This window comes from Arsenicibacter rosenii (assembly GCF_001870735.1).
GTDB lineage: Bacteria > Bacteroidota > Bacteroidia > Cytophagales > Spirosomataceae > Arsenicibacter > Arsenicibacter rosenii.
This window is the reverse complement of record NZ_MORL01000020.1, coordinates 1-57671: the sequence shown is the minus strand read 5'-3', so window position 1 is coordinate 57671 and position 57671 is coordinate 1. Positions and strand designations below refer to the sequence as shown.

Annotated in this window: 39 protein-coding genes and 1 pseudogene (1 of these 40 running past the window's edge); 18 read left to right on the top strand and 22 right to left on the bottom strand. The window is 53.7% G+C overall.

Features of this window, described 5'->3' with window-relative positions:
• Nucleotides 1–5455 carry the 3' portion of an FG-GAP-like repeat-containing protein gene (locus BLX24_RS23800; protein WP_177225909.1) on the top strand. The gene continues 2231 nt to the left of window position 1, outside the view, so only the last 5455 of its 7686 coding nucleotides appear in the window; its start codon lies beyond the left edge, outside the window; its stop codon occupies nucleotides 5453–5455.
• A gap of 60 nt (nucleotides 5456–5515) precedes the next feature.
• Here the strand turns inward: BLX24_RS23800 and BLX24_RS23795 are convergent, their stop codons facing one another.
• A complete protein-coding gene (locus tag BLX24_RS23795) occupies nucleotides 5516–5971 on the bottom strand; it encodes a hypothetical protein (RefSeq protein ID WP_071505722.1) in 456 nt (151 codons plus the stop codon).
• A 125-nt stretch (nucleotides 5972–6096) separates the two neighbouring features.
• On the opposite strand from BLX24_RS23795, the gene BLX24_RS23790 reads away from it, so the two are divergent.
• From BLX24_RS23790 to BLX24_RS23765, 6 genes are all read left to right on the top strand, one after another.
• A complete protein-coding gene (locus BLX24_RS23790; protein ID WP_071505721.1) occupies nucleotides 6097–6393 on the top strand; it encodes an SCP2 sterol-binding domain-containing protein in 297 nt (98 codons plus the stop codon).
• Nucleotides 6394–6499: 106 nt separating this feature from the next.
• Nucleotides 6500–7939, top strand: coding sequence for a Gfo/Idh/MocA family protein (locus BLX24_RS23785; protein ID WP_071505720.1), 1440 nt, complete (start codon nucleotides 6500–6502; stop codon nucleotides 7937–7939).
• Nucleotides 7940–8122: 183 nt separating this feature from the next.
• On the top strand, nucleotides 8123–8785 hold the full coding sequence (locus BLX24_RS23780) for a PKD domain-containing protein (RefSeq protein ID WP_143092778.1): 663 nt from the start codon (nucleotides 8123–8125) through the stop codon (nucleotides 8783–8785).
• A gap of 204 nt (nucleotides 8786–8989) precedes the next feature.
• On the top strand, nucleotides 8990–9667 hold the full coding sequence (locus BLX24_RS23775) for a hypothetical protein (RefSeq protein ID WP_071505718.1): 678 nt from the start codon (nucleotides 8990–8992) through the stop codon (nucleotides 9665–9667).
• A 150-nt stretch (nucleotides 9668–9817) separates the two neighbouring features.
• Nucleotides 9818–10786 carry a glycosyltransferase gene (locus BLX24_RS23770; RefSeq protein ID WP_083422142.1) on the top strand — a complete coding sequence of 323 codons (969 nt, stop codon included), beginning with the start codon at nucleotides 9818–9820 and terminating at the stop codon, nucleotides 10784–10786.
• A 13-nt stretch (nucleotides 10787–10799) separates the two neighbouring features.
• Complete coding sequence (locus BLX24_RS23765) at nucleotides 10800–12320, top strand: MBOAT family O-acyltransferase (RefSeq protein WP_071505717.1); 1521 nt, start codon at nucleotides 10800–10802, stop codon at nucleotides 12318–12320.
• 65 nt (nucleotides 12321–12385) lie between these two features.
• On the opposite strand, the pseudogene BLX24_RS23760 reads toward BLX24_RS23765, so the two are convergent.
• Nucleotides 12386–12744 (bottom strand): annotated as a pseudogene (locus tag BLX24_RS23760) (DUF6331 family protein).
• Nucleotides 12745–13026: 282 nt separating this feature from the next.
• Between BLX24_RS23760 and BLX24_RS23755 the strand changes: the two are divergent.
• From BLX24_RS23755 to BLX24_RS23745, 3 genes are all read left to right on the top strand, one after another.
• Nucleotides 13027–16944 (top strand): PAS domain S-box protein, encoded by a 3918-nt coding sequence (locus BLX24_RS23755; protein ID WP_071505715.1) that lies wholly within the window; start codon nucleotides 13027–13029, stop codon nucleotides 16942–16944.
• Nucleotides 16945–17026: 82 nt separating this feature from the next.
• Complete coding sequence (locus BLX24_RS23750; RefSeq protein ID WP_071505714.1) at nucleotides 17027–18352, top strand: M20/M25/M40 family metallo-hydrolase; 1326 nt, start codon at nucleotides 17027–17029, stop codon at nucleotides 18350–18352.
• A gap of 94 nt (nucleotides 18353–18446) precedes the next feature.
• Nucleotides 18447–19268 (top strand): hypothetical protein, encoded by an 822-nt coding sequence (locus tag BLX24_RS23745; protein ID WP_071505713.1) that lies wholly within the window; start codon nucleotides 18447–18449, stop codon nucleotides 19266–19268.
• A gap of 59 nt (nucleotides 19269–19327) precedes the next feature.
• Here BLX24_RS23745 and BLX24_RS23740 read toward each other — a convergent pair whose 3' ends face one another.
• From BLX24_RS23740 to tsaD, 12 genes are all read right to left on the bottom strand, one after another.
• The gene (locus tag BLX24_RS23740) at nucleotides 19328–20014 is read right to left on the bottom strand and encodes an RNA polymerase sigma factor (RefSeq protein WP_071505712.1); all 687 of its coding nucleotides are present in this window, start codon (nucleotides 20012–20014) and stop codon (nucleotides 19328–19330) included.
• A gap of 135 nt (nucleotides 20015–20149) precedes the next feature.
• Nucleotides 20150–21652: a sulfatase family protein gene (locus BLX24_RS23735; RefSeq protein WP_071505711.1), complete on the bottom strand. Its 1503-nt coding sequence runs from the start codon at nucleotides 21650–21652 to the stop codon at nucleotides 20150–20152.
• Nucleotides 21653–21676: 24 nt separating this feature from the next.
• Entirely contained in the window at nucleotides 21677–23341 is a 1665-nt protein-coding gene (locus BLX24_RS23730; protein WP_071505710.1) for a RagB/SusD family nutrient uptake outer membrane protein, read from the bottom strand.
• 17 nt (nucleotides 23342–23358) lie between these two features.
• Nucleotides 23359–26802 carry a SusC/RagA family TonB-linked outer membrane protein gene (locus tag BLX24_RS23725; RefSeq protein WP_071505709.1) on the bottom strand — a complete coding sequence of 1148 codons (3444 nt, stop codon included), beginning with the start codon at nucleotides 26800–26802 and terminating at the stop codon, nucleotides 23359–23361.
• An 80-nt stretch (nucleotides 26803–26882) separates the two neighbouring features.
• Nucleotides 26883–27917, bottom strand: a complete 1035-nt coding sequence (locus BLX24_RS23720) for a FecR family protein (RefSeq protein ID WP_071505708.1) — start codon at nucleotides 27915–27917, stop codon at nucleotides 26883–26885.
• 275 nt (nucleotides 27918–28192) lie between these two features.
• Nucleotides 28193–29170 (bottom strand): type I phosphomannose isomerase catalytic subunit, encoded by a 978-nt coding sequence (locus BLX24_RS23715; protein WP_071505707.1) that lies wholly within the window; start codon nucleotides 29168–29170, stop codon nucleotides 28193–28195.
• 173 nt (nucleotides 29171–29343) lie between these two features.
• Nucleotides 29344–30477: a cellulase family glycosylhydrolase gene (locus BLX24_RS23710; protein ID WP_071505706.1), complete on the bottom strand. Its 1134-nt coding sequence runs from the start codon at nucleotides 30475–30477 to the stop codon at nucleotides 29344–29346.
• 107 nt (nucleotides 30478–30584) lie between these two features.
• Nucleotides 30585–31769, bottom strand: a complete 1185-nt coding sequence (locus BLX24_RS23705) for an aldose epimerase family protein (RefSeq protein WP_071505705.1) — start codon at nucleotides 31767–31769, stop codon at nucleotides 30585–30587.
• Nucleotides 31770–31871: 102 nt separating this feature from the next.
• Entirely contained in the window at nucleotides 31872–32810 is a 939-nt protein-coding gene (locus BLX24_RS23700; protein WP_071505704.1) for a D-2-hydroxyacid dehydrogenase, read from the bottom strand.
• Nucleotides 32811–32823: 13 nt separating this feature from the next.
• On the bottom strand, nucleotides 32824–33669 hold the full coding sequence (locus tag BLX24_RS23695; protein ID WP_310590797.1) for a hypothetical protein: 846 nt from the start codon (nucleotides 33667–33669) through the stop codon (nucleotides 32824–32826).
• Nucleotides 33670–33884: 215 nt separating this feature from the next.
• Nucleotides 33885–34715 carry an MOSC domain-containing protein gene (locus BLX24_RS23690; protein ID WP_071505703.1) on the bottom strand — a complete coding sequence of 277 codons (831 nt, stop codon included), beginning with the start codon at nucleotides 34713–34715 and terminating at the stop codon, nucleotides 33885–33887.
• 153 nt (nucleotides 34716–34868) lie between these two features.
• Nucleotides 34869–35882 (bottom strand): tRNA (adenosine(37)-N6)-threonylcarbamoyltransferase complex transferase subunit TsaD, encoded by a 1014-nt coding sequence (gene tsaD / locus BLX24_RS23685; RefSeq protein ID WP_071505702.1) that lies wholly within the window; start codon nucleotides 35880–35882, stop codon nucleotides 34869–34871.
• Between the two features lie 151 nt (nucleotides 35883–36033).
• On the opposite strand from tsaD, the gene BLX24_RS23680 reads away from it, so the two are divergent.
• Complete coding sequence (locus BLX24_RS23680) at nucleotides 36034–40767, top strand: translocation/assembly module TamB domain-containing protein (RefSeq protein WP_071505701.1); 4734 nt, start codon at nucleotides 36034–36036, stop codon at nucleotides 40765–40767.
• 51 nt (nucleotides 40768–40818) lie between these two features.
• On the opposite strand, the gene BLX24_RS23675 is transcribed toward BLX24_RS23680, so the two are convergent.
• Nucleotides 40819–41757 carry an alpha/beta fold hydrolase gene (locus BLX24_RS23675; protein WP_071505700.1) on the bottom strand — a complete coding sequence of 313 codons (939 nt, stop codon included), beginning with the start codon at nucleotides 41755–41757 and terminating at the stop codon, nucleotides 40819–40821.
• Nucleotides 41758–41810: 53 nt separating this feature from the next.
• Nucleotides 41811–44036 carry an efflux RND transporter permease subunit gene (locus tag BLX24_RS23670; protein WP_071505699.1) on the bottom strand — a complete coding sequence of 742 codons (2226 nt, stop codon included), beginning with the start codon at nucleotides 44034–44036 and terminating at the stop codon, nucleotides 41811–41813.
• Between the two features lie 122 nt (nucleotides 44037–44158).
• Here BLX24_RS23670 and BLX24_RS23665 point away from each other — a divergent pair, with 122 nt between their 5' ends.
• From BLX24_RS23665 to BLX24_RS23655, 3 genes are read left to right on the top strand one after another with little or no spacing between them, the layout of a single operon-like run.
• On the top strand, nucleotides 44159–45052 hold the full coding sequence (locus BLX24_RS23665; RefSeq protein ID WP_071505698.1) for a UbiA prenyltransferase family protein: 894 nt from the start codon (nucleotides 44159–44161) through the stop codon (nucleotides 45050–45052).
• Between the two features lie 12 nt (nucleotides 45053–45064).
• The gene (locus tag BLX24_RS23660) at nucleotides 45065–47635 is read left to right on the top strand and encodes a PEP/pyruvate-binding domain-containing protein (protein WP_071505697.1); all 2571 of its coding nucleotides are present in this window, start codon (nucleotides 45065–45067) and stop codon (nucleotides 47633–47635) included.
• Nucleotides 47622–48686: a hypothetical protein gene (locus tag BLX24_RS23655; protein ID WP_071505696.1), complete on the top strand. Its 1065-nt coding sequence runs from the start codon at nucleotides 47622–47624 to the stop codon at nucleotides 48684–48686. Before BLX24_RS23660 ends, BLX24_RS23655 begins: the two co-directional genes overlap by 14 nt.
• Here the strand turns inward: BLX24_RS23655 and BLX24_RS23650 are convergent.
• The 5 genes from BLX24_RS23650 to BLX24_RS23630 all read right to left on the bottom strand — a co-directional run bounded on the left by BLX24_RS23650 (nucleotide 48656) and on the right by BLX24_RS23630 (nucleotide 53845).
• Nucleotides 48656–49846, bottom strand: a complete 1191-nt coding sequence (locus BLX24_RS23650; protein WP_071505695.1) for an aminoglycoside phosphotransferase family protein — start codon at nucleotides 49844–49846, stop codon at nucleotides 48656–48658. The two genes, BLX24_RS23655 and BLX24_RS23650, sit on opposite strands and share 31 nt — an antisense overlap.
• A 3-nt stretch (nucleotides 49847–49849) precedes the next feature.
• On the bottom strand, nucleotides 49850–50956 hold the full coding sequence (locus BLX24_RS23645; RefSeq protein ID WP_071505694.1) for a DUF3419 family protein: 1107 nt from the start codon (nucleotides 50954–50956) through the stop codon (nucleotides 49850–49852).
• Between the two features lies 1 nt (nucleotide 50957).
• On the bottom strand, nucleotides 50958–52415 hold the full coding sequence (locus tag BLX24_RS23640) for a class I adenylate-forming enzyme family protein (RefSeq protein WP_071505693.1): 1458 nt from the start codon (nucleotides 52413–52415) through the stop codon (nucleotides 50958–50960).
• A gap of 101 nt (nucleotides 52416–52516) precedes the next feature.
• The gene (locus BLX24_RS23635; protein ID WP_071505692.1) at nucleotides 52517–53116 is read right to left on the bottom strand and encodes an SHOCT domain-containing protein; all 600 of its coding nucleotides are present in this window, start codon (nucleotides 53114–53116) and stop codon (nucleotides 52517–52519) included.
• A gap of 147 nt (nucleotides 53117–53263) precedes the next feature.
• Nucleotides 53264–53845: a hypothetical protein gene (locus BLX24_RS23630; RefSeq protein ID WP_071505691.1), complete on the bottom strand. Its 582-nt coding sequence runs from the start codon at nucleotides 53843–53845 to the stop codon at nucleotides 53264–53266.
• Between BLX24_RS23630 and BLX24_RS32245 the strand changes: the two genes are divergently transcribed.
• The 4 genes from BLX24_RS32245 to BLX24_RS23610 all read left to right on the top strand — a co-directional run bounded on the left by BLX24_RS32245 (nucleotide 53844) and on the right by BLX24_RS23610 (nucleotide 57412).
• Nucleotides 53844–54170 carry a hypothetical protein gene (locus tag BLX24_RS32245; protein WP_143092777.1) on the top strand — a complete coding sequence of 109 codons (327 nt, stop codon included), beginning with the start codon at nucleotides 53844–53846 and terminating at the stop codon, nucleotides 54168–54170. The two genes, BLX24_RS23630 and BLX24_RS32245, sit on opposite strands and share 2 nt — an antisense overlap.
• A 295-nt stretch (nucleotides 54171–54465) precedes the next feature.
• Nucleotides 54466–55419 (top strand): ABC-three component system protein, encoded by a 954-nt coding sequence (locus tag BLX24_RS23620; RefSeq protein ID WP_071505689.1) that lies wholly within the window; start codon nucleotides 54466–54468, stop codon nucleotides 55417–55419.
• Nucleotides 55416–55652, top strand: a complete 237-nt coding sequence (locus BLX24_RS34085) for an ABC-three component system middle component 8 (RefSeq protein ID WP_071505688.1) — start codon at nucleotides 55416–55418, stop codon at nucleotides 55650–55652. The genes BLX24_RS23620 and BLX24_RS34085 overlap by 4 nt, the downstream gene beginning before the upstream one ends.
• On the top strand, nucleotides 55649–57412 hold the full coding sequence (locus BLX24_RS23610; protein ID WP_071505687.1) for a DUF2326 domain-containing protein: 1764 nt from the start codon (nucleotides 55649–55651) through the stop codon (nucleotides 57410–57412). Before BLX24_RS34085 ends, BLX24_RS23610 begins: the two co-directional genes overlap by 4 nt.
• Before the next feature lie 39 nt (nucleotides 57413–57451).
• Here BLX24_RS23610 and BLX24_RS23605 read toward each other — a convergent pair.
• Nucleotides 57452–57671 (bottom strand): site-specific integrase (locus BLX24_RS23605; protein ID WP_510185432.1); only part of this gene is annotated, 220 nt, incomplete at its 5' end.

Genomic DNA, 57671 nt, shown 5'->3' with positions numbered 1-57671 from the left:
CATCAGCGTCCCGGCCAACCGGACCGTCACCTGTGCCAGCCCTTCGGTTGCACTCACGGCCACGGGCGGCAGTACCTATCGCTGGGACAATAACACGCTCACGGCCATCCGCAGCATCACCGTCACCGGCACCTATGCCGTCACGGTGACCAATGCCAGCGGCTGTTCGGCCACCAGCAGCAGCCTGGTGACGGTAACGCAAAACACTACGCCGCCTACGCTCGTGCTCTCAGCGACCAATGTCTGTCAGGGAGGAGCCGTACGGCTGTCGGCTACGGCAGGGCTGACGTCCTACACCTTCAGCCGTTCCGATGGCACGCTCATCAGTTCGGGAAGTGCCAACACGGCGACTGTTAGTGGTCTGGCGGTCGGGTCGTATACCCTCACCGTTCAGGGCATCAACAGCGTGGGCTGTTCCAATACCGCCCTTACGTCAGTGACCGTGCTCGCTCAGCCCAGTCTGACGCTCACTGCCCGCAACACGGGGGGGACTATCTCCAATACGCTAACCTGCGCCAGCCCTACACTGACGCTTACGGCAACAGGAGCGTCCTCTTACACTTTTGCGGGAACGGGCATTGTGTCGGCAGGGGCCGCGGCAACGGTCAGCCAGGCCGGCACCTTCACCCTTACGGGCCGCAACGCGTCGGGTTGCGTCAGTACTACCACGATTACCATTCAAAGTAATACGGCCACGGTATCGGTCACTATCCCCGCCACCAACACGGCCCTGGCCGGTGTGGCGTTCAGTCAGAACTTCGGGGCAACCGGCGGGCAACCGGCCTATAGCTTCTCGGTGGCAACCGGCTTGCTGCCTTCGGGCCTGAGCCTGAGCCCGGCGGGGTCACTGACCGGCACACCTACCCAGACCGGTACCTTCAATGTGACCGTGCGCGGCACCGATGCCAACGGGTGTTCAGGAGTGAGCAGCGTCTATTCACTCACCATCCAGTCGACCGACGTAGGAAGCCTGAGCGTCACGCCCAATGCCATTTGTGCAGGCGGACGGGTCACGTTTACCGCTTCGGTGAGCGGGGTTTCGGGAGCGTATAACTTTACGCTCACCAACGGCAACAGCCAGACAACCGGAAACACAACCAGTACGGCTTTCAGCCAGAGCTGGACAGCGGCCGGGTCGGGCCTGCAAACCTTCACACTGATTGTGAGCGACAATACCTTTACCGACCAGAGTACTGCAACCCTGACGGTAAACCCGCTGCCTGACGCCGGTATCAGTGTGCCGGCCAACACAACAATCACGTGTGCCAGCCCGACGCTGACACTCACGGCTACGGGCGGGAGCACGTATCGCTGGGAAAACAACACAACCAATGCCCTGCGTACCATCAACACAACGGGTACCTACACCGTAACCGTTACCAACGGGAGCGGTTGTACGGCAGTAGCCAGTCAACTGGTTACGGTCAGTGAGAATACCAGCCTGCCGGTCATCAGTTTATCCGCCGTCAACGTATGCGAGGGCGGGTCGGTGAGTCTGGTAGCGACATCGGGCCTGAGCACCGGAACGCCGGCCGGCTACACCTTCATCAGTAGCGAAGGTATCCTTGCCAGCGGGACAGACCCCGGCACGGAGGTTACGGAGTTGACCGCCGGGGTGTATAGCTTTACGGTACGGGTGGCCAACAGCGCGGGCTGCGTTAATACGGCTACGACGTCGGTTACGGTACATGCCCTGCCAACGCCAACGCTTGCCGCCAGCCACAGCGGCCTGCTGAGCTGTGCTCAGCCCTCACTGACCCTTACCGCTTCGGGCGGAACCCTGTATGCGTTTGCCGGAACGGGGTTGATCAGCCAGAATCCGACGGCCGGAACAGCCGTACTAAACCAGACGGGGCTTTATTCCGTAACGGTAACGAACACCGCTACGGGTTGCACCAGTACGACAGACATCAGCATTGACCAGGATAATACGCTGCCTACCGTGGACATCAACCCCGCCGGTGGCATACTAACCTGCGCCAGCCCTGCCCTTACGCTCACCGCCACCGGCGGAACGTCGTACACCTGGACAGCCAGTCCGGCACTGGCGGGGGGCAGCAGCACAGGCAGTACCCTGCTGGTGAGTGCATCCGGAACCTACACCGTTACGGCTACCGGCGCCAATGGCTGCACCGCCTCTGCCTCAGTCAGCGTCGGGCAGGATGTGGCGTCACCAGTAGCCAGTCTGGCAGCGAATGCTACACTCACCTGCGCCCAGACGACGGTTGAGCTGACAGCCGATGCGGGTGGGTTATCGAGTGTGAGTTTTGTGTTTGCCGGCCCGTCGGGAGGCGGCCCGTCGGGTATCGTGACGCAGGACGGCGCAACAGGCTTGGCAGAGGTTAATCTGCCGGGTGTTTACTCGGTCACCGTGATCAATACCATCACGGGCTGTTCAACAGTCACTACCACCACTGTGAGCCAGAACACGACGACACCGTCCGTTAGTATCGATCCTGCTTCGGCCACGATTACCTGCACCAATGCGGTCGTCAGCCTGACGGCTTCGGGGGCAATCCTTGCCGGAGACAGCTATCTGTGGTCTAACGGGCTCAGTGATGACGTGATTACTGTCAGTAGCCCTGGAACCTACTCAGTCGTCCTGACAGCGGCTAACGGCTGTACGGCCTCGGCCTCAGCGGTAGTGAGCCAGCGTACAGACCTGCCCGTGGCGGGCCTGGTGGTTTCCGGTACGGTCACCTGCGCTGTCCCTGCCGTGACGCTCACCGCTTCAGGGGGGGATACTTATGCCTTTTTCGGGCCGGAAATTATCAGTCAGGACCCCGTAGCGGGTACGGCACTGGTGGGCGCCGGGGGAAGTTATGGGGTAATAGTCAGTAACACAACGACAGGCTGTTCGAGCAATACCCTCATCGATGTGAGTCAGAACAATACCCAACCAGAGGTAAGTCTGAGTGCCAGCCATACCGCCCTGACCTGCTCCCAAACCAGCGTAACCCTCACCGCCAGCGCGGTTGGCGGCGGACTTACATACGCCTTCGCCGGACCGGATGGCCCGCTGACCGGTATTGGTAATACGCTGATTGTGAATAATTCGGGAACGTATTCGGTCACGGCTACAGGCGATGGCAACTGCACATCTACAGCCTCGCTGTTTGTGGGGGAAGATAAGGAAACGCCCAACGTAGCTTTGACGCCTGACAGCGGCACACTGACTTGTGCCAGCCCGACAGTAACGCTGACGGCCACTGAAGGCTTTAGTAACTACCGCTTCAGTAACGGGCAGAACGGCACCGGCAATACACTGACTGTATCATCAACTGATACGTACTCGGTGATTATAACAGCTGCCAATGGTTGCACTAATGTAGCTTCGGCTTTCGTAGAAAGCAGTACCGCCGTCATCTCAGCGAGCCTTGTGGCCAGTGGAGCCATCAGCTGCAACACCCCATCGGTCACGCTGACGGCCAGTCCGTCGAACCTGATATATAACTTTGGCAGCGGCGCGGCGCAGATCGGGCAGACCAATCAGGCCACGGTCAATGCCGCCGGCACATACTCGGTCACTGTGAGCGACGCGGGCGGCTGTTCGGCCGTGGCGCAGGTAACGGTCACCGGTAGCACCACGGCCCCGACGGGTGCCACGCTGACCGCCAGCCACGGCGGCACGCTGACTTGCGGACAAACGGCACTGACACTGACGGCGGGAGCCACCGGTTCTGGTTTTAGCTATAGCTTCAGCGGCCCGGGTGTAGTGGCGCAAAGCAGCAGCTCAGCCACGGTGAATGCGGCGGGGAATTATTCCGTTGTCATTACCGGCAGCAACGGCTGTACTACTTCAGCGGCAACGACGGTCTACAGCAACACAGTCGCTCCGACGGTAAGTCTGACGCCTTCGTCAGCGACCCTAACCTGTGCCAGCCCGACGGTGACGCTGACAGCTACCTCCGGTTTGACCAGCTATTCGTTCAGCACCGGCCAGAATGGTACAGGTAATACCCTTACCGTCTCGTCGGCAGGCACTTACTCGGTGATTGTAACAGCCGCCAATGGTTGTACCAATGTAGCCTCGGCCACCGTAGAAAGCACCTCAGCGGTCATTTCGGCCAGTCTGGTAGCTAGCGGGGCCATTAGCTGTAATACCCCATCGGTCACGCTGACGGCTAGTCCGTCGAACCTGACGTACACCTTCGGCAGCGGCGCGACGCGGATCGGACTGACCAATCAGGCCACGGTCAATGCCGCCGGCACATACTCAGTCACCGTGAGCGATGCGGGCGGCTGTTCGGCTGTCGCTCAGGTAACCGTTACTGGTAGCACCACGGCCCCGACGGGTGCCACGCTGACCGCCAGCCACGGCGGCACGCTGACCTGCGGGCAGACGGCGCTGACACTGACAGCGGGAGCCACCGGTTCGGGGCTGAGCTACAGCTTCACTGGTCCGAACGTGGTGGCGCAAAGCGGTAGCTCAGCCACGGTCAATGCGGCGGGTAATTACTCGGTTGTCATCACCGGCAGCAACGGCTGTACCACTTCGGCCCCAACGACGGTCTACAGCAATACAACTCCGCCAAGCCTGAGCATTTCGCCGTCATCGGTGACGCTGACCTGTGCCAGCCCGTCGGCGGTCTTATCGGTGGTCGGTACGGGCGATGCCCGCTGGTCGACGGGGGCAGTGTCGAACACCATCAGCGTTGCCTCGGCCGGTACGTATTCGGTAACGCTGACGGGCAGTAACGGCTGCACCAGCGTGAACTCAGCCACGGTGGTGAGTGCGACAGTTGCACCGGCCCTGAGCATCAACCCATCGTCTACCCTCATTAGTTGTGCCAGTCCGGCCGTAAGCCTCTCGGCGGTGGGTAACGGCCAGGTCCGCTGGTCAACGGGAGCCGTGAGTGCGGTGATTTCCGTATCAGTAGCAGACACCTATTCGGTCACGCTGACCGATGGCGGTGGCTGTACGGCTGTCGCCGGTGTAGTTGTCTCTGCCTCGTCATTAGGTACGGCTACCGTAACGGCCGGCAGTCCGCTGGGTTGCGGAGTAACGACCACGACGGTTCGGGTTCAGGCTTCAGGGGCTACCAGTTTCACGCTGCTGGGGCCTAATGGCTATAATCAGACAAACAGCACGGGCATTTTCAACGTAACGGCAGGCGGCAGCTATACGGGCCTTGCCGGACAGGCGGGCTGTGTGGTATCCAATACGGCGATTGTCGTTGAAGGGGGTGTACAACCGACCATCAGCAGCGTGCAGGCGACGGGTACGCTGGGTAGTGGTGTCTGTTCGGTATCGGTACAGGGAGCTGGTTACGGTGACCGGTACGTACTGACGGGGCCGTCGGGATATGTCTTCTCGGTAGTGTACCGGACGGTTGGCGAGCATACAGCCGTTTTCCCTGACGTGGTCAAGCCGGGCACCTATACGCTGACGGTCTACAGCGGCAATTGTGTGGTGAGCCGTACGATTGCGGTGTCCGGGACGGCTTGTCCGTAACGGATTTGCATGGGCGGCTTCACGTGTGATAAAAAAAGGGCGGCCACGTGGGGCCGCCCTTTACGATTTCATCGCCGGCAGATTATACCAGTATAGCCCGGCAAAGATGACGCTGAAAAATGCGCCGAACGACGAATTAAGGGCGGAGAAACCGCCAAACAGGACGGGCAGGATCAGCCCGGCCGCCACACCGGCCAGATACACATAGAACCCGATCCGCCGGAGCCGGAACATCAGAAAGGCACCGGCTACACACAAGGCATTATAGATCAGCCCGGCAACGGCCAGCGGCTGAATTTCGTCGGGGTCGGCGGGCATAGGCGCATCACCGGATGCCCGGTCTTCAAAATATTGCTTTCTGGCTTGTTCCGCTTCTTCCGGAGATAGTTTGCGGTCAATACGGGTGGTGTTGGCTACTTCACGCGTATGAGTGAGTGCGACAAAGCTGTCAATGAGGCCAATACCTCCACCCAGAAACGACAGGACACAGAGTAACGTAAGAAATTGTGGGCGCATAAAACGGGGATCAGATCGGTTTGCCGCTGGCTTAAATAAAGGCCCGTAACGTACGGGTACTATTTGAAACCTTATCTTTACGGCATAGTTTTACCACAAAACAAACCAAAAAGTTTTATTTCTGCATGACTTTACAAGAACTAACCGGGCAGATTACCAACCGCGTTGCTAATGCAGACAGCATTGACGCGACTATTAAAGTAGTTACAGATCAGGGTGTTATCTATATCGATGGCAAGCAGGCACCGGTAACGGTATCCAACGAAGATAAAGCGGCTGACTGTGAGCTGCATGTATCAGTGGATAACCTGGTAAAAATGGGTACCGGCGATCTGAACCCGATGATGGCCGTAATGACCGGCAAGCTCAAGGTAAAAGGCGACATGGGCGTGGCCATGAAAATGGGCCAGATCATGGGCTAAAGAGAAATGTTGGATGAGTGATTGTCGAATGATTGAATAGACTTGGGCGGTAACATTCTTTTTTGTTCATTCGCTCAATCACAAATCACTCAATCACTCATTTAACATGTCTTCCAACAAAACTACGCGCCGGAGCTTCCTGCAGACCGGCGCTTTGGCTGCGTCGACCCTGGCAGCGGGCAGTTTCACGATTGTACCGCGGCATGTACTGGGCAAGGGCTATGTAGCTCCGTCTGATAAACTCAATATTGCGGCTGTAGGCTGTGGCGGCAAGGCGGATTATAACATCCAGCAGGCCTATAATAATGGCTCCGACAATTTCGTAGCCCTTTGTGATGTCGACGACCGGCAATCGAAAAAGTACCGCGCTAAGTTTCCCAACGCTCCTTATTTCAAAGACTACCGCCAGATGTTCGATCAGGCCGGGAAGACGTTTGATGCCGTTATCGTATCAACGCCCGACCACATGCACGCGCCCATTGCGATGGCCGCCATGCAGCTCGGCAAGCACGTCTACGTCGAAAAACCACTGACCCACGACATTTACGAGGCCCGGATGCTGACCGAGGCTGCCCGCAAATACAAGGTAGTTACCCAGATGGGCAACCAGGGCAGCAGCGGCGATGCCACCCGGATCATCGAAACGGCCATCCAGAGCGGTGTGATTGGGGCCGTCCATACGGTCTATTGCTGGACAAACCGGCCGGTATGGCCGCAAGGGGTTAAATCGCCGAAAGATCGCGGTGAGACCATGGCCGTTCCGCCCGAAGTCGACTGGAACCTGTGGCTGGGTACCGCGCCGTTCCGTGGTTACCACGAAGCCTATATGCCGTTCCGCTGGCGGGGATACTGGGATTTCGGGACAGGCGCCCTGGGCGATATGGGCTGCCATTTCATGGACGTACCGTTCCGGGCGCTGAAACTGAAATACCCGACCTCGGTCGAATGCAGCGTTGGCTCAGTATACGCCGATTTCTTCAAGGAAGCGTTCTTTGATGATGTCTGCCCGCCGTCGTCGGCCATTCACCTCACTTTCCCGTCAGACAACAAGAAGGTTAAGGAAATTAAACTATCGTGGTTCGATGGTGGTATCCGGCCACAGCTGCCTGAAGGCGTGTCGTATAATGAGCTTTTCCGCACGCAGGACGGCGGGATGCTCTTTATGGGTACCAAAGGAATGCTGGCCGGTAACATTTTCGGGAATGACCCGATTCTGTTGCCTAAAAACAAGTTCTTAGGAAAAGAACTGCCTGCACCGCAAAAGCCGCTGGTCGACGGGAAGACCGAAGGGCACCAGCAGCAGTGGGTCAAAGCCTGCAAGCAGGGCTACGGCGCCTACACCAGTTCGTCGTTCGACGAAGCGGGGCCGCTGACCGAAACGGTACTGATGGGGAACCTGGCGACACGCAGCTATATGTACCGCGACGGCAATAAATTTCCTGGCCGCGAACGGCTGCTCTGGGATGGTGAAAATATGAAAATCACCAATTTTGATTACGCCAATCAGTTTGTCAAGCGGCAGTATAACGGCGGGTATACGCTGTAGATTGGCTTTGTATTGTGTAGACAAACATCAAAAAAATAAGTAAGTGCTTCATTTTTTGATGTTTGTCAAAATAGTAAGCAGGTGCATGGATGTGTGAACCGGATTTATGAATTTGCGCAGAAATGAATTTGTCTTACTATGAAAAACTTTGTCAAAACTGATTACGCTGCCTGTTGTAAATACATGCTGCTGCTAGCTACAATACTGCTGGCCGGTAGTACAAAGGCTGCAGCCAGGAAACTGACCAGCTTTCCTGCCGACCCGGTTGTATCTGTTACGGCGGTTGCCTCGCCGCTGGTCGTGACGGTTGGTCAGATCGTTAATCTGTCTGCTGAAACCCCCGACGGACTCGAGGTTGATTACTTGTGGACCGGACCGTCCGGTGCATTGATCGACGAGCCGACATTTGGAGGAACGTTTGCGACGATGACCTCCCCCGGTATACAAACATTTACGGTTACGGTTGATGACTTACAGGGCGGGACGGCTACCTCTACCGTTAGTGTTACGGTACTGGCACCTGAACTATGTCCTTCACCCACCGCCAGCAACCTGCAGGTGGTCGGAACCCTGGGCAGAGATAAATGCTCGATACAACTGTCGGCGCTGGTGTCGGGCCGTCACTTTGAGTTTACCGGCCCGAACGGATATGTTTACAGCGTTATTTACCGGAGTTGTCAGGAAAACATTACCATTTTCGCCGAAAACGTAAAAGAACCGGGGACCTATACCCTTAAAATCTATCAGGAAGAGGTGGTTTCCGGTCCGATACCCGGCCGGCGTGCGGCAGGAGATGGCCAGTACTATACCATTGACGTTGGCGGTGCGGCCTGCCCGAATCCATAAACAGACCTGCCAGATTAAGGTGTCGCCTTCATACTCTGCTACAAGTATGAAGGCGACATTTTTTTTGTGCATTCGTATCACGAATTATAGATAAAGAAGTAAGAATAAGATACTACAATGGTTAATTTATGCAAATGTGCATATGGTTTTTTTCTATTTATTTACAACTTGAAATAAACGGTTACCATTTTATTGATTTAAGCTATGCACAACGTTTTCAAAATCGCAGGTATCTTTTTACTAATGTTCTTATCCGGACAGGTTTTTTCGCAGCGTAAGCCTGTTTCGGCCACCATAACAACTGGTACAGGAGACCCCGTAACCAGTTATACCGCCTGTACCTCAACCCTGCTGGCCCTACAGGCTGATTGTGACGGCGATAGAGTGGATTGGTCGGGAGACAACGGTTTTTTCGAGCCTCAGGATGCATCTATCCTCGTTCCGGTTACGGCAGGAGCGGTCAGTTATACGGTCATTTGTTATTACAATGACGGTGGACGGTATGAGGGGGATCCCACGACCTTTACGCTTGTTGGATCCAGTGAGGGTTGCCCTCAACCTTGCAACGTAACGCCCACGGCGAGCAATCTGCAGACAGTCGGAACCCTTGGCGGAGATAAATGCTCAATACAACTGTCGGCGCAGGTGTCGGGCCGTCACTTTGAGTTTACCGGCCCGAACGGATATGTTTACAGCGTTATTTACCGCAATTGTCAGGAAAACATCACCATTTTCGCCGAAAACGTGAAAGAACCGGGCACGTATACGCTGAAAATCTATAGCGAAGAGATTCCCCAGGGGCCAACGCCAGGCCGTCGTGCAGCGGGAGGTGGTCAGTTTTATACTATCGAGGTCGGCGGTACTGCCTGCCCGACCCGATAAGCAGCCTTTATGATAACAGAAATCCCGCTTTTGCCCTTCTGGCAGAGGCGGGATTTCCGGTTTTCAGACCATCGGCCGGGACGTTTAGTAAGTCGGCGGATAAGTGTGCGGAGAATCGCTTAACTTTGCCGCAGACAATTACCATTCACTTTGGACAATACGCGAACCGCCCAATCGCCCACGATAAACGTTGTTATTCCGCTTTTTAACGACTGGGAAGCCGTCAGCCTGCTGCTCGAACGCATCCGGGAGGTCGTTGACCGGTCGTTGCTGAATAAACTGGCTTTTCTGATTGTTGATGACTGCTCATCGACCGACTACACCGAATTACCCAAAGGGGTCGGCCAATCGCTGTCTATTCTCCGGCTCTACCGGAACGTCGGTCACCAGAAAGCCATCGCCATCGGGCTGTCGCACCTGGCCAGTCTGCCTGATCAGTTTCCGACAATTGTTATGGATTCCGACGGGGAGGATAAACCCGAAGACATCATGCGGCTGATCGGGGCATCGGAACAGAAACCGAACCATGTTGTATTTGCTCACCGTGCCAAACGCCACGAGAGTCTGACATTCCGGGTATTTTATGAGATTTATAAAACTGTGTTCCGCCTGCTGACCGGTAAGGTGATCACGTTCGGCAATTACAGCCTGATTCCGGGACCATTGCTGCGCAAACTGGCGCATGTATCGGAAATCTGGAACAATTATCCGGGGGGCGTTATCCGGTCGCGTCTGCCGTATACGGCCACACCCATCGAGCGCGGGAGGCGGCTGGCGGGCACCTCCAAGATGAACTTTGTCTCCCTGCTGATGCATGGCCTGAGCGCTGTTTCGGTACTCATGGATACGACCGCCGTCCGGATTCTGCTGTTCTGTGTGATCACGTCGGGTATTTCGGCGGCGGGCATCGGGGTGGTGGTTTACCTGCGTTTCTTTGCTAATGCCTATGTGCCGGGCTGGGCCAGTTATCTGGTATTTTCCTTTTTTATTGTGATTCTTCAGGCGTTTCTGATTTCGCTGTTGCTGGTATTCATCGTGCTGACCTACCGCACGCAGATTCATTTCATTCCGGCTAAACAATACAGCGACTTCCTCGAACGCGTCGAAAAAGTGTACTGACCGACCTCCAGCGATGTTATTTAATTCACTACAGTTTATTCTGTTTTTTATCGTTGTCACGCTGCTCTACTTCAGTCTGTCGCTGGGGTGGCGGTGGCGGTTGTTGCTGGTTGCCAGTTGTTATTTCTACATGGTGTTCCAGCCGGCGTACATTCTGATCCTGTTCGGCACCATTGTGATCGATTACGTTGCCGGTCTCTGGATTGAACGCACGGGCGAGCCCAACACCGGCAATAAAGCCCGGAAATGGCTGCTGATCATCTCGCTGATTTCGAACATCGGCATTCTGGCCTTTTTTAAATACCTCGGTTTTTTTGCCGAAAACGTGGCGGGTGCCTTTGACCTGTTCGGGTTTTCGCACATGGCGGAGCAGGTGACGGCCCTGACCAACCGCATTTTTGTGGGCGTACTGCACCTGTTCGGCGAAAGCGGTATTACGTCATTTAAGGACAACATGAGTATTCTGCCCATCGGTCTGTCATTCCACACGTTTCAGGCCATGAGCTACACCATTGAAGTCTATCGGGGCAATCAGAAGGCAGAGCGGAATTTCGGCATCTACGCGCTCTATGTCATGTTTTATCCGCAACTGGTGGCAGGCCCCATTGAGCGCCCGCAGAACGTGCTGCACCAGTTTCATACCTATTTCCCGTATAAGGCCGACCAGGTGAAGGCGGGACTGATGCAGATGGCATTCGGCTTTTTCAAGAAATGCGTTATTGCCGACCGGCTTGTGCTGCTGGTCGATCCGGCCTTTAACGATCCCGGTCAATACAACGGTCTGACGCTGTTGCTGGCCACGTTTTTCTTCACCATCCAGATTTACTGCGACTTCTCGGCCTATTCAGACATTGCCATCGGGGCGGCGCGGGTGATGGGCTTTACGTTAATGGAGAACTTCCGGACCCCGTACATTGCCCAATCCATTACGGAATTCTGGCGCCGGTGGCATATCTCCCTGTCGACCTGGTTCCGCGATTACCTGTATATTCCGCTGGGTGGCAACCGCAAAGGCGAAGTCCGCCGGAATCTGAATCAGCTGATTGTCTTTCTGGCATCCGGCCTCTGGCACGGGCCTAACTGGACCTATGTGATCTGGGGCGGTCTGCACGGGGCCTATCAGGTGGGGGCGGGCCTCCGCGATAAACATCTGCCCTGGTTCCGGCTGGCGGTCAATCCTGAGGCAAGTCTGGCGCAGCGGGCTCCCCGTATGGCCCTGCATGTAGTTCTGACGTTTGGGCTGGTGATGCTGACATGGGTGTTTTTCCGGGCGAAAAGCGTCGGCGACGCTATGCTGATCTTCCGCCGCATGGCTACTCTGTCGTTCAGCGATCCGCTTCAGACAACGCTCAACAGCACAGAGCTGATTTTCAGTTTTTTACTGATCGTGTTTTTGTTGATAAAGGAGCATTTCTACCTCTATATCCCGACCCGTAACACCCTGCGGTTTGTCCTGCTGCTGTCGCTGATCCTGTTTGTGACGTACTTCTTTGGCGTCTTTACCTCGAATCAGTTTATCTATTTTCAGTTTTAGGAATTTTACTCATCCTTTTGCTTAAACTCCCCGGGGGTTTTGCCCTCGGGGGGGTATTATGTCGCCTACACCCATTGTTTCACGTCTGTAAGAAGATAATCCAGCAGTTCCAGAAACGTGGCCCGTGCAAATAGCCAGTTTAAGCGATTGTAGCAAATGATATCAGCATCACTGGCTAGTACCTGCTCGTTAATCCGCTCCAATTGTTTGACAAGTGTTGGGGTACAAGATGCATGATCACGTCAACGATGGCTGCCGGCGTGAAATCAAAGGCACCAACCCCGTAGCAGCCGACCCCACAGACCGTTTCCAGCCGATCCCGGAACTCCTGTAACGGGTCCCGTATAGTACTGTATGTAAACGTCAGGTCGCTGGAGTAAGGCCCTAAAGCCTCATTCACTGTCAGGACAGTACCATTCTCCATGTCGAAATCAAGTAAAACCAGCTCCCGGCCAGGGTGTAATTCAAGTGTGGGTAACGGATTGGTTTCCGGCATTGTTTTTTTGCTTAAACTCTCCCGGGGAGCATTTCCGCTCCCGAGATAACCTTTCAGGAGCAAAATAAATCTAAAAACAGAATACTAAAGCATTAAAAAAGGTCTATACTCCTTTGGGTAAGTAAACTGCTGCTTGAACAAATGAAAATTTAATATACTTTTATAGAACTTTGTTATATCACATTTTGGGGTGAATAGAGCAATAACGTTATGCATACAAACCGGGATCCACAGAAACGATACTATACGCTGAATTCGCTTTCCGAAAAAGAATTCCGGCAGTTGACGGCCCTGGCGGCAACTGTTTGCCAGCTGCCAGTTGCCTATATTATTTTACTGGACGGAGATCGTCAGGTGATACGGTCGGTGCATGGCTTGACAGAAGCGCTGTCGGTAGACGAATGCTCCTTTTGCCGGCAAACGGTTGCGCTTAACGATTTTCTGGAGGTGCAGGATACCTTGCTCGATAGCCGGTTTCAGCAGTTGCCTGTTGTGCAGGGCGCGCCACACTTCCGGTTTTACGCCGGTGCTCCGCTGGCCAATTCGGCAGGTATACATATCGGTTGTCTTTGTGTGCTGGGCTATGAACCAGGCCAACTTACCGGCCATCAGCAGGATGCCTTAATGCAGCTGGCCGGGCTTGCCGCAGAATTAATTATTAAATGCTCAGAGAAACAGGAGCTCGAACAGTTCCGGAAACTGTTTGCCTATTCCAATGACCTGCTTTGTGTGGCGGGCACAGACGGTTTTTTCAAAGAACTGAACCCCGCATTTGAGCGGGTGCTGGGCTGGAGCAATGACGTTCTGCTGAATACCTCGTTTTTTGATCTGGTACATCCCGACGACCTGTTGTCCACTCAGCATGAAATCAATAAACTGGCTCAGGGCGAACAGACCATCAACTTTGAGCACCGGTTGCGGAGCAGCGACGGAACATACCGATACCTGCAATGGGTAGTGGCTCCTGACCCGACAACAGGTTTACTCTACGCGATTGGCCGCGACATAACGAGCATCAAGCAGAAAGAAAAAGCGCTGAAATATTCAGAGCATAAATTCCGGACGTTTTTTGAAAATTCGCAGGGCTTTATGTGTATCCACGATCTGAACGGCAACTTTCTGGAGGTGAACGAAGCCGGGGCGCAGTCGCTGGGCTATACATCCGGTGAACTCACCGGAATGAGCCTGTTCAATATTGTTCCGCCAAACCTGCATGGGCAGATAAGCGGGTATCTGGCTCAGATTAAGCAAAACGGGCAGGCAAGTGGTCTGATGCACACCAAACACCGGAACGGGAAAACCCATATCTGGTACTTTAACAACATCATCGAACCGGATGAAGACCAACCGCCTTATGTGATCGGAAATGCCATCGATATTACCGAACGTCACCGGCTGGAACTCCGCCTGCAGCGAACGTCGGAGATGCTGACGCAGACAAATAAGATCGCTAAAGTCGGGGCCTGGGAAATTGATCTGGTGCGGAATCAGATTCACTGGTCGGCGGTAACGCGTGAGATTCATGAAGTCGATGATGATTATGTGCCGACGTATGAATCGGCGGTGGCTTTCTTTAAAGGAGATGATTTCGAGCGCATTACGGCTTTGTCGTACCGTGCCATTACCGAAGGCATCAGCTACGATGTAGAGCTTCAGATAGAAACAGCGAAAGGCAACACGGTTTGGGTCCGCGCCTTTGGCAACCCCGAATTTAAGGACGGTAAATGTGTTCGTCTTTTCGGAGCGGTTCAGAATATCAACCAGTTAAAGCAGGCAGAACAGCTGCTTATACGGGAGAAAATGCGGTTGTCGGCCTTTGTTGAACACGCACCCGCAGCCGTTGCCATGCTCGATAAAGAGATCCGGTATCTGGCCGTCAGCAAGCAGTGGCTGGAGGAATATAAAGTTACGCAGGACATTATCGGCCGTTCTCATTATGAGATTTTCCCGAATATCACCGACGACTGGAAAGCCATTCACCAGCGCTGTCTGGCGGGAGCCGTTGAAAAATGCGAGGAAGACATCTGGCAACCACCCGGCTGGGACCACAATCAGCATTTACGCTGGGAGGTAAGGCCATGGTACGATTACAACGGAGAAATCGGGGGGATCATGATGTTTACGCAGGATATTACCGAACTCTGTGCGCAGCGCGAAGAACTCAAACGCGCCAAGCTACTGGCCGAAAATGCCAGTAAAGCCAAATCGGAGTTCCTGGCCAATATGAGCCATGAAATCCGGACACCGCTGAACGGTGTCATCGGCTTTTCGGACCTGCTCCTGAAAACGGATCTGAACGTAACCCAGCGGCAATACCTGTCGATTGTCAACCAGTCGGCCAATACGCTCCTCGGGATTATTAATGACATTCTCGACTTCTCAAAAATTGAGTCCGGCAAGCTGGAACTCGACGAGTCGCGGTCGGATATTTACGAAATCAGCAGTCAGGCGGCCGATATTATCACCTATCAGGTGCAGAACAAAGGGCTGGAAATGCTGCTGAACCTGCAACCGAACCTGCCCCGCTTTGTTTACATCGATCCTGTACGCCTGAAACAGGTCCTGGTCAACCTGTTGGGTAATGCGGTGAAGTTTACCGAAAGCGGCGAGATCGAACTTAAAATAACCGTTACCGATTTTCGCGATGGTCAGGGATTGTTCCGGTTTGAGGTTCGCGATACCGGTATCGGCATTAAACCGGCGATGCAGGCAAAAATCTTTGATGCCTTTTCGCAGGAAGATGTATCGATCACCAAAAAATACGGCGGTACGGGCCTTGGCCTGACTATTTCGAACAAGCTGCTCGGCTTAATGGGAAGCGGTTTGCAGCTGGAAAGCCATCCGGAAAAAGGAAGCCGGTTCTTTTTTGATGTCTGGTTACAGGCCGAAAACGGCGATCCCGTTGTCTGGGATACCAACAATACGCTGAAGCAGGTACTGATCGTAGACGATAATGAAAACAACCGGATTATTCTCCGCGAAATGCTGCTGATCCGGCAGATTATGGTCGAAGAAGCCAGTAATGGATTCGATGCGCTGAAAATTCTCGATACTAACAAACGGTTTGACGCCATCCTGATGGATTACAACATGCCGTTTATGAATGGGCTCGAAACAATCGAAAAGATACAGGCCCATTTTAACGATACCGTTGACGGACTGCCCATTATATTGCTGCATAGTTCGGCCAATGATGAAACGATTCAGAAAGGGAGTCAGCGGCTTTCTGTTCAGCACCGGTTGGTAAAGCCAATCAAAATGCAGGACCTGTATTATGTGCTGAGCCGGTTGAAAAAAGGCGGCAAAGAAACGGGGAATACGCCCGGGACCGGTCTGCCGGCGTCGGGCGTATCCGGTTCTGCAATACCCGGATATCTCGGTGCCGGGAGACCGCAGGCAGGTCAGATCGGGAAAGTACTGGTGGTAGAAGATAACCGCATCAATCAGTTGCTGGTCCAGTCGATTCTGGCCCGGATTCTGCCTGATGCCACGGTATTGACCGCTGCCGACGGGGCAGAAGCGCTGATTCTCTGGAAGGAACAACAGCCGGACATCATCCTGATGGACGTGCAGATGCCGGTCATGAACGGAATAGATGCGACGCGGCGTATCCGGGTCCTGGAACAACAAACCCGCGTGCCGATCATTGCGCTGACGGCGAGCAGTACGCTGGAAGAAAAGCAGAAGTGTCTGGATGCCGGGATGGACGATTTCCTGGCCAAGCCGATAGTTGAAGAGTCGCTCGTGAAGCTGTTTGGTGAATGGAGTCACCATAAACCCGCTGAACCGGCTCCTCCGGCCGCCCGGGCCTCTTTTGATCGTTCGGTAATGGAGCGGATGGCAGGCGGTGACCCTGACCTGACCGCCGCCTTTATTCAGGCTGCAGTTGAAGAGCTGGACGATGTGCAGACCAACCGGCTCCCCGGCCTGTTGACCGGGAGTCTGGAGGCGATCCGCAGCGAAGGGCATAAGCTGTATGGTATGGCCATCACGGCCGGTATGAGGCCGCTTGCCGACCTGGCCCGCAAGCTGGAATACCTCGAAAACCATGATGCCGATGTCGTTGCCGGTCTGGTGTCGGCCATCAATGGGGAAATTGCATCGGTCAGGGAAGCGATTGCGGCATAAGCGGCAGATTCCCCCGCCCGTTCCTTGCCTTTGTCGTGTTTCGGCCGTTTTTTAGTGAAACTGTTCATACAAGACCTCACGAATGAAACACAACAAACTAACCATTGCCATCGGCCTCGTGTCGCTGTGTCTGACCCAACTCTTTACCCCCGCGCTCGCGCAGGAAGACGAAGGGGGCCGGAAGGGTACTGTCGAGGCGTCGTATACGAAAGAGATCGACGGGCTGGCAAAAAACAAAAAAGTGCAGGCGGCGTTCAAATCGATCCTGGATCAGAATGCCCGCAACCGCGACGAACTGATCATGCTCACCGAGATTCCGGCCCCGCCGTTTATGGAAGAAAAACGGGGAATCCGGTATGCAGCGATGCTACAGGAAGCCGGTGCCGATTCGGTCTGGACCGATAAGGTGGGCAACGTCATTGCACTGCGGAAAGGTAAAAAGCGCGGCCGTGTGGTTGTTCTGGACGGCCACCTCGATACGGTTTTTCCGATTGAAACCAACGTAAAAGTAAAAACCAAAGGTGATACGCTCTATGCGCCCGGGGTCGGCGACGATACGCGCGGGCTGGTCATGGTTGTGTCGGTTCTGCGGGCGATGGAAGCGGCCGGTATTGAAACCCAGTCGGATGTGCTGTTTATCGGTTCGGTAGGCGAAGAGGGGCTGGGCGATCTGCGCGGGGTAAAACAGCTCTTCAGCCCTGAAGGTCCCCGCATCGACTCCTGGATTTCAATCGACGGCGGCGATATTGGCCGTGTCAGTACAATGGGTCTTGGTTCTTACCGCTACCGGATTACGTTCAAAGGACCGGGCGGCCATTCGTGGGGCGCTTTCGGTCTGGCCAATCCGCAGCATGCGCTGGGTTCGGCGATTCACTATTTTTCAAAAGCGGCCGATAAATATACCCGCACCGGGGCCCGCACAAGCTACAACGTAGGCCGGATCGGCGGCGGAACGTCGGTCAACTCCATTGCGTTTGAGTCGTGGATGGAAGTAGACATGCGGTCCGAAATTCCGGAAAACCTTGAACAGGTCGATGCTATTCTGAAAGCGTCGGTACAGCAGGCCTTGCAGGAGCACAACGCCATGAAGCGCATGGGTCCGGCGCTGACGGTAGATATTAAGAAAATCGGCGACCGGCCCTCGGGCGAATTGCCGGACAACCTGCCGCTGATTCAGCGGGCGATGGCGGCAACGGCTTATTTTGGCGCCTCGCCGGCCGTATCGCGCGGATCGACCAACGCCAACATTCCGATTTCGAAGGGAGTTCCGGCCGTCACACTAGGTCGGGGTGGTAAGGCCGGCAATGCCCACGCCCTGAATGAGTGGTTCTACGACGATCAAAGCTACAAGGCCATTCAGCTGGCGCTGCTGACGCTGGTGGGCGAAGCGGGTTTTGCCAATCCGTAAGTACTGAGTTGCAGATTATTATTCAGGCTCAGGCAGCGTTTATATGATGAAGTTCCGTATGTGTTTTTGTAAGGCATAACAACAACCAATAACCATGCGGGTATTTATTTTTTTAGCAGCACTGCTGTCGGCATCGGCGGCATACGCACAGGACAATATCATCCTGCGCAACGGAGACGAGATTCCGGCAAAAGTACTCGAAGTCGGTCAGCAGGAACTGAAATACAAGAAGTCCTCTAATCCGGATGGCCCCGTGTATACGGCTCCGTTAAGTGACGTGTTTCTGATTAAGTACGCCAATGGTACCAAAGATGTATTCGGCGGCAACGGTCCCCGGAATGACAGGCCCCGCCCGGCGCGGCGTCCGGAGGAGATGCGCGGGAACCGGCCGATGCCGGCACCCGGCATGCGCGATATCGATCAGTTGCGGTACAGAAGCCGCTGGTTTAACCGGCATTTTGAATCAGGAGCCGGGCAGCGGGTATCGATGCAGGAGACCGCGTCGCTGATGCAGATGCAGTCAGCAGCATGGCAGTCGTTTAACCGTGGCCGTGTATTACGCAACTGGTCACTGGCAACAGGTATTTCGTCGGCAGTTCTGATCGGTGCGGGGGTAGGCTCGGCCCTGGCCGGGCATTGGGACAACCGGGGAATGATGGGCAGGCCTGACCGGCAAACCCAACCGGCAAATGACCCTGCGGGCAGAGACGGACACGGGAGAGACCGGTTTATGGATCGGCAGGCGGGTGCGGCCCTGGTGGGTAGCGGCGTATTGCTTGGCCTCACATCGCTCTGGTTAAATCATCGTGCGGCAGTAAGTTTTCGTCGGGCAGCTAACCGATACAACAGTAAGCAGGCAACATCCTTACACATTACCCCCGGTATGCAGGGCGTAGGGGTTGCGCTGAAATTCTAACGTATGTACACAGTGCCGGGCTTCTTCAGGGAGGTCCGGTTCTGTTTTTGATGGCCTCATCAAAGCATATTCCAGAGGATCAGCAAGAGGCCATATACTTTCTCCACATTATTGCGCAGGCGTCCAATGGCCTGATAAATAAGGTTATAGACCGCATCCAGCGAAATCGCCATTTCGGCCGCAATCTCTTCGTTCCGGCGGTTGCTGTAAAACTTAAGCAGGACGGCTTCCTTCTGGCGGCCGGTTAGTTTGTCGAGGGCGCGGACAATGGCGTCCTGCTGCTCCTGTGAAATCTGTAGATCGATCAGCTCCTGTTCGGCTGAGTGCGTGATTTCCAGCCCGCTTACCGTTTCCTCATCCTCCATAAGATCGAACCGCGCATTTTTTGAGAAGGCGTTGAGCAACCGGCCTTTGAGCGCCCGGACCAGATAAGGTTTTACGAACGTAACGTCGGTCAGCGTTTCGCGGTGGTTCCAAAGGTAGAGAAACAGGTCCTGAATACAGTCTTTGACAACATCTTCGTCGTTGTTTAGGTGCAGGCCATAGTGGTACAGCAGGCCGAAATAGCGCCGGTACAGCAATGCATACGCCTTTTCTGAACCAGCCTGCAGGTCTTTCCAAAGCAAGGCATCGGCCTGGCCGGCGGTGGTCGGGTTGTTGTTCACCGGTTCCGGGGCATAGCCCGTCTGCACGGGCGGCACCGGCACCGGATCATTCGGGTGAGTGTCAGTTAAACGTGCTGTCATCTTCGTTTGACGTGCGAATGGCATACGTAAAAAAGGTAATCCTGATCAATAGTGCTCTTTCCGGCAAAGCCTATATATGCAAAAGCTGCTTCAGGCAAGCAGCCTGAAGCAGTATATCCGGTCTGTACCGGTAAGCTAGTTCTTGTCCCGCACCGACTGAAGCAGCGTGGTCAGTTCTGCAACGATTTCCGGATGCTTATCGGCCACGTTGGTTCGTTCGCCGATATCGGCTTTCAGGTCATACAACTGTGGTTTAGGCAGGTTACCCAGTTCTGTATTGGTCAACTTCTGATAAGCAGGTCCGTTGCCTGGTTCGATATACTTCCAGTTGCCTTTCAGAACCGAGAGCGTATTATTAAGGGCTTGCTCAACCACAAAGGCACGGCCGGTCTGATCTTTCCCAAGAAGCGCATCCAGACTATTGAAGCTGTCAGGAGCTTCCTGCGGGGCCAGCTTCTGACCGGTCAGGGCGGCAAACGAATGCAGTAAATCAATCTGACTCAGCAATGCATCCGAGCGGCCTGTTTTTACCTTACCCGGCCAGCGGACAATAAACGGCACCCGCGTACCGGCGTCAAACGCACTGTATTTGCCGCCCCGCAACGGCCCCGCCGGGGTATGGCCGCCGAGCTTTGTTACGGCCTCGTCCTGATAGCCGTCGTCGACTACCGGCCCGTTGTCGCTGCTGATGATGACCAGTGTATTTTGCTTCAGGCCAAGCCGGTCCAGTGTTTTCATCAGCTCACCGACACACCAGTCGAGTTGCAGAATAGCGTCGCCGCGCGGTCCCATGCCACTCTTACCGACAAACCGTGAGTGCGGCATCCGGGGCACATGAATGTCCTGCGTCGAGAAATAAAGGAAAAACGGGCCCTTTTTATGGGTTTCGATAAATGCATTTGCTTTTCCTGTAATCAGGTCTGCCATCTCCTCATCTACCCAGCGGGCTGTTTTGCCGCCGGTCATGTAGCCAATCCGGCTCACACCGTTCACAATCGTCTGGTCATGACCGTGGGAGAACTTCATTTTCAGCAACTCAGGGTGGTCTTTGCCTGTTGGCTCATTGCCGATGGGCTTTCCGTAACTGACCTGAATCGGATCGGCCGGGTCGAGGTTGACGACACGGTGATTTTCGACATACACGCAGGGAACACGGTCGCCCGTTGCCGGAATCAGGAACGAATAGTTGAACCCGATCTCCAGCGGTCCCGGCTTGATGTCGTGGTTCCAGTCCGGGCCACCCTGCGGGCCCAGGCCCAGGTGCCACTTGCCGACCACGCCTGTCTGGTAACCCGCCCGCTGTAAAACACCCGGCAACGTAACCTTATCCGTCGGGATCAGCAGGGCCGCATCGCCGGGGGCAATACCGGTACCTGCCTTCCGCCAGGCATACCGGCCGGTCAGCATCGAAAAACGGGATGGTGTACAGGTGGCTGCCGTTGCATGGGCATTGCTGTACCGTAACCCTTCGGCCGCAACACGGTCGATATTCGGCGTTTTGATTTTGGTGGCCCCATAACAGCTGACATCGCCGTAGCCAAGGTCATCGGCATAGATGATGACGATATTGGGCTTTTGCTGAGCATGGGCACTCAACGCAAAAACAAAGAGGGCAAAGGCTAAAAAGTGACGCTTCATGCGGTTTGGGTTTGTGTGAAAACGTTATTTCAGGTTCGGGTTAATGTTGACTTCGCTCTGCGGAATCGGCCATGTTTCGTCGGTCCCGACCCGGAAATTTTTCGTTGTGACAAACCAGCGGGAGTAAGGGTCGTTGGTAGTCGCTGTCTTTTTGCGCAAATTTTTCGCATTGGGGAACGCGGCTCCGTAAAAATCGCCTTTTAACACGTCTCCCGCAATTTTCCAGCGCTGTAAATCCCACAACCGGATGCCTTCAAACGCTAATTCGTTCCGCCGCTCCCGACGGAGGATGGTACGCAGCTGGGTTTGGCTGGTGACTGTTACGCGCGGCAGTCCCACACCTGACCGCCCCCGCACGAGGTTAATGGTCTGGTCGAGCAGTGCCTGATCGACCGCCCCTGATTCAAGCCGGGCTTCCAGATAACTCAGTAATACCTCCGCATACCGGATGACCGGCAGGTCGATGCCGGAGTTCTGGAGGTCGCCGGTCAGGCCGTCCCAGTTGTATTTCCGAAGGCCGAAACCGGTGCGGGTCGCTTGCTTGCTCGTTGTCAGCTGATCTGCCGACCGGGTCGAATCGGGATGGGTAATGTAGGCGATGTTCTGGAATGTCTGCTGGTTAAACAGCACATTATAGCGTAGGCGCGGATCACGATTGGCGGTCGGGTCGGTGGCCGAATAGCGCGGATCGGTAAACGAAAACGGTGTCCCGTCGGTAAACTCATACGATTCGACGAGGCTGCCCAGCGGGTTGAACAGGTGCCAGCCCCCGTTGACAGCCGGGAAAAAATGCTGGTCCATGGCATTGGGCGCGAGGTCTTTAACATACTGGGTCGCAAAAATCAGTTCGCGGCTGGCTTCGTTGGTGCCGTTGAACAAACTCGGATAGCTCGGGTCAATCAGGTTGTCACCGAAGTCGATGATCGTTTTGTAGGTCGTTGCGGCGTCGTTGTAGGCATAGGCGGCCAGCTGCGCCCTTCCCAGAAAGGCCAGGGCGGCCTGTCTGGTGGCCCGGCCCCGTTCGGCTGCCGGTAAGTCTTTGGCCCGTGGCAGGTCGCCGGCCACGGCGGTAAACTCGTCGGTTGCAAACTTCAGCACCTCCGCTTTGGTGGCTTTGGTTACCGTGTTGGCTTCGTCCAGCGATAGGGTTCGGGTTACGAGCGGCACCGATCCGAAGGTCTGCGACAGGTAAAAATACTGACACGCACGGATGAACCGCGCTTCTGCCGTCATCCGTTTGACTTTGGCCGCATCAACCGGGGTTTTGGCCACGTTCTCCATGAAGTAGTTGCAGCGGGCAATGCGCGAATAGCTGGCGCTCCAGTAGTTGCCCAGATAGGCATTGGTCGCTACCAGATTGCCGTTAGTCAGCTGGTTGATGCCGGAGTTATCGCCGCGCCGGTCGTAGGCATTGTCAGTGGCGACCTCGAGCATGATCAGGCCATGGTACGACCACCAGTCAGTTGCCGAAAACTCAGCGCCGGTGCCGGGGGCGGCCAGCATCTGGATATTGCCCCGATACACGCCCGTCAGCGCAAGGAGGGCATTGTTTTCGCTGGTCCAGAAGGTTTCGTTGACATAGTTACTCAGCGGGCTTTTGTCTAATTCGTTTTTGCAGGACCACAGCGAACCGGTACCGGCCAGCAGCAGTGCGAGTAAAACTGTACGTATAGTTATCAGTGCTTTCATAGCAGTAAGATGTCAGGTTAGAAAGTTACGTTCAGGCCAACAGTGTAGTTTGCCATAATGGGGTAATAGGCCCCGCCGGTATTGATTTCCGGATCCCAGCCTTTGCGGTAATTGCTCCACAGCTTCAGGTTTTCGCCGTTGGCATATATGCGTACCGTGGCGATGTTCAGCTTTTTCGTGATTACGGATGGAATCGTATAGCCAAGCTGCACATTTTTCAGGCGGAGGTAGGAGCCGTTGAGCACCCAGAACGATGAGGTCAGGGTGTTGTTGGTACCGGTGTTGGAAATGAGCTCCAGGCGCGGGTAACCGGCATTACGGTCCGGGTTCGCCGCCGTCCAGTGTTCGTCCATCTGCCATTTCTGGATATTGCCGTTCTGGAAGAGTGCCCAGCCTGCGTAGTTATTGAGGTAACCGCTCACTCCGCCAACGCCCTGCAGCAACACGCCCAGATCGAAGCCTTTGTAGCTGGCAGCGAGATTGATGCCATACGTGAATTCCGGAATGGTACTGCCCAGCAGCGTGCGGTCGTACTGGGCGTCGACTTTGCCATCGGGTTTGCCCTCAGGGCCGCTGATGTCCTTGTAGCGGATGTCGCCCGGCTTCGGATTCGGTGCAATGGCCGTTTGATTGGCCCATGTATTGATGTCGTCCTGATTGATAAACAACCCGTCGGCCACATACCCATAATACAGGTTCAGCGGATAGCCGATGAACAGATCACTGCCGTTGCCAACCAGCCCGTTTGGTTGCTTCACATTGCCGACGCCCAGGTCAAGTACCGTGTTTTTGGTGTAAGTCAGGTTTGTCCCTATCGAATAGTTGACATTACCGGCCTTGTGGCGGTGTTCGAGCGTAAATTCCCAGCCTTTGTTGGAGAGGCGCCCCGAGTTTTTCTGACCAACCGTAAAGCCAAGCACCTGCGCTACACTGGAGGCAGGACTTACCAGAATGTCGTAGGTGTATTTGTCGAAGTAGGTGGCGCTAACGCTGAGCAGCCGCTTAAAGAAGCTGGCCTCCAGACCGACATCGGTGGTTTGGGTTGATTCCCAGTGCAGGGTTGTGTCGGTGATGGTTGTCCGGGCCACGCCTGTGTTGATCACCCCGCCAAAGGGATAATTGTAGCCGGTATTCAGCAGGTTCTGGTAGGGGTAATCGGAGCCAATGTTCTGGTTACCCAGCGTACCATGCGACGCCCGCAGTTTCAGCTCATCGACCCACGGCAGGTTATTTTTAATGAAATTTTCCTGACCAATCCGCCAGCCCACTGCTATCGACGGGAAAAGGGCGTATTTCTGGTTTTTGGGAAAGCGCGACGACCCGTCAAACCGTACCGCACCCTCCACAAGGTACTTTCGCTGGTAGTTGTACTGCGCCCGGCCGAAATACGATTCGAGTGCCCACTCGGTGGCACTCCCGCTGGTTGTCTGCGCACTGGCATCTCCCGCGTTGATGACCGTCACCGAATTGCTGGGCAGGTTGCTCCGGCCCAGCGCCATCGACTCACTGAATGCGGTCTCAAACGAGTAACCGGCGAGTGCCCCGATTTCATGATCGCCGATATTCGTTTTGTAGTCGGCAAACGCCTGAAGCGTCCGGTAGTTGTTGTTGCTGATGGTTTCGTTGAGCGAAGACGGTCCCAGCGCAATGGTTGCATTCAGCCGCTGCGCCGACAGGAAGCGGGAGCCGCGCTGATTGAGTTGGGTATAACCGCCGAGAACAGAAACGGTCAGGTCAGGGATAAGAGTATAGTCCAGCCGGAGGTTTGCGCCTAAATCGGTGCTCTTGGCTTTGTAAAAAGAGTCGTTCTGCAGATACGAAACCGCTGTTCCCTTATTGGATACGCCCGTGCCCCAGTCGCCGTTTTTGTACCGGATCGTATAAATTGACGGCATCCGGATGGTGCTGCTGATGATACCGCTCATGTCGTTGAAGTCCAGCGTGGCGGGGGGCGCCGGCTGGTTATCCTGCGACTGAATGCCCGACAGGCGGGTGGTCAGTCTGAGTTTTTTCGACAGCTGATTGGTCAGGTTCAGCCGGACATTGTAGCGGCCGAAGTTGTTACGCTCCAGTATACCGGCCTGACCCAGAAAACCGAATGAAAGCAAGTACTGCGTATTTTCGGTACCACCCGAAATGCTCAGGTTGTGGCCCGTCTGCGAGGCTTGTTTTTTCAGTGTCGACGCGACAAAGTCACTGTTAGGGTAGTTGTCTGGGTCGGTGCCGTTTTTGAAGAGGGCAATCTGTGCGTCGGTATAGGAGTTCGGAACGGCCTCGTTCAGCAACTGCGCATACTCGGCCGAACTGACAAACTGCGGGGTAGCGGTCATTTTCTGAATGCCGGCATAGCCGTTGTAGCTGATCCGCATCTTGCCTTGTTTGCCGGTTTTGGTCGTAACAAGAATGACCCCGTTGGCGGCCCGCGCTCCGTAAATAGCCGCTGAGGAGGCATCTTTCAGGACCGAAACCGACTCGACATCGTTCGGGTCAACGTTGTTAAACGAGTTGGCCGGAATCCCGTCAATCAGGATCAGGGGAGCCGTTGACGCCGCAAACGAACCAACGCCGCGAATCTGGATGCTGCCCCCGCTGCTTCCCGGCTGTCCGGAGCGCTGAATAACGGTTACGCCCGGTAACTGGCCCGTGAGCCCCTGCGATAACTGCCCCACCGACCGCGTATTGATTTTTTCGCCGCTGAGTTGCGCAATCGAACCAATGACGTTGGTTTTCGACTGGGTGCCATATCCGACCACTACTACCTCGTTCAGCGATTTAACATCTTTTGCCAGTTTCACCGACAGGATTGCCTGCCCATTGAGCGGAAGTTCACGGGCAATGTAGCCGATGTAGGAGAACACCAGCGTCACGCCGGCATCCGGCACCGTCAGCACATATTTTCCGTTGGCATCGGTAACGGTTCCGTTACTGGTTCCTTTCACGAGGATACTGGCACCGGGCAATACCTGACCTTCTTCGTCAGTAACCGTTCCGCTGACCTGAAACGCAGGGGCTTCCCGGAGAGCAGGAGCCTCATTAAGACGCCCCTGCGTAGGGTATCCTGATTCGGTGCTGTTTGGCTTTGGCAGACGCCGGTCGCGCTCGGCAAAAATGAGGTAAAAACCAGCTTTAAGCTTTTCGTAACGCAGACCCAGCGGCGTGAGCAGCGCGGTAAGTGTTTCTTCCAGTTCGGTCTCCTGCCGCGTTTTCATTGCCGGAGACCCTGCTTTTATGGTTTTACCTTCCAGCAGGTCGCTGTCGTAATTGATGCTTACGCCATAGTGAGCGCCCAGCTGAGACAGTACATGGGTCAGCGATTTTACCGGTTTCTGCCCGGGTTGTTCTTTGACCGCCCGTGATCCGGTTTTCTGAAAAGCAACCGCTTGATCCTTTTCCGCGCTGGCATTGAGTACGGCCATGGACAGGAAAAAACAGATACTTTTTCTGAGGGCAACGTTTTTCATAACTAATAATTGGTCTATAAGATAGAGTTAGTAGACTAATTTTGTTTTACGATATACAAGCCGATGAATCAATGGCTGTATTAAAGATGTTTCGTGGAAATGATTACCTGATTGTTTTGTTTTGAAATGTTCAGATTGTACAGTTTGCTGAGTGTCATAAGCAGTAGCTCAGGTTGTTGCGACGGTACGCTTCCTGAAAACCGTTTGTCGGCTACGTCCGGATCCGTAAATGTGACCGAATACCCGTAGGTTTCTTCCAGCTGCGTAGCAATCTCGCGCAGGGCAGTTTTCCGGAATACCAGCTGATTGGATTGCCAGGACGTATAGGCGGCCGGATCCACCGAACAGACACGGACCGTTGCCCGGGTGTCAACGTCGGCCAGTTCGCCGGGCTTCATGAATACATGCTGCCTGCGTTGCCCCGGCTGTTGAACCAGCAGGTTCACCTTGCCCGATTCCAGTACAACCCTTGCCTGTTTTTTCCGGTGCTTAACATTGAATACCGTACCCACGACTTCAACCGTAACCGGCTCTGCATGCACACTGAATCTGGCTTGCCCGGTCCCTTTTTTCTCCTGAACGCGGAAATACGCTTCTCCCTCCAGCCAGACTTCACGGGGTTTGCCGGTGTCCCAGCTGGTAGGGAAGGACAGATGCGAATTGGCATTGAGGGTCACGACGGAGCCATCGGGCAGGGAAAGTGTTCTGGTTTCTCCATAGTGAGTTGAGATCGTTGTAATTGACTCAGAACGAGTGTAATATTGATAGGTAGCATAGGTTAGCAGCAGCAGACCGGATATAGCGGCTGCGATCAGGAATGTACTGCGTTGCCGGTAACGCAGCGGGCGGATAACCGGCAACGCGGCCTTACCGGCCTGAATCTGCTGCCATACGTCGATCATGGCGCGGTTGGCCGCATAGTCGGTCGTGAAGCGCAGATCAAGAATAAGCTGCCGGGCTTCCAGAAGGGTTGTCCGTTGGGCGGGATTTGCCGCCAGCCAGCCTTCCCAGAACGCGGCGGTATCGGCGTCCGGGTCGATTACCCATTTCTGGAACGATGGGTCTTTAACGAAATCGGTGACTGTGTCGTACTGAAAATCCATGCCAATGTGCATCCCGTACGGGTTTGCTCATCCATAAGACAAACCCGCTGGCGGGATCTCATCGGTTTTGTTGAAAAAAATCAAAAAAAAATTCTATAAGTACGGATAGCCGATCCAGTGGATAGGGTGCCCGGATTGATGCCGGCATTGGGAAAAGGCGGCAGGGTACGGGTTTTTCTGACAGAATAAGTGGCCCGGCCTCGTCCCCGAAATAAAAAAAGCCAGCCAGTACCATTCGTATAATGGCATTGGCTGGCTTTTGGGCCCCGAACAGGGTGATGATTAGATTAAGGCACGTAGCTTTCCAGCAGCGTCATGTCCCCTTCGGGAATTAAGGTAATCTGTTGCACGTCGGCCGGAATCAGGGCACATTCGCCGGTTTTCAGATTCAGGCTGTACCCTTGCTCAGTCTGGAGCTGAACGCCACCGCCGACACAAACCAGAATCACAAACGAGTTGATATCGGTATAGTCGTGCAGGACCTCCTGATCGAAGTTCAGCACGTTGGTCACGAAATAGTCGCAGGCTACGGCGTTAACGCTTTTATTCTGCACCTTCTCGTACTGCGTTTTGTAGTCACCGTAATAATGGTAGTCAATCGCGTCGACAGCCTGTTCGGTGTGCAGCTCGCGTTTCTGACCTTTATCGTCGGTCCGGTCGAAGTCGTAAATCCGGTAGGTGATGTCAGACGTTTGCTGGATTTCGGCCAGCAGCAGGCCCTTGCCGATGTAATGCACCCGACCCGCAGGCAGGAAAAACACATCGCCTGGTTTGGCCGCTTCGATATTCAGAATGTCCTGAATCGTATTGTCTTCAACGGCTTTAACGTATTCTTCCTTCGTGACTTCCCGATTGAAGCCTGAATTCAGCGTAGCGCCTTCGTCGGCCTGGATGATGTACCACATTTCGGTTTTGCCGAAGCTGTTGTGGCGCTCTTTGGCCAGGGCATCGTTGGGGTGCACCTGAATCGACAGGTCATCGTTCGCGTCGATGAATTTTACCAGCAGCGGAAAGGTGTTGCCGAAGCGTTCGTAAACGTGTCTGCCGACAAGCTGGTCCTGGTAGGTTTCGAGAAGCTCCTGAAGGCTCTTACCGGCCAGTTCGCCGTCTTTCACAATCGACACATTGCCGTCGACTCCCGAAATTTCCCAGGTTTCGCCACAGTTAGGCAGCGGCGCGAAGTCTTTGCCGAGAATCGTGTTGATTTTGTTGCCACCCCAGATTTTGTCCTTGAAGATGGTCTTAAACGTAAGCGGATACAACATAACGTATGGACGTTGAGTACTTGAGTCGCTCAACTAACCGGCAAATTAAACGGATTGTTGACTAATTAAGACGGAAATCCGACCAATAAGGCCAAATTAGACATGATTACGGGGTGAACGGGATGCCTGGTCGCCAAAAACACCCTGTTCACCCCGTAACGATGGTTCAATATTTATTTGCCCATTGCCTGCTTAATGGCAGCTACTTCGGCCGGATCATACGGCGAACCGTCCGGACGCAGAATCTCGTGGTGCCATACCGCTGGTTCGCGGTTCACGTACGGCTTCTGCCAGCTGTCCCATGGCAGGTTGGTCTGTGTTTTACCGGCTACGAAGCCCCAGCAGATCATGCCCACTTTTTCACGTTTGGCGGCAGGCATGTGCGTCTGGAACTTACTGCCCGCACCCCGTGCCATAAACTCCGTACAGATCACGGGGCGGCCCAGTTTTTTCAGGTCCTTGACCGACTTCTCAAACGCAGGCAGCTCCATGTAGTTGTGGAACGTGATGATGTCTGAGTTTTCGAACTGTACTTTTTCCATAGCCGACCATTTTGCCGGATTACCCCAATCGTGGCCAGCCCACAGAATCCAGACGCCCGATGTCAGCGGTTGTGTCGGACCGGCGGCGCGTGCCCAGCGGAACACCTCCGGCAACAAACGGGTTACGATTTCCGGTTTACCTTTCGGTTCCTGCTTCAGGTTTTCGTCGCCGTAGCTGTTGTTGTTGGTGTTGTCCGGCTCGTTCCACAAATCCCACAGCAAGATGCGCTGGTCATTTTTGAACGCACCGATTACCCCTTTCACGTAGGCTTCGAGGCGCGGATACTGCGAGACATCGGTCAGCGCGGCAGCACCGGGGCTTTGCAGCCAGCCTGAGTTATGAATGCCCGGCTGCGGATCGCGCTGCTTGCCCAATTTCGGGAACGGATCCCAGCACGAGTCGAACAAGACCAGCATCGGCCGGATTTTATGTTTCTGGCAAATGGTCAGAAACTGGTCAAGGCGTTTTTTGAAGCCTTCCGGATCCTGCTGCCAAAGCAGGTCGTGCAAAAAGACCCGCAGGGTATTGACGCCCATTGACTCTGCCCAGCCTAACTCCTTGTCGATGGTTTTGGGGTCGAATGTTTCGGCCTGGAACATTTCCAGTTCGTTAATGGCGTTGGCCGGATTGTAGTTCGGGCCGAACAGGAAGGGTTGTCTGGCATACCAGGCATTAGCCTTCTCAGCCGTCCAGCGACCTTGCTGGGCGTAGGTTTGGGATAGAGTCAGGCAGACGAATGCCAGTAAAAGCAATATGCGTTTCATAAAAGGGGAAAGGGTTAAACCACAGAGTACCGCGGAGTTTTCACGGAGTCCCACTGCGTTTTGTCGTTTATACGTGTGATACTCCGTGACACTCCGTGGTTAAGAGATTACTTCACCGTTGAGAACAGGTATACAGAGGTTTGGCGGTACGTCTGACCCGGTTTCAGTATCGTTGTCGGATACGACGGCTTGTTCGGCGAGTCCGGGTAGTGCTGTGTTTCCAGACACAAGGCCTCGCGGTAGTTGAACGGTTTGCCATACTTGCCGGTGTCTTTGCCGGTCATGAAGTTGCCGCCATAGAACTGAATCGCCGGTTCGGTGGTCATCACATCCATTTTAATGCCCGACTGGTCACCGATTACTTCGGCGGCTTTGGTCATACCGTTGCCGGTTTTGTTGAGCACAAAGTTATGATCGTATCCGCCGCCGAATTTCAGCTGCTCATTCTGCTCGCCGATGCGGGCGCCGATGGCCGTTGACTTGCGGAAGTCAAACGGAGTACCGGCAACGGGTGCCGGCTCACCCAGCGGAATCAGCGTTGAGTCAACCGGCGAATAGCGGTCGGCAAAAAGGGTTAGCTGGTGGTTGTTGATCGTGCCGGAGCCTTCGCCGTTGAGGTTGAAGAAGGCGTGGTTGGTCAGGTTAACCGGCGTGTTTTTGTCGGTCGTGGCCGTGTAATCGATTTTCAGGCCGTTATCGTCGGTCAGCGAGTAAACGACTTTTACCGTCAGATTGCCCGGATAGCCTTCTTCGCCGTCTTTCGAGACGTAGCTCAGCTCCAGGGTCTTGTCATCGATCTGTTTGGCATCCCATACCCGGGCATGGAAACCGCCGGGACCGCCGTGCAGGTGGTTGGCGCCGTTGTTGGTTGCCAGCGTGTATTCTTTACCGTCGAGGGTAAAATGACCTTTGGCAATCCGGTTGCCAAACCGGCCGATGATCGGGCCGTAGAATACCTCGGCGGCGTTCTGATAGTCACCAACTTTGTTGAAGCCAATGACCACATCGGTTGGTTTGCCGTTTTTGTCCGGTACCAGCAGCCCGACAATCCGGCCGCCATAGTTCGTGATCGCCACCTGGATGTCTTTGTTTTTCAGGACATACAGGGCTGTTTTTTTACCGTCGATGTCGCTTTCGAAATTCTTCGCATCCGGTAGCTGGGCGGTAGTCATAGCGGTGCTGGTTTGGGTCGAGTCGGTAGCGGCCGTTTCTTCCGTGGTTTTGTTGGACGACTGACAACCGCTCATGTACAGCATTGCCGCCAGTGCAATCGGGAAAACTAGTTTTTGCATTGGGTTTAGTGTTAATCGGATTATGTTTTTCCTCACGCCGCCCGTCCTTAAGCCTTTTCCGGGTCAGGACAGGCGGCGTGTATAAGATGAGAATTTGGTCAATCAATACCCTCGGTCAAAGTCAACAATATTGTCTAACGGCAGTCCTTTTTTATACTTGACAAAATTTCTGAGGAATACCCTTAGTTTGTCCATATCTTCTTCGTCGTAACCGCCGCCGGTGTGCTGGGTCAGGAGTACATTCGGACAGTGCCACAGCGGGCTGTCGGCCGGCAATGGTTCGGTACGGGTAACGTCCAGAACGGCTCCGGCCAGCTGACCGCTTTGCAAGGCGATGAGCAGGGCGTCTTCGTCAATCAGCGACCCGCGTCCGGCGTTGACAATCACCGCCGACGGTTTCAGGAGGGCAAAGCGTGCTTCGTTGAAAACGTTGGCCGTTTCTGTTGTTTCCGGTAATACACTGATCACAACGTCGGTGTAAGGCAGGAGCGCGTCGAGGTCGGCCATGGTTGGGGGCTGGCTGTTCCGCACAAACGTAACCGTGCAGTCGAAACCGTTCAGAATCTGCTGAATGGCCTGGCCGATAGCGCCTGCACCGAGCACCAGCACGTGTTTGCGGTGCAGCAGATGCATCGTTGGGCGCATCGCCCCGCCGACCCACTTTTTCTGCGTCTGAAGCCGCGCCAGTTCGTCGATCCGGCGATACAACGCCATCAGGCCGGCAATGGCTGACTCGGCAACCGGCTGGGCAAAAAAGCCTTTCAGGTTGGTGATGATTACGTCCGGACGCTGCCCGCTCCGGTACAGCGGCAGATAATCGTCGAAGCCGGTTGAATACAGCTGCACCCAGCGCAGCTGCTGACTTTCGGTGAGCCAGTCGGCGGGTGGTTTGCCAAATGCCACGTCGGCTTGCAAAAAAGCCGCTTTTCGCTCCGTTTCGGGCAGATCCTGTCCCCAGATGCAGACATCGTCGGGGCTCAGGGCGTCCGCTACCAGCGCGCGGGCGGCGTCGGGCAGTCGGAAAGTGATGTAAATGTGCATGGTTATGGGCAAATTAAAGGACCAGGGCAGGCAGCCAGAACACAGCGTCGCCCAGCCAGCGATACCGTTCGTGGCGCAGATAATACGCCGGATACCGCTGAATAACGTATAACACGGTACTCATAATAGCCAGCATAATGGCCAGCCGCTGGGCAAACCGCGGACCGCCGCCGGGATCATTGTTGGTAAAGCAAATGATCATGGCCGCAATACCGACAATAAACGTCAGCCAGCGCAAAATCATATCGCTGAACGATGGCCCGAGGGCCGTTGCTATAGAAAAGGACGTTTGGCGTGGCTTCTCCTGTATTTCCATAATGGAAAACAGCAGCAGGTTCTGAAACGCGATGGCGGCAAACATGGCTGCCTCGGTCATGTCGACCCAGCCAATGGCCGGCCGCTGCGTCCAGACGCTACCCCAGACCCCCGCCGAATAGAGCAGAGCAACAAGGGGTTCTTTTAGTAATAAAGCGGGATGGTGGGCCGGTAGTTTAAACACCAGCCCCATATACAGGCCGCAGATCAGAAAAAGCACAGCGCCGAATTTTAAGACCGCCACAGGCAACCAGAAGGTCAGGATAAGGGCCAGTAAGGCGGCCACGCCGACCGCCTGCCAGAGGACCAGCGCATGGTTCCGGTGAAACAAGTGACGGGGCGTGGGCGGGAAGCCGGGCTTACGGACATCCAGCAACCGGTCGACCGTATAAATTACCCAAACGGCCAGGGCCAGTATAATCGGTGTCGCCCAGTGCAGCGAGTCAACACCCGATAGCCGGGCCGCTGCCTTATGCGAAAGCACTGCCCCGAATACGACGGGCAGACTCAGGTAATACGCGTTTTTGAGCAGGGTGTTCAGCAATGTTATAGACGTTTGACTCCTACGGAGTCTGTTTATAGACGTTTGACTCCTACGGAGTCTGTTATAGACGTTTGACTCCTACGGAGTCTGTAAAATTAGTATTATGAACAGGTATTTGATTCCTGTAGCGTCTATAATGTTAGTGTCAGGCACAGCCGTCTGCTGTCTGCAAAGCCCGCAAACAAGACCCCATAGGGGTCAAACGTTTAAAGATCTTATACCAACGCCTCGCCTTTTTCGTGTATCGTCAATTCATCGCCGACGCGGAGGACACCGGTTTGGGTGGCAATGGCGTTCTGACCGAACAGAATCTTGTTGGTCCACTTGCGGTATTGGGTCAGCGTCCGGAGCGGTTCCCTGCCGGTTTCGCCGGTGTTGGGGTCAATGGTTGTCAGCACACAGCGCGCGCAGGGTTTCGGGCCGTAGAACGGAACCTTGCCCAGCTGAAAACGTTTCCAGGTATCTTCGTCGTAGGCGGGTGTTCCGCTTACGATGATGTTGGGCCGGAAGCGGGTCATCGTGACAGGGTCAGCCAGGCGGCTGTTCAGATCATCAAGCGAGCTTTGGCCGATGATCAGATACGGGTACCCGTCGGCAAAACTGACCGCTTCTTCGTTTCGGGCATATTTCGCATCAATGAGCCGGCGTGTTGTTTCGGGCATAAAGACCAGATGGCAGGGCTGCCCCAGCAGCTGGCTGAACCACTCGTCGGCCTCGCGGCTCAGGATCGTAGCCGGCACATCGTGGCTGTCCCAGATGGTGACGTTGATGCTGGCCGACGACGGGGTTTCGGCGGGTTCGGGCGGGAGGTTAAACACATTGTCGGGCGCATGACGGTGCCAGACCTTGATGCTGTTGCCGGTCAGCGCCACATCTACCAGTGCCATCTGATGACACGACCGTTGAGTGATGAAAATCCCGTTTGGCGAGACCAGCATATACCGCCGGTCGTAGCGGAATCCTTTTTCCTCAACAACGGCCTCGGTAACCGAAACGCCCCCGAGCGATTTTACGGGATAAATACGAATGTCCTGGATAGTAGGCATGTGTTTTAAAGAGCGAAAGAGTGAGAAAGCGAAAGAGTGAAAGGGCGTCCGGTCAATAACGAAAATGTGATGTTAACAGACAGACCCGTTTGCCGGCAAACGGGTCTGTCCCCTTCCCCTGATGTCAGGGGGAGGGTCGGGGATGGGGTCAATCTAAAACGCCATTCTTGGCATAGGACTGACGGCCTGGCTGGTAAAATCACCCTGATCGTATTTGAATTTAGCGGCCATGGCAATCATCGCGGCATTGTCGGTACAGTACTCGAAACGGGGGATAAACACCCGCCATCCCTGTTCGTCGCCGAGCGTTTGCAGGGCTGTGCGCAGACCGCTGTTGGCCGACACCCCGCCGGCAATGGCAATGTCGCGGACACGGGTTTCTCGGGCCGCCCGCTTCAGCTTACCCAGCAGCATCTGAACCAGCGTGTGCTGGATACTGGCGCAGATATCGGCCAGATTTTCGTCGATGAAATTGGGATTCGTTTTCAGGTTGTCGCGCAGGAAGTACATAATGGCCGTTTTGATGCCGCTGAACGAAAAGTCCAGCCCCGGCATTTCGGCCATCGGGAACGGAAATGCCAGCGGATTGCCCTGCCGTGCATACTTGTCGATCAGCGGCCCGCCCGGATACGGCAGGTTCAGCAGCTTGGCCGATTTGTCGAACGCCTCGCCTACGGCATCGTCCTGCGTCTGACCGATTATTTCCATGTCGAGCGGACTTTTGACCAGCACCAGCTGCGTATGCCCGCCGCTGACGGTCAGGCACAGAAACGGGAGTTTGGGCGGCGACCAGTTTCCGCTCTGATCATCAATGAAATGAGCCAGCACATGGGCCTGCATGTGGTTTACCTCAATCAGCGGGATGTTCAGCCCGAGCGCCATGGCTTTGGCAAACGAGGTGCCTACTAATAATGACCCTAAAAGACCCGGCCCGCGGGTAAAAGCTATGGCGTTAAGCGCAGATTTCGGTACCTTTGCGTCAGCAAGGGCCCGTTCTACAACCGGTACAATATGTTGTTGGTGGGCCCTGGAGGCCAACTCCGGAACGACTCCTCCGTATTGTTCATGAATCAGTTGCGCAGCAACAACATTCGAGCAGATGTTACCGTTTACTAAAACGGCAGCCGATGTTTCGTCACAAGAAGATTCAATGGCTAAAATTGTCATGACACAAAATTAAGGCTTCTCCTGGAATGTTTATTGCAGCAGGAGGTTGAAAGCATAAATAGCGGCTACAACCGCCGGATTGACTAAACTTTTGCGAAGGTTTTGTTGTCTAAAAGTGAGTAGAAGATACATCATTGTTTAACACCCGAAAATGCGCTCGTTTTTTTCCGTTTTCCTGAAATCGCTGCTCTACCTGACATTGTCAGTTGTATTGCTGTTGGTGACGGTGGCGGTGAGCCTGCAGATTCCGGCGGTGCAGACGGTAGTGGTAAACCGGCTGGCCGATTATGTGTCTGAGAAACTGGATCATCCGATTCATTTCAAACACGTGTATATCCGCTGGTTTGATTCGCTGGTGATGGAAGGGGTAAGCGTGCTGGACCTCAAACGCCGGCCGATGATCACCGTTAACCGGCTGGAGGTCGATTACAATCTGCAGAATCTGATCGACAGCTCGGCGCACAATATCCACATTGATGAAGTGCTGCTCTATCAGCCGGACGTCCGGCTGATTAAAAATCCGAAAACGGGCGATCTCAATATCGACGAGTTTATTGCCAATATCGAAAACCTGCTCGCGGCTGATCCTGATAAACCAAACAGGCCGGACAACAACGTACCGTTTACCATCGGCAAGGCAACGGTCATCGACGGGAAATTTACCTACGACGACCCGCGCGAAAAGCTGATGAACGATCCGAAAAGCTTTGATTATAATCACTTTACGCTGGAAAAGCTAAACGGCAATGTCCGCAACTTTCTGGCGCTCGGCGATACGATTGCGCTTGACGTAACCAAACTCCGGACGGTCGACCGTGACTCGAAGCTGACCGTGCACCGGATGGATACAAAGTTTCTGTATTGCGCCAAAAAAATGGAAATGGCTGAGCTGACCGCACGGATCGGCAACTCGCTGGTGCGCGATCACATTGTTTTCCTCTACGACCATCCGCGTGATTTCGGCGAATACAACGACCGTGTACTGATGCAGGGCAACCTGGAAAACTGCCGCGTGTCGTCGGCGGATCTGGGCTTTTTCTCCGACTATATCCGTGAGTTGCGGGAAACATGGCTGCTTTCAGGCTGGTTCAACGGAACCGTCAAGGATTTCCGCATCAGCCGGACAGACCTGCGCTTCGGTCCCGGCTTCCGCAGCCGCCTGCGGGGCGAACTGGGCTTCAAGGGCCTGCCCGAAACAGAAGGGCTGAAGGTCGATTTCTGGTTTCATCCGTCGCAGGTAAACATGGCCGATATCCGCCAATACTACCCCGAAGAAGGCTTTAATCATACGGTTCAGAAACTCGGCACCGTCGACTTCGATGCGCGGTTTACCGGCTTGTTTGACAATTTCCACACGTCGGGCAATTTCCGCACGGCGCTGGGGAATGTATTCGGCAAACTGGATCTGAAACTGGCGGATGAAACGGTGAAAAAGCCGGTGCAGCAAACTAGTTATTCGGCCGACCTGAAAGCCGAAAACCTGGCACTGGGAGCGCTGATCGACCGGCCGGAACTGTTCCAGACCATCAACGGCCACGGCCGGATTTCGGGACGCGGCCTGTCGGTCGATAAAGCCAATGTGGATGTCGACGGGGTATTTGAGCAGGTTGGCGTACAAGGTTACGACTACCGGAATCTGGTGGTGCGGGGCAACCTGCAAAAGGCATTCTTCAACGGCCACGTCGGCCTGCGCGACCCGAATCTGCAATTTTACCTGGACGGCGAATGCGACCTGAGCGGTTCGGCAACCAATCAGAAAACAAACCGCTATGACCTGCGGGGCGCGGTGCTGCATGCCGACCTGCGGGCACTGGGACTGATGCCGGATTCGCTGGTGGTAAAGACGGAGCTGGACGTACAGATGCAGGGCAATACCCTCGACGAATTTGAAGGCCAGGCGTTCTTCAAAAACGGTCTGCTCAGCCTGAACCGCCGGAATCTGCCGGTTGATACGCTATCGGTCGTGTCGGTGATCCGGCCGTCGGGACGGCATCTGCTCGTAAATTCTGATTTCCTGATTGCGCAGGTAAAAGGCAATTTCCTGCCTAATCAGACTGTCGACGATCTGGCTCGGCTCTGGCATGAATACGAACTCTATTTCATGGGGGATGTGGCTACCCGGCAGACATACTATGCCCGAAAACAGCAGCTGATAAACAAAAAGCCGGTATCGCCTTATCAGATCGATTACTGGTTTCTGGCCAAGCAGGTGCGGCCACTCGTTACCTTCCTGGACCCTTCGGTACAGGTAGCCAACGGCACCCGCATCGAAGGACAGCTGTCGGTCGACAATACAACCCTGTTTACGGCTAATGTACACACCGACTCCGTACGGGTAGGCTCGGTATACCTGGGCGAAAGCGAGGCCGAACTGACCACCTCAAAATTTACGACCGGCCAGGACGTGCTGGCATCGGTGGAGTTTTCGTCGAAGCAGCAGCAGTTCAGTGCTATGGCTCCGACTGAAAAACTGGTTATCGACGCCACCTGGGATGTCGACCATATTGACTTCCGCGGCAATATCCAGCAACAGAACAGCACCAACCGCGCCGACCTGCACGGCGAAATGCGGTTTAAAGGCGACGCTATCGATATGACCTTCCAGCGGGCACAGTTTCACCTGCTCGAAAGCGACTGGAGCCTGAATCCGCAAAGCCTGATCCGGAAAGTGGGCGATGAAATTACGTTCCGGAATGTGTCGGCCCTGAACGGGAACCAGCTGATTTCGGCAGTGGGTAAAATCTCCCGCGACTCATCGCAGATGCTGCAGGTGCGGGCCAATAACTTTTCTCTGGAAACGCTTGATCCGGTGCTCAATACCCGTATTCAGGGAACGCTGAACGGTATGGCCACCATCCGGAACCTGTACGAGACCGCCATTGTCGAAAGCAACGGCAAAATCATTGACCTTAGTTATGATGACTTCCGGATCGGCGACGTAACGAGCGATGTAACCTGGGATCCTGCATCCGAGCGCCTGAACATCGATGCCCGTGTCAACCGCGACGGTGCAGACCTGATGACACTGACCGGCAAGTATGCACCCGATCAGAGAACGGATGCCTTTAGCCTCAAAGCAAAACTGAACAGGGCCGATCTGCGCATCTTTGAGCCGTTTGCCAAAGACATCGCCTCGAATTTCGGCGGGGTGGCCAACGGCACCATTGACATTACCGGAACGCCGAAAGATCCGATCCTGAAGGGCACGGTTGACGTACAGGGGGGTAAACTAACCCTCGATTACCTGAAGGCTGATCTGAGTTTTGACGATAAAATATACTTTGGCCCTGACGAGATCATTGCCCGCCGCATTCTGGTCCGCGATCCGCAGGGCAATACCGCTGTAGTACGGGGTGGGGTCTATCATGACAGTTTCCGCTATTTTCAGGTGCGTTTCGACGCTGATCTGAAAAACTTCCGGATTCTCAATACGACGGCCAAAGACAATGACATGTTCTACGGGGTGGCCTACGCGACGGGTAAAGCCGAACTCTTCGGCCCAATCGATAACCTGACCATCCGGGCGAATGTGACCAGCAATAAGGGTACAAAAATTTACATTCCGTTCGACGGAGCCACCAGCGTGGCCTCGCAGGATGTGATCCGGTTTGTAAACCGTGCCCAGAACCGGCAAGGCATTGCGCCCCCTGTCGCCAGCACAACGAAACCAACGCCTTCGACCACATCGACGGTTGATCTGTCAGGCATCCTGATGGACTTTACCTTCAACATTACGCCGGATGCGTATTGCGAAATCCAGCTGGACCGGCAGACCGGCGATATTATCAAATCATACGGCAACGGCGTGGTTGCCATGCAGATTGACACCAAAGGCGATTTCTCGATGACAGGGGCGTATTCCATCGACCGGGGGGATTACACCTTTACCTTTGAAAACGTCATTAACAAACGGTTTCAGATCCGGCCGAACAGCCGCATTACCTGGACCGGTGATCCATACAAGGCCATGCTGGATGTGACAGCGGTTTATACCCAGTACACGTCGCTGGCACCCGTGCTGAACAGCATTACGAGTCCGTCGACCAGCGGCGATACCCGCTCGGCGGAGAACACCCGCCGGTATCCGGTCGATCTGCTGATTAAACTGAACGGGGATCTGTTGCAGCCCGGTATTACCTACGACATTGATGTGAAGGAGTATCCGGCGTCGGCAGAGTCGCGGCAGGCGGTAACGGCTTTCGAAACCAAGCTGCAAAGCAACGAGCAGGAACTGACGCGGCAGGTGAGCAGTTTGCTCCTGTTTAACCAGCTGATGCCCGAAGGCTCCGGCTTTTTCGACAGCCAGAACAACACGGCCGGGCTATTCAACAGTGTGAGTGAACTCCTCTCGAACCAGATCAGCCGGCTGGCGTCGAATCTGAACGAGAATCTGGACATTGGCGTATCCTTCGGCGGCTTTACCAGCAACGCCCAAAACGATAACCTGATTAACAACCTCCAGCTCCGGTTCTCATACCGTTTCCTGAACGATCGTTTCCGGATCAGCCGCGATGGCGGTTTTACCTACGGTCAGAACCAATACGGCCAGGTGCAGACCAACACGGCGAGTCTGCTGGGCGAATGGACGCTGGAATACTGGATTACGCCCGATGGGCGGATGCGGGCCAAAATGTATAACCGGAACCAGCAAAGCATGATGGCGCAGGGCACCGGTGCCAGCACGATTACAACCGGCGGCGGTATCAGCTTCCTGTATACGCGGACGTTTAACCACCTGTTTGGCAAAGCCCGCAAGCCCGCTCCGGGCGTCCCGACGGTGAATGTGGATACCGTAACGGAAGGGGCGTCTACTACCGAATCCGACGATTTGCCGCCAAGGCCAGCCAGCCGCGCTTCATCGCTGGTGAATCTGAAAGAGAAATAAACCACAACTTTCCGAAGGGTTTAAACCCCCGGAAAGTTGTGAGGAACAACCTCAGGAACCCTTCTCCACCGGTACCGTAGTTTGCTGCTGCACCATGTCTTTCGGCTTGTGCTGAATATGCCACTTACTCAGAATGTCCAGAATAATGTCTGTCATGTACTCCCGTTTGTTGAAGACGATGTCGTGCCGGTTTTCGGGGAGGATGAATTCCTTGACATCTGCATTGACCAGATGCTGACGGGCGAACCGGACGTTGGTCGGATACACCAGATCATCGCGCTGACCGTGGAGCATCGTAATGGATGCCGTGATGTTGGGCCAGTCGGGCAGGATGTCCATCAGGGCTTTCCGGTGCGCCAGTTTCTCGTCGTTAGCAAGCAGCAAAAACGGCGAAACCAGCCAGCGGAGGGGCGGTTTGTCGATCCAGTGGCTGATGCCATAGGTTCGTTCCAGACCCGGACCGAGCGCCGACGAGACAAACACTACATGGTCGATCACGTTCGGGTTATTCATCGCCAGCCGGGCCGACACTGACCCGCCGTATGACGACCCGATCACGACCAGAAACGGCGCTTTTTTATAGCGGTCGATGAGTGGCTGGAGTAGTTCTGCCTGCCGGACAATCGACGTTTCGACCCGCCCGAAATCAGAGTAGCCGTAGCCCGGCCGGTCAACCGACACCAGCTGGGCATGGTTGACGAGGTTGGTATCGGCAAAGAACTTATTGAAGAAAGAGAGCGAGCTGGGCGCACCGTGCACGAAAATAATCGTGGGTTTGGTGGTGTCGGCCGGTGTTTCCATAAACCGGATGGTCCGGTCTCCCACCTGGTAGCGGTGGATCGACGGCTTAATCCGCTGCTGACTGAACTCGTCCATAAGGTCGGCGTCGCTGTCCCGCAACACAATAAAGCGGGAAACGCCGATGCCGGCCACGATCAGAAAAAGAATGGTATATAATGCCCATTTGAGGGCCCGGATAAACGCTTTCATATCAGAAAAACACAATTTCGGGAATTGTGTTCCAGGAAATTGAGGCTTGTGCCCTAACGGCGGTCAAATCGTTCCAGGATCAATGGGAAAATGATTAATTCCCCGTAAAGAGCACCGATAATCGCCACCGTAGTCAGTATGCCCCAATATTGTACCGTTTTGAGGCTGCCGAACATCATAAGCGCAAAACCGGCAAACAACACCGCCGCCGTCTGAACAATGGCCGGACCAATGTGCGTTATGGTTGTCATGCGGGCGCGTTCGGGGCAGTTGTTCTGTTGCCGGCATGTTTTGTAGGTATAGATAAAATGGATGGAGTCGTCGACGCAGAAGCTAAGCACAATGGCCCCGATGCTGGCCGTGGCGGTATCAAGGGTAATGCCGGTCCAGCCCATCAGGCCCATCATCACCAACACCGGAAAAAGATTGGGAATGACGGTGAGGGCAGCCAGCCTGAAATCGCGGATAAATAACCATACCAGCACAAAAATTGTCACAAAGGATAGCAGAAGACTGTTGGCCTGCGAGCTGGTCACGTACTGCACGATGCCGGCATACATGGGCTGATAACCACTGGCGTTAACGGTCGCGTAAGGGCCTATTGTCCGGTTGGCCAGCTGCATGAGGGTGTCCATCTTTCCGGTCAGCATTCGGGCCGACATCATCGCGCCGGAAACGGTAATACGGCCTGTCTGCGTCGAATCGTGGATAAAGGTCCGGGCTAGTGCCGGGTATTGTAGCCTTAACCGGCGGTGTACCTCGTTAACCGCCGACTGACTGCGCAGGTAGCGTACGCCCTTTTGACCGTAGAGTCCTTCAAATCCGCTCTGGTAAAGCGAGAAGAACCCGAAAATCTGCCCGACGCCCGGGATGCGTGCCGCCGAATCGGCAAAGATGCGGGCGGCATTGACCAGTTGTGTGCTCTGAAGCGTATACCCTGCTTTCGGCTCTACCAGCAATTCCAGCGGGATATAGGGCCCCCAGTTTTTCTGCATGGCCACATGGTCGGTGACCACAGGATGATTTGCCGGGAAGTACCCCAGTGTATAGGTGTCGATCCGCAGGCGGCTGATACCCGCACCGAAAACAAGAATCAGGACCGCCGACAGGCTCAAAAAGGCGTTTTTATGCGTACTGACAAAAAAGAGCAACCGGCTCAGCAACTGACCCGTTACGACCGTATGTTCCCGTGCGGGCGGGCTCAGGGGTAGCAAAATGACACCGAGCAGGTAGGTGAAGACAAAACACAGGACAATACCCAGTGCGGCAAAGACGCCGAACGTTTGCAGAATCGCCATGGGGCTGGTCAGTAAGGTCAGGAATCCCGTGGCAGTCGTGCATACCGTAAACAGGCAGGGCCGGAAAACGTGCGTCAGCGCCGCCAGGGCACTTTCCTTCGCCGTTTGCCGGGGTGTGGCCAGCTGATTGCGTTCGTTGATGACATGGATGGCATCCATCACGCCCGGCAACACGATGATGATCGGCAGCAATACCGTCATCAGATTAAGCCGGTATCCCAGCGTACCATACAGGCCGAGCGTCAGATACGTTGAGCACGTGATGATACCTACTGCGTACAGTATCAGGACCGGACGTTTGTAAATCCAGCGGAAAAGCGCCAGCATAAACAGGTAGCCAACGCCCAGAAAAAAACCGAAATCCTGCTGCGAAAGTGTATTAAGACCGGTGTAGATGATCCCGATGCCACCAACGTGCCACTGTTCGCTGCCGATATACCGGCGGGCTGTCTGCTGTATACCGGTCAGAATCCGGCCACGCCGGGTATCGAAATCAGGAATTTTTTTCAGCACAATCAGGAGACGCGCCGTGGTGTAGTCTTCGTTAAAGAGTTGTTGCCGCAGGGTAGGCCGGTAGCGTAAACGGGCCGTCAGCGTGGCTGCGGATGTGGTGTCGGTCAGCAGGGGTTCGCTATCGATACCCAGTGCGCCCTTTACCGGAATCTGCATATTTCCGGGGCCGATCACCTGGTCAACGTCCGGTAAGGTTTCAAGGGCACTGGTCAGGCGTATAAGCGTATGCAGGTGGGCCGGGGTGAGCAACGATTCCGGTGCCGTAACCGTCGCAATCACAACTTCATCGTTGCCGAAGCGTTCCTGAAACTGCTGGTAGCGGACCAGGGCCGGATCGTCCTGCTGAAACCAGACGGTAAGGCTGTTGTCTACCTGTACCGCCGACCGGATGCCCGGCCAGAGCCATACACAACACACCAGGGTGAGGAGCAATAAATAATACCGTAAGTGATATAAATGGTGAATCATGCATTAAAAGTAAGCATAAATCGTCCCCGTTTAGCGCCCATAAGTAACGATTTGTGTATAATATTAACCTTAAGATAGTTTGAATTGAGTTTTCGGTAACCGGTTTGATTAATTTTACCGCTATGAAGCTAAACCATCTGATGGCTTACAGTAACGAGCGTTTCCCGCTCGTTAACATGGCTTTGTTTGCCATTCTTTTTTTAACGGTGTATTCCGTTGCCCGTTTTTTCACCCCCTTGCCTGCCCATCCGGCTACCACAGGTATCGCCTGCTGGGGCATGCTGGCGGTGATTTCTTTTTTCTTCCGGTTACGGGTATTCGATGAGATTAAAGATTATGACCTCGATCGTATCAATCATCCGCACCGGGTATTGCAGTCGGGGCGGGTGACCCTGCCGCAACTGATCCGGTTATCGATGGCCGGTGGGTTGGTTGAAGGAAGCTGGTCTCTGTATCAGGGGCCGGTCACCCTACTGGCTTGGGGGCTGGCCTTGGGATATAGTGTGTTGATGCGGTACGAGTTTTTGGTAAGCGCCTTTCTGAAAAAACGGCTGGTCCTGTACGCCGTCAGCCATATGCTGATCATGCCGTTCGTGATCAACTGGATCTGGTCGGCCTACGTACCATGGGGGGCGGCGTGGCAGGCATGGGGGCTCCTGGTAGGACTGAGCGTGCTGAGCGGCTTTTCGTTTGAACTAGCCCGAAAGCTGTATATTCCGGCAGATGAACGTCCGCTGGTCGATTCGTACACAAAAACAATGGGGTATGTCCCGGCCATTGTCAGCGTGCTGCTGGTGTTGCTGGCGGGTGTCGGCGTGCAGTTTTATCTGCTGGCGTTGCTCCAGGCCCCGCTGTTTCCGTTTGGGCTGATCGGCGGTTTGTACGGACTGACGTTCATCGTATACACGCAGGCTATCCGCCGGCCTGCCGCAAAAAAACTGAAAACAGCCGGATTGCTTGTCTCGCTCTTTATGCTGACGAGCTATTTGTCTGTGATACTGGTAGTCAACCTGTAACATCGGGCTAAGATGATTATATACGAAAGGGCTACACCATCTCATTATACGATTGGCGGCAAAGCGCAGGGCCTGTACCGGTTGCAGGCCATTGGCGTACCGGTTCCGCCATTTCTGGTGATTCCGGCCGAGACCTTTGCTCCGTCGCTGGCCGGCCTGCCGCCGGATGCCAGCGACAGGCGCCGCGAAACACTAACCACCTTTACCCTGGCTGATGAAGACCAGGCGGCTATTACGCACATACTTCGTAAATGGGGTTTTCCGGAAAAACCGGTGGTTGTACGGTCGTCAATGGCCGGTGAAGACGGACAGGTGCATACGTTTGCCGGGCTAATGGATTCGTTTATGAACCTGAAAACACCGGAAGCGGTCTGCCGGGCCGTGGCGGCCTGTGCCGCCAGCGGCTATTCAGAGCGGGTCTTAGCCTACCGTAGGCAGAAGGGCTTACCGGCCGATGTCCAACCCGCCGTCATCATTCAGCAACAGATAACACCCGTCGCCAGCGGGGTCTTATTCACGACGTTTCCCGATTATCCGCAGGAAATGGCAGCCCATGCGGTGTATGGTTTCGGCGAAGGACTCGTGCAGGGCGAACTTGATGCCGATGAATTTTACTGGCTGAAGGCCAACGGGGTACTTCACCGGCAGCGGCTGGCTACGAAAACCACACAGCTGGTAGCGGGTCTGTACCAGGGCCTCCGGACCGAAGCCGTCGCCGGAACGATACAGCAACAGCCCTGCCTGACTCCATCGCAGTTAGCGACTCTTTTTGCGGTTGGTACACAGATCGAAAAGGTATTCGGGTCTCCGCAGGATATTGAGTTTGCCGTGACCCGGGAGGCTGTTTTTATCGTGCAGTCGCGACCGGTAACGCAGGCTATTCCGGAAATCGTGGTCTACGACAACGCCAATATTCAGGAAAGCTACTGTGGCGTCACCACACCGCTGACCTTTAGTTTTGCGAGCCGCGCCTATGCGACCGTTTACCGGCAGACGATGCATGCACTCGGATTGCCCGGAAAAACCATCGCGCAGCAGGAAAACATGGTCCGGAACCTGCTGGGCCTGGTAAAGGGCCGGATTTATTACAACATCAATAACTGGTATCGGGGGTTGCAGCTATTGCCGTCATTTAACCAGAATAAAGCCGATATGGAGCGGATGATGGGCCTTACCGAACCGGTTGATTTTGTGAAGGATATACGAAAAACGACCGGCCGGAAACTGGCTATGCTCCCTGGTCTGCTGCTGAACCTGGGCCGGTTGTTATGGGCCTTCGCACGGCTCGACCAGTCGATCAGGGTGTTTAAAGCCCGTTTTGATACGTACTATACCCGCTTTTATCAGCAAGACCTGACCGCGTTACCGGCTGAGGCGCTTTGGCAGGAGAAGACCCGGCTGGACCGCGGGTTGCTTGGCAACTGGTCGGTGCCGATCATCAACGATTTTTATGTGATGATGACAAACGGCCGCGTGGTGCGGCAACTGAAAAAAGCTGGTTTTTCGGAACCGGATGTGTTTCTGAGCCGCTATCTGTCGGGGAACAGGCAGATAGCGGGCACGCAGCCGCTGCTGGCCATCCATCGGCTGGCCGTTACTGCCCGTCGTGAACCGGCGCTTTGTGACGTCATTATCCGTTTTCCGGAGCAGCTGCACGCATACGTCCGGCAAAGGCACCCTGCTTTTTATGAGCAGGTGTCGCAGTTTATTCACCAATACGGCGACCGCACCGTGGGTGAACTGAAGCTGGAAACTGAAACGATGCGGCTGGCTCCGCAGGTGTTTTACCAGTACCTGCGGAATTACCTGCTGGCAGACATATCCGGCGAGCCTGCCACTGGTCAAACGACCTTGCACCAAGCTGCTGCCGCTGAATTAGCGGATAAACTTAAGCATCGCGCTGCCCCGCACCGGTACCGCGTCTTGAAAAACCTGGGCCGGTTGCAGCAGGCCATCGAAAACCGTGAACGGCTCCGGCTGGAGCGTACGCGCTTGTTTGGCATGTATCGGGCCCTGTATGTCGCTATGGGCAGGTTGCTGACACAGCAAGGGGTTCTGGCCGCTGAGAGGGATATCTTTTATCTGACGGAGGAGGAGATTGAGCAGGCGGTAGCGGGGCAAACGGCTTCATTGGCCCCGCTGGCCGGACAGCGGAAAGATGAATTCCGGCGCTATGAACAGGAGGAGGTGCCCGGACGGGTGGTGGTGCCGTCGCCGCCGGTTGCCGAAGAAACCGCCGGTGCTGGATTACCGGATACGTGGTATGGCACCGGTTGTGTGCCCGGTGTCGTTACGGGAGAGGCCATTGTGATCACCGATCCGAGGGATGACCTGAACGTGACCGGTAAAATTGTCTGCGCCCTGCGGACCGATCCGGGATGGGCCGTTCTTTTTCCGACATGCCGGGCGGTGTTGATTGAAAAAGGCTCCTCGCTGTCGCATTCAGTTATTTTATTACGCGAACTGGGCCTGCCAACGATCATTAACATTAACGGACTAACCAGGGCGGTCATGAGTGGTCAGACGCTGACGATCAACGGCCAAACGGGCGAAATCAGACGCATATACCATGACCCTCATTAACCGTATCCCGTTCCGGCCTGCTGAAACGGCCGGTTTCTTTACCCGACTGACGCAGCCCTTAACGGGCCTGCCCTCCGCCGTGCCGCTGCCTTCGTATAGCAGAGAGTTGTTTCTGACCGAGGCCGGGCGGAATGAAATAGTGCTGTACACCGATGGTGAGACGGTCCGGCTGACCGGTATTTTTCCGGAAGCATCGGCTGATGCCTTCTTTGGTTTCTGGGAAACCACCAACGACGCCAACCCCAACCGGGAGGCCTTTGCCCTGCTGGAAGCTGATGCCCGGCAGCGGGGGCGGCAACGGCTGATCGGGCCTGTCAATTTCAACACCTTTCATGCCTACCGGCTGCGGCTGACCGAACCATCGTGGGGGGCTTTTGACCGTGAGCCTGCCAATCCGGCCTATTATCCGGCGTTGCTGCGTCAGCTCGGGTTTCAGGAGAGTAGCCGGTTTGAGAGCCGCCGCATCCGGAAAGAGGATATTCCGCTGGCTTACCGGCAGAAGAAAGACCTGCTGGACGCTCTTTCGCTGCTGCCGTTCCGGTGTATTCCGCTGACCCCGGAAGCATGGCAGGACTATGAGGATGCCATTTATACCCTGGTCGGGGAGATTTTCAGCGCCAACCCGGTTTACCGGCCCGTTTCGCGGGAGCAGTTTCACTGGCTTTATGATCAGGCTTTTGCTGAAAAGCTTTGCCCGCATTCATCCGTCCTCTTTCAGGACTTCAGCACCGGCAAGCTGGTTGCCATGAGTTTTTGCCTGCCCGATTACCAGACGCTGCCGCCAGGTCCGGGCGAAACGCCTGTTTTTGCCCGCGATTATGCCCGGTTGTCCCGGAAAACATTGCTGGTAAAGTCGGTAGGTGTGCATCCGGCTTACCGGAAACAAGGGCTGATGTCGTTTCTGGGCGCGTATGGCATGGTGCATTTTCAGGAATATTACGAAGAAGTTATCTTCTGTCTGATGCGTTCCGATAACTTCTCCCTTCAGTTTTCAAAGAGCCTGCCCCACGAAACGGCCTGTTACGCACTTTTCGAAAAAAGCGTATCGTAAACGTCGGTCCGGAACTGCGAAAGTGTATTGAGATAGCTGGCCACAACGCGCGGTAAAAACGGGTAGGGGCTGACACTGTGGGCCATCATGTAGAGGCCCAGCCGGTGCAGGCCGAAATCGAGGGCGGCCAGGGCAAAGTGACGCCGGAACGTAGCCGGATCGCCGTGGGTACCGGTGAGCGCGTGCAACTGACCACGGTAAAACTCCAGATAGGTCTGGCGGAGGGCATACCGGTCGGTATCAAGGACAAAACAAAGAAACTCTGCTACATCGTATTGGGGTATGTGGTAAGTGGCTAACTCCCAGTCATACACGCAGAATTGCAGGCCGTTTGCCGTTTCCTTAAAACAGGTATTGCGTGGATTCAGATCGTTGTGAATGAACGTTTTCGGCACTTGTTCCAGCTCACCCCAATAGGCTGGCAGGTGGTCGATGGCCTGTTGGAGCAGGCCTGCTTCACCGGCCGGATACAGATCGGGAAACCGGCTCACGGCCTGATTGAACAGGGCCTGCCAGAGCGGCCGCAGGCGCAGCATATACGCCGCAGACGGCGCATCGCTCCAGAACGCATCAGCAAAGGGCAGGGGCTGGCGGAGGTAGCTGGCATGCCAGGCCGCCAGTTGGGTTAAGGCCGTCCGGATATGCGTATCGGTCCACCGGTCCGGCGTCATGGTTGAATTCATCAGTGTTACCTCATCCAGATATTCCATCAGAATGATATACAGGTCATTGACCGGATCAATATGGACGCCGAAAATAGCCGGCAGTATGGGTGAGGTCAGGTGCCGGTACACCAGCGTTTCGCGCATGTGCGTATGCTGAAAACCTGTCCATGCCTGAAACGGCGGGTAAGTACTTGCCAGGGGCTCACCGCTGAGCTGCGCAAGGCCGGTTAGCATACCGGCAATCTTATCGCCGTTCGGTTTTATTTTCATCACCATCTTCCGGCTACGGGGCTGACCATCAACCGTAAAATGAACCCGGAAGGCAAAGTGGCCGATCAGTTTATCCGAAATACCGGCAGTGAGGGTAACCAGAATACTGGCCGAGTTGTCGATGGGTAGCGGCTCGCAATGCTGTACCCGGATCCGTTGCTCAGGCATCCGTTGCTGCATGAGCGTTTCAATAAAGGCAGGGCTGAAAAAAGGGTGTGTCTGCATGAGTCAGGGGATGAGACAAAACGGGTGTGTTGCCAGAATATACTGGTTTTTAAAGTAAAAGCAGGCGGTTTGCCGGGTCTGCCCGCCGGGGAAAGGGTACCGGAAGCCGGTAGCCGGCACAGCGCTGTCGCCTTGTCCCTGGAGCAGATTCCAGTAAACAAAACGCAGCGGCCGTTGCGGGTCTGTCAGCAGGGCTTCGCAGACCCGGTGAAATTCCGGCTCACTCGTATACTCAAAAATATTAGACAGACTGGCTTTGGTAATGGCCTGACCGGCTGGTGAGAGCAGGTAACTGATCGCTTCTCCGTCGACCGCCGAAATACGGGACAGCCGTTCGCGCAGGGTGTCCATATGCTGAGCCTGGTAGCAAGGCGGCAGGATGGCTTCGGGCAGATCCAGGGGACCCAGAAAGAAAAACCGGGTAAAGAAATTGTCTTTAACCAGGACTGTAGATAAATGGGAGCTCAGTCGCCGGTAAAATGCGCGGCCACCGGACTCCTGCGCATATCTGAACAGGCGCGGGTCACGTCCCTGGCTTAGATTGGCATCGTCGAAGTAATGGATAAAGGCTTCCTGAAACGGACCGTTGTCCAGTTCCTGCTCAAAAAAACGGCGCTGTGCCGGAAGGTCATCGAACGTGAACAGATGCCGGATACGCTCCCGGAGGGGCTCCGGACAGGTCGTCCTAAAACGGGTAATGTATGCTTCCAGTTTACCGGCTGTCAGTATGCCATCCGGATGACTGGCAAAAAAAGAAGCCCAGTACGCACGTTGGGCCACCGGCAGGGATACTGCCAGTTGCTGCGCGGCACGGGCAACGGCCTGCGGCCCGTCGAGGCCGAGCATGCCCCGCAGCGTTGCCTGATCGTGCTGCTGAATGACGTGGATTTTCAGGGCCAGTAAGGCGTTCTGAACCGGGTTGAGGTCAATGGCGATGACCTGCCGCGGATTTTTCAGTAAGGTGTTCAGGACATTACAACCCGCTGATGTAATCACCAGCACACGGTCTTCGGGCCGGATGTCAAGGCTGTGATAAAGGGTCTGGCTATCTTCCCAGACCAGCGAGTAGCGAATCCGGTCCAGGTCTACGCTATAAAATTCTGACTGCATGCTATACTAACCGCTCGTAGCGGATTTTTGACTGGTGCCGTTCATCGACCGGCAAGGTGTCGCGGAAAAGGATCCGGTTGGCTGGTTTATCCGGAAAGTTGGCTTGTAAGGCCTGCCATAACGTATCAGGGTGTACGGTTCCTTCCACAAAAACGGTAAATCCTGTTTCGGTACTCCGGGCAGCAACACGGTCTACCCCCGGCACATGCGACAAAACATGTTCGATCTGGTAATGTTGAACGCCCGACCGGATCATTTCATTGCCTTTACGACCCGTAAGCATGAGCGACCGGTCCTTTTGTATATAACCAAAATCGCCGGTGGCAAGCCATGTGTCGGCCGGTGCAGCAACATGTGCTCCCCGGACCAGGATTTCACCAACCGTGTGGGTATCGCCGGTGGGGCTCTTGATTTCTCCCAGCGGCTCAATCTTCACCGTGATGGCCGGATGGATGGTGCCGACGGGATACCCCATGGCAGGGTCCGGCAGATGGTCATCAACAACGCGTATGGCAATCGGTTCGGCTTCGGATGAGCCATAAATAATGTAAAGCGTTGCATTCGGGAAAAAAGGGTTCAGGGCGCGGCACAGGCTGTCGGGAACCGGTGATCCGCCAATGCCGATGGCCCGGACTGCCGGAAATACCTGTGGATGTGTGTGCAGCCAGGTCAGTAATTTCCTGAAATAAAAGACATTACCCGTCATGGTATGGATTTCCCGGTCGGCCAGCTGCCGGATAATCAGCTCCGGCTCCAGGGCCGTCAGGCGGAAACCGGGCAGGTCGGGCAGGATACTGGTGGTGCCGGTCGCCAGATTATGCAGCAGGATATTCGGGAACAGCGGAAAATCGCGCTGGCCCGGCCAGGCCGGAAACACGTTTTCGAGGGCATTATGCTGGGCCGTTAATACCCGGTGGCTACGCCGGATGGCCTTCGGCACACCGGTTGACCCGGAACTGTGGGTGATTAAGGCTGCCTTATCCGGCGAAACCTCCGCAGGAGCCTGCCAGTCAGCCGGTAAAACAGGCAGTTCATGGCCCGGGATGATCCGGATGCCCCGTAACCGCAGCAGTAACCGGAATACCAGCGGCAGCTGCCGCGCTACCACAAGGCCTTTGACCGGATGCCGGCGCAGGATCCGTAGCAGTGTCAGGCCTGTAGCGGAAGCCGGGGGTAAGACGGGCGTGGTGCCGTGTGCCATAACGGCCAGCAGGAGGGTTATCACCGGTAGCGATACCGGTGCGGCGAACAGTACGGCGTCGTCAGGGCCAATCCCGTGCCGGTGCAGCCTCTGTCGGTTGGCTGAAACCCGGTCGAGGAGCATGCGGCCGGTAATGGCCTTCGCGGCACCGGCCTTCGCGGCACCGGCCTGCTCTGGCCAGATGATGAATGCCTTGTGGGGGGTGTGGCGTAATGTCTGGTCAATAAAACGGTAATAATTACCAGGGGTAGCTGTCATAAATGACCGTGGCAGGTATAAGAAAGGATTCCGGACAGCCTGCTTTTGTCTGCTCCGGAATGCGTATCCGTATCTAAACGCCGGATTGGCGCAATTGGTACTTAGTTGTTCAGGAGCTTTTGCTTGGCCGCCTCAAACTCTGCCCGGGTCATTGTCCCCTCATCGGCAAGCGCCTTCAGCTTTCTGATTTCGTCGGCGATACTAAACGGTTTAAGGCTCGTAATGACCGTCCCGCGGATTTGCGGCGGAGGCAGCAGTTCACCGGCGTTTACTGCATTTTCCAGTTCAATAAAGTACTTTTTCGACCGGCCGACGCTCAGAATGGCGCCCATGGTGTAGCCCTGTTCTTTGGTGCCGATCTGTACCAGCGACTTCACAACGGCCCGTCCGTTGATGTGGTTGGTTGGCATGTAAACGCGGGGCCATGAGTGGTTCAGGTAAATAAAGGTAAAGCTGTGGTTGGGCATGCTGCCTTCACCCAGCGAGAGCGTATCTCCTTTCTGAATCCGCCAGCCGGGGGCTGCCGTCGGTGTGTATCCCCAATGCAGGTGGCTGGGCAGTACGGGGCCTTTGCGGAGGTCATCGGCGGTTACGGGTTTGGGAGTCGGGGTTTGGGCGGTGGCAATGCTGATTCCCGACAAAAGAAAAGCAGCGGCAAACAGCGATTTGCCGGAGGGTTTAAAAAGGCGTTGTTTTTTCATGGGAAACGTGTGTGTTACTAGCGAGCCCGAATGTATAACATGTAACGGAAATATGAAACTCAGTTGCTTTCATGTATAACCGGTATGGCTGCTAAAGCGGGGATTTAGGCCGATGCAAAAGGATTTGTCGGAAAAGGTATCCGCCCGTTATTTCGGCGAGAGCGTTGAGAGAATGTCAAACAGCTCGTCTTTGGTGGCCTCGCTGAAGGAGGCAAGGCCTGCATACTGAAACTGACCGGACGCACTGGCCCGCAGGTAGAGGTGGCCCGTATAGGGCCGCAGCGAGGTGTTGGGATCGCTGGCGTAATAGAGGAGGCCGATCTGTTTTCCGGCGTTGGTAAAGGCGATGGTGTTGTTCAGGGCTTTGGTTTCTCCCTTTGCGTTCAGGTACGGCAAGGATGCCGGCGCGGGGGAGGGCAGCGTCTGGTCATACTGCATCAGCAGACACGGATAGGCATTGGGGTTGCAGAAAGCGGCCGACAAGACCGTCTGCTGGTCGGTCCGGTTGATGCGGGTCGGGCTGTCGCCGAAACTGCCCGCGCTACGCAGGCTGTAGCCCTTGCCCTGATAGGCGGCGGGCGGAAACTGGATGGTGTAATCAATGTTGAGGTCGATGGTGACCCAGTCCCGTTTGGGGCCGGTGGTGATGGAAGGTGCAACCGGTGCATCCGTTTGGCAGGACAGAACCGCCACGCAGCTCATAAGCAGAAAAAGTACCCCTCGTTTCATGGTGATCTCCGTTTCTTTCCGGACCCGCGGGAAGGGGAAAGGGTTGGAACGGGTCTGTAATCTGCCAGTGGAGATGGTATGGGGGCTAAGGAGGCGGTATAACGTGCTGTATACGATGGGGATTTCCGGGCGAATCGTTCAAGATATTCAGGTGACCAGCAACCCGCCGCTCCATGCCAGCTACGACAAGGATAAGAGCAGTGAGCGGCCGGGCTTTGATCAGGAGAAGGCAACCCACCTGTCGGATACGGTTGACTACTACGTGATCTGGCGGTTACGGGGCGGCAGCGCTGCGTTTGATGACTTTGACGTCGGCTGGCTGTAGGAAAATTTTATACTGTTTTCCACAGATATTCGGAATTTCCTTTTTTTCCGATTTCCAAAAAATGTTAAAGGGCGGGGTCAAACTAGAAAAGTGCGGGTTAAAATTGGTGTTTTTGGGGTTTATTCCGCTCTTTATCATTAAGTTAACGATGGAAAATGGTGCAACTTTTTACTTGCAGTACATAATTTTTGATAATTTATGTGATTTTTGACGGTGTCTCATTGTACATCGATGGCAGAAACTTATTTTTGCCAGCAGGTGTTAACAAAGATTATCCCATCGCATAAATGATAAAATGGCAAATTTCCCACTAACAAGCCTAAGGTGGCAGGATTTTGAAGAATTATGCATTGCAATATGTAAGGATTATTTAGGGATAGGGACAGTTACGTTTGCTGATGGCCCTGACGGAGGCCGTGATGCTTATTTTAGAGGGACTGCTGAAAAATTTCCATCTACTGCCGTGCCATGGAGTGGCAAATTCATAATTCAATGTAAGCATACCAATAAGCATGATGCTAGTTGTGCAGATTCAGCATTCAAGGACACAATTCTTAATAAAGAGATAGTTAAATTAAGTAAAAATATCACCAATGGCGAAATAATTGATAATTATATAATTTTTACAAATAGAACTATGCCTGGAGCTGTGCATGGGGTATTAATTGAAAAGATATCGGAACAAACTACAATAAAAAATGTTGAAATAATTGGTAGAGAATTTATGAATTCAATGTTGTCTACTAATGATTCAATAATTACTAGATTTGGTCTTAATAAATTTAGTGACCCTATAAGATTTGATTCAGAAGATATCAAAAAGTTGATTGTTTTTTTTTCTGAAGCAAATAGAGAAGGGCTTTTGAATAATAAACCACAATTAATGAATAATGATCAAATTGTAATATATAACCTGCAAAAGGAAGAGAAGAATAAGATTAACAATATAAGCCAAAATTATTTTCAGTTTATATTAGAAGATTCCCTTCCATTTTTTCAGACAATAGAAGACTTTCTGAAAAATCCTATAAATACTGAATATGCTTTGATGTATGAGAATACTGTTTTAGATATCAAAGCAAAGATAATTCTGAACGAGGCTAGTTTTCCTACTTTGGCTAAGGCCTTTGAGCATATATATGACTATGTTTATGAAAGGCATAAGGAGGTACTTAGCCGTGATAGACGTGTTTTAAGAGTATTTATTCATTTTATGTACTTTAACTGTGATATAGGTAAAAACAGATGATAAAGCCACATAAATATCTCGATCTAGAGTCATCTGTCTTAAATCTAAGTGCAGAGATCATTAACTTGCTGAATAATTTTGGTGTCATAAGTTATGATGAGTTGTTTAATAAAGTTATGACTAAAATTGGGGCTAATGCTAGAGAAAATATTGTAAATTCAATTAATTTTTTGTATCTTTTAGGTAAGATAAAGTACCATAAGGATATTGACTCTTTTGAACTTGATCAATGAAACTAAATAGAATATATGCCAACAAGAATTTTAAACCGGTTAAGTTTAATCCGGGGTTTAATGTAGTATTGGCAAAAGTTTCAAAAAAACTTGATCGAAATAAAGATTCACATAATTTAGGGAAGAGTACATTGATTTCAGTTATTGATTTCTTACTTCTAAAAAAGATAACAAAAAAGGAAAGTATATTTCTTAAATATGATCATTTTAAAGAGCATGTTTTTTTCTTAGAGATTGAGCTGAACTCTGGTTTTTACTTGACTATCAGACGGTCAGTTGCTGATCACAACCGTATTGCATTTAAGCGATCTTTGTCTTCGCAAAACTTTCAAGATGAATTATTTTGGGATTACACTGATATACCACTATCTCGTGCTAAAAAAATACTTGATGACTCTTTACAGTTTGATGTGTTGGTAAATTGGGACTACAGAAAGTCATTAACTTACTTTCTCCGGTCTCAGCGCGACTATCACGATGTATTTCGGTTAAATAAGTTTTTGAAAGGTAAAGATGCTGAGTGGAAACCTTTGATTTTTGAGCTACTTGGTTTTAACGGTAATGCCTTAAAAGAGCGATATGCTTATTACGAGCAGAAACAAAATATTGATAACTTAGTAATATCAATTAATAAGGAATTGTCATTTCGTTCTGGAGAGGCTGATAGAATACGAGGGGTTATTCAATTAAGGAAAGATGAATACCAAGAATTGCAAGCTCAAGTTGATGAATTTAACTTTTACAATTCTGACCGTAAGTACAATGAAGAGCTTGTTAATCGTATTGAGGAAGAGGTAACAAAACTGAATCAAGAAGAATATGAAATAACATATCAAATAAAAAAGATTGAAGACTCATTAGAAAAGAAGTTGACATTTGACCTTGATAGTGTTAATAAGATATTTAAGGAAGTAAGTATCTTATTACCCGATATGTTAGTCAGAAAATATGAGGAATTGGTTGAGTTTAACAAAAGTATTACTAAAGAAAGAAGTAAATACCTTATTGATCAATTAAATAATTTTAAAACAAGGCTTAAGGAGGTAAGGTTAAAATTAACTGAACTTAATACAAGGCGTTCTTCAATTCTATCTGTATTGAGTTCAGAAGACTCATTTTATAAGTTTAAGCAATACCAAATTGGATTGTCTAGATTAGAAGGTGAAATATCAAGACTCGAAGAGCAACTGAAAAATCTGAAAAATATTGATGTATTAAGCTCCAAGTCTGTAGTTTTAAGCGATAAAGTTCATGAGAAGGAAAAAGAAGTACAAGCTCAATTAGATGAAAGCCCTAGCCGATATACTGATATAAGGAAGTATTTTAACAGTACATTTAAGAGTATTTTCAGCGTGCCAGCATTAATATTTATTAAAATGAATAATGTAGGTAATGTTGAGTTTGAGGCTGAAGTTTCTAAACGTAATGAATTAGAGGTAACAGCTGAAGGACAAGGTTTTACTTATGAAAAACTGCTATGCATTTGCTTTGACATTGCTATACTGATAGCATATTCAAGTAATTCCTTCTTTAAGTTTGTTTATCATGATGGGGCACTAGAGGGACTGGACAATAGAAAACGTCTGAACTATTTAGAGACCGTTCAGCAATATTGTAAAGAATTCAATATACAATACATCTTTTCTGCTATAGAAGAAGATATTCCTTCGCAAATTCTTGATGGCTTAAACAAAGAAGAAATCTGTGTGGAATTGGATGATACTGGTGATCACGGAAAGCTATTTGAGTTTAGCTTCTGACAAACGAAGACGCCCAGCCAAACCGGCTGGGCGTCTTTGTTACCAATCCACTTTACTCATCTCCTTGGCAATCCGTCGCTCATCGGCTCTGGCGTAGTGCTTCACGTGCCGGGTGGTCTTGTGCCCCAGCATCGTGGAAACCGTATCCGTCGAAACGTTCAGTTCATTGAGCATAATGTCGGTGAACGTCTTCCGCGCTACGGAAACGGTCATGCGCTTGACCTGAATGCCAGCCATGAATTTGATTTGCTTTAACGCC

Excerpts from the sequence above, each read along its gene's own strand:
- BLX24_RS23795 (WP_071505722.1), bottom strand. The coding sequence starts at position 5,971 with ATGCGCCCACAATTTCTTACGTTACTCTGTGTCCTGTCGTTTCTGGGT.
- BLX24_RS23790 (WP_071505721.1), top strand. The coding sequence starts at position 6,097 with ATGACTTTACAAGAACTAACCGGGCAGATTACCAACCGCGTTGCTAAT.
- BLX24_RS23785 (WP_071505720.1), top strand. The coding sequence starts at position 6,500 with ATGTCTTCCAACAAAACTACGCGCCGGAGCTTCCTGCAGACCGGCGCT.
- BLX24_RS23780 (WP_143092778.1), top strand. The coding sequence starts at position 8,123 with ATGCTGCTGCTAGCTACAATACTGCTGGCCGGTAGTACAAAGGCTGCA.
- BLX24_RS23775 (WP_071505718.1), top strand. The coding sequence starts at position 8,990 with ATGCACAACGTTTTCAAAATCGCAGGTATCTTTTTACTAATGTTCTTA.
- BLX24_RS23765 (WP_071505717.1), top strand. The coding sequence starts at position 10,800 with ATGTTATTTAATTCACTACAGTTTATTCTGTTTTTTATCGTTGTCACG.
- BLX24_RS23755 (WP_071505715.1), top strand. The coding sequence starts at position 13,027 with ATGCATACAAACCGGGATCCACAGAAACGATACTATACGCTGAATTCG.
- BLX24_RS23750 (WP_071505714.1), top strand. The coding sequence starts at position 17,027 with ATGAAACACAACAAACTAACCATTGCCATCGGCCTCGTGTCGCTGTGT.
- BLX24_RS23745 (WP_071505713.1), top strand. The coding sequence starts at position 18,447 with ATGCGGGTATTTATTTTTTTAGCAGCACTGCTGTCGGCATCGGCGGCA.
- BLX24_RS23740 (WP_071505712.1), bottom strand. The coding sequence starts at position 20,014 with ATGACAGCACGTTTAACTGACACTCACCCGAATGATCCGGTGCCGGTG.
- BLX24_RS23735 (WP_071505711.1), bottom strand. The coding sequence starts at position 21,652 with ATGAAGCGTCACTTTTTAGCCTTTGCCCTCTTTGTTTTTGCGTTGAGT.
- BLX24_RS23730 (WP_071505710.1), bottom strand. The coding sequence starts at position 23,341 with ATGAAAGCACTGATAACTATACGTACAGTTTTACTCGCACTGCTGCTG.
- BLX24_RS23725 (WP_071505709.1), bottom strand. The coding sequence starts at position 26,802 with ATGAAAAACGTTGCCCTCAGAAAAAGTATCTGTTTTTTCCTGTCCATG.
- BLX24_RS23720 (WP_071505708.1), bottom strand. The coding sequence starts at position 27,917 with ATGCACATTGGCATGGATTTTCAGTACGACACAGTCACCGATTTCGTT.
- BLX24_RS23715 (WP_071505707.1), bottom strand. The coding sequence starts at position 29,170 with ATGTTGTATCCGCTTACGTTTAAGACCATCTTCAAGGACAAAATCTGG.
- BLX24_RS23710 (WP_071505706.1), bottom strand. The coding sequence starts at position 30,477 with ATGAAACGCATATTGCTTTTACTGGCATTCGTCTGCCTGACTCTATCC.
- BLX24_RS23705 (WP_071505705.1), bottom strand. The coding sequence starts at position 31,769 with ATGCAAAAACTAGTTTTCCCGATTGCACTGGCGGCAATGCTGTACATG.
- BLX24_RS23700 (WP_071505704.1), bottom strand. The coding sequence starts at position 32,810 with ATGCACATTTACATCACTTTCCGACTGCCCGACGCCGCCCGCGCGCTG.
- BLX24_RS23690 (WP_071505703.1), bottom strand. The coding sequence starts at position 34,715 with ATGCCTACTATCCAGGACATTCGTATTTATCCCGTAAAATCGCTCGGG.
- tsaD (WP_071505702.1), bottom strand. The coding sequence starts at position 35,882 with ATGACAATTTTAGCCATTGAATCTTCTTGTGACGAAACATCGGCTGCC.
- BLX24_RS23680 (WP_071505701.1), top strand. The coding sequence starts at position 36,034 with ATGCGCTCGTTTTTTTCCGTTTTCCTGAAATCGCTGCTCTACCTGACA.
- BLX24_RS23675 (WP_071505700.1), bottom strand. The coding sequence starts at position 41,757 with ATGAAAGCGTTTATCCGGGCCCTCAAATGGGCATTATATACCATTCTT.
- BLX24_RS23670 (WP_071505699.1), bottom strand. The coding sequence starts at position 44,036 with ATGATTCACCATTTATATCACTTACGGTATTATTTATTGCTCCTCACC.
- BLX24_RS23665 (WP_071505698.1), top strand. The coding sequence starts at position 44,159 with ATGAAGCTAAACCATCTGATGGCTTACAGTAACGAGCGTTTCCCGCTC.
- BLX24_RS23660 (WP_071505697.1), top strand. The coding sequence starts at position 45,065 with ATGATTATATACGAAAGGGCTACACCATCTCATTATACGATTGGCGGC.
- BLX24_RS23655 (WP_071505696.1), top strand. The coding sequence starts at position 47,622 with ATGACCCTCATTAACCGTATCCCGTTCCGGCCTGCTGAAACGGCCGGT.
- BLX24_RS23650 (WP_071505695.1), bottom strand. The coding sequence starts at position 49,846 with ATGCAGACACACCCTTTTTTCAGCCCTGCCTTTATTGAAACGCTCATG.
- BLX24_RS23645 (WP_071505694.1), bottom strand. The coding sequence starts at position 50,956 with ATGCAGTCAGAATTTTATAGCGTAGACCTGGACCGGATTCGCTACTCG.
- BLX24_RS23640 (WP_071505693.1), bottom strand. The coding sequence starts at position 52,415 with ATGACAGCTACCCCTGGTAATTATTACCGTTTTATTGACCAGACATTA.
- BLX24_RS23635 (WP_071505692.1), bottom strand. The coding sequence starts at position 53,116 with ATGAAAAAACAACGCCTTTTTAAACCCTCCGGCAAATCGCTGTTTGCC.
- BLX24_RS32245 (WP_143092777.1), top strand. The coding sequence starts at position 53,844 with ATGGTGATCTCCGTTTCTTTCCGGACCCGCGGGAAGGGGAAAGGGTTG.
- BLX24_RS23630 (WP_071505691.1), bottom strand. The coding sequence starts at position 53,845 with ATGAAACGAGGGGTACTTTTTCTGCTTATGAGCTGCGTGGCGGTTCTG.
- BLX24_RS23620 (WP_071505689.1), top strand. The coding sequence starts at position 54,466 with ATGGCAAATTTCCCACTAACAAGCCTAAGGTGGCAGGATTTTGAAGAA.
- BLX24_RS34085 (WP_071505688.1), top strand. The coding sequence starts at position 55,416 with ATGATAAAGCCACATAAATATCTCGATCTAGAGTCATCTGTCTTAAAT.
- BLX24_RS23610 (WP_071505687.1), top strand. The coding sequence starts at position 55,649 with ATGAAACTAAATAGAATATATGCCAACAAGAATTTTAAACCGGTTAAG.